The 54,616-nt window shown below is 48.8% G+C and carries 69 protein-coding genes, 8 tRNA genes and 1 riboswitch (1 of these 78 cut by a window edge); of the genes, 15 read left to right on the top strand and 62 right to left on the bottom strand.

Translation table 11 applies throughout. The features are described from left to right. The 5 genes from KNP03_RS11530 to KNP03_RS11510 form a co-directional block, all read right to left on the bottom strand. On the bottom strand, window positions 1–638 hold the 5' portion of the coding sequence (locus tag KNP03_RS11530) for a sugar ABC transporter ATP-binding protein (protein WP_214829417.1). The gene continues 841 nt to the left of window position 1, outside the view; the window shows 638 of its 1,479 coding nt (coding positions 1–638); it begins with the start codon at window positions 636–638; its stop codon lies beyond the left edge, outside the window. Between the two features lie 11 nt (window positions 639–649). Continuing rightward, entirely contained in the window at window positions 650–1,039 is a 390-nt protein-coding gene (rbsD, locus tag KNP03_RS11525) for a D-ribose pyranase (RefSeq protein WP_214829415.1), read from the bottom strand. Further along, window positions 1,036–1,923, bottom strand: a complete 888-nt coding sequence (rbsK, locus tag KNP03_RS11520; RefSeq protein ID WP_214829413.1) for a ribokinase — start codon at window positions 1,921–1,923, stop codon at window positions 1,036–1,038. Before rbsK ends, rbsD begins: the two co-directional genes overlap by 4 nt. A 3-nt stretch (window positions 1,924–1,926) precedes the next feature. Continuing rightward, window positions 1,927–2,904, bottom strand: a complete 978-nt coding sequence (locus tag KNP03_RS11515) for a LacI family DNA-binding transcriptional regulator (protein ID WP_214829412.1) — start codon at window positions 2,902–2,904, stop codon at window positions 1,927–1,929. A gap of 109 nt (window positions 2,905–3,013) precedes the next feature. Next, window positions 3,014–3,547, bottom strand: coding sequence for a GNAT family N-acetyltransferase (locus KNP03_RS11510; protein ID WP_214829411.1), 534 nt, complete (start codon window positions 3,545–3,547; stop codon window positions 3,014–3,016). 70 nt (window positions 3,548–3,617) lie between these two features. On the opposite strand from KNP03_RS11510, the gene KNP03_RS11505 reads away from it, so the two are divergent. Beyond that, complete coding sequence (locus KNP03_RS11505) at window positions 3,618–4,064, top strand: DUF4385 domain-containing protein (protein WP_214829410.1); 447 nt, start codon at window positions 3,618–3,620, stop codon at window positions 4,062–4,064. A gap of 33 nt (window positions 4,065–4,097) precedes the next feature. On the opposite strand, the gene KNP03_RS11500 is transcribed toward KNP03_RS11505, so the two are convergent. The 7 genes from KNP03_RS11500 to tenA all read right to left on the bottom strand — a co-directional run bounded on the left by KNP03_RS11500 (window position 4,098) and on the right by tenA (window position 8,723). Beyond that, complete coding sequence (locus KNP03_RS11500) at window positions 4,098–4,505, bottom strand: GNAT family N-acetyltransferase (RefSeq protein WP_214829409.1); 408 nt, start codon at window positions 4,503–4,505, stop codon at window positions 4,098–4,100. Between the two features lie 83 nt (window positions 4,506–4,588). After that, entirely contained in the window at window positions 4,589–5,038 is a 450-nt protein-coding gene (locus KNP03_RS11495; RefSeq protein WP_214829408.1) for an OsmC family protein, read from the bottom strand. A 112-nt stretch (window positions 5,039–5,150) separates the two neighbouring features. After that, entirely contained in the window at window positions 5,151–5,789 is a 639-nt protein-coding gene (locus KNP03_RS11490; RefSeq protein WP_214829406.1) for an SDR family oxidoreductase, read from the bottom strand. A 25-nt stretch (window positions 5,790–5,814) separates the two neighbouring features. Further along, window positions 5,815–6,456 (bottom strand): thiamine phosphate synthase, encoded by a 642-nt coding sequence (gene thiE / locus KNP03_RS11485; protein ID WP_214829404.1) that lies wholly within the window; start codon window positions 6,454–6,456, stop codon window positions 5,815–5,817. Next, complete coding sequence (gene thiD, locus KNP03_RS11480) at window positions 6,425–7,264, bottom strand: bifunctional hydroxymethylpyrimidine kinase/phosphomethylpyrimidine kinase (RefSeq protein WP_214829402.1); 840 nt, start codon at window positions 7,262–7,264, stop codon at window positions 6,425–6,427. The genes thiE and thiD overlap by 32 nt, the downstream gene beginning before the upstream one ends. After that, complete coding sequence (thiM, locus tag KNP03_RS11475) at window positions 7,261–8,052, bottom strand: hydroxyethylthiazole kinase (protein WP_214829400.1); 792 nt, start codon at window positions 8,050–8,052, stop codon at window positions 7,261–7,263. Before thiM ends, thiD begins: the two co-directional genes overlap by 4 nt. Then, a complete protein-coding gene (tenA, locus tag KNP03_RS11470; protein WP_214829398.1) occupies window positions 8,049–8,723 on the bottom strand; it encodes a thiaminase II in 675 nt (224 codons plus the stop codon). Before tenA ends, thiM begins: the two co-directional genes overlap by 4 nt. An 88-nt stretch (window positions 8,724–8,811) precedes the next feature. After that, window positions 8,812–8,916, bottom strand: a riboswitch (TPP riboswitch). Between the two features lie 136 nt (window positions 8,917–9,052). Between tenA and KNP03_RS11465 the strand changes: the two genes are divergently transcribed. Then, window positions 9,053–9,448, top strand: coding sequence for an ion channel (locus tag KNP03_RS11465; protein WP_214829397.1), 396 nt, complete (start codon window positions 9,053–9,055; stop codon window positions 9,446–9,448). 11 nt (window positions 9,449–9,459) lie between these two features. Here KNP03_RS11465 and KNP03_RS11460 read toward each other — a convergent pair whose 3' ends face one another. From KNP03_RS11460 to KNP03_RS11450, 3 genes are read right to left on the bottom strand one after another with little or no spacing between them, the layout of a single operon-like run. After that, complete coding sequence (locus tag KNP03_RS11460) at window positions 9,460–9,612, bottom strand: hypothetical protein (RefSeq protein ID WP_214829394.1); 153 nt, start codon at window positions 9,610–9,612, stop codon at window positions 9,460–9,462. Window positions 9,613–9,661: 49 nt separating this feature from the next. Beyond that, entirely contained in the window at window positions 9,662–10,492 is an 831-nt protein-coding gene (locus KNP03_RS11455; protein ID WP_214829392.1) for an aminoglycoside 6-adenylyltransferase, read from the bottom strand. Next, window positions 10,489–11,091: a pentapeptide repeat-containing protein gene (locus KNP03_RS11450; protein WP_214829390.1), complete on the bottom strand. Its 603-nt coding sequence runs from the start codon at window positions 11,089–11,091 to the stop codon at window positions 10,489–10,491. The genes KNP03_RS11455 and KNP03_RS11450 overlap by 4 nt, the downstream gene beginning before the upstream one ends. Before the next feature lie 55 nt (window positions 11,092–11,146). Between KNP03_RS11450 and KNP03_RS11445 the strand changes: the two genes are divergently transcribed. Beyond that, entirely contained in the window at window positions 11,147–11,596 is a 450-nt protein-coding gene (locus tag KNP03_RS11445) for an NUDIX hydrolase (protein WP_214829388.1), read from the top strand. A gap of 1 nt (window position 11,597) precedes the next feature. Here KNP03_RS11445 and KNP03_RS11440 read toward each other — a convergent pair whose 3' ends face one another. Next, window positions 11,598–12,275, bottom strand: coding sequence for a YjjG family noncanonical pyrimidine nucleotidase (locus KNP03_RS11440; RefSeq protein ID WP_214829386.1), 678 nt, complete (start codon window positions 12,273–12,275; stop codon window positions 11,598–11,600). Window positions 12,276–12,488: 213 nt separating this feature from the next. Between KNP03_RS11440 and KNP03_RS11435 the strand changes: the two genes are divergently transcribed. Further along, complete coding sequence (locus KNP03_RS11435; protein WP_214829384.1) at window positions 12,489–13,946, top strand: aldehyde dehydrogenase family protein; 1,458 nt, start codon at window positions 12,489–12,491, stop codon at window positions 13,944–13,946. Window positions 13,947–13,984: 38 nt separating this feature from the next. On the opposite strand, the gene KNP03_RS11430 is transcribed toward KNP03_RS11435, so the two are convergent. The 3 genes from KNP03_RS11430 to KNP03_RS11420 form a co-directional block, all read right to left on the bottom strand. After that, complete coding sequence (locus tag KNP03_RS11430; RefSeq protein WP_214829381.1) at window positions 13,985–14,323, bottom strand: zinc ribbon domain-containing protein YjdM; 339 nt, start codon at window positions 14,321–14,323, stop codon at window positions 13,985–13,987. Window positions 14,324–14,389: 66 nt separating this feature from the next. Further along, a complete protein-coding gene (locus KNP03_RS11425; protein WP_214829380.1) occupies window positions 14,390–14,902 on the bottom strand; it encodes a GNAT family N-acetyltransferase in 513 nt (170 codons plus the stop codon). An 89-nt stretch (window positions 14,903–14,991) separates the two neighbouring features. Beyond that, window positions 14,992–15,321: a four-helix bundle copper-binding protein gene (locus KNP03_RS11420; RefSeq protein ID WP_214829379.1), complete on the bottom strand. Its 330-nt coding sequence runs from the start codon at window positions 15,319–15,321 to the stop codon at window positions 14,992–14,994. Window positions 15,322–15,491: 170 nt separating this feature from the next. Between KNP03_RS11420 and KNP03_RS11415 the strand changes: the two genes are divergently transcribed. The 3 genes from KNP03_RS11415 to KNP03_RS11405 all read left to right on the top strand — a co-directional run bounded on the left by KNP03_RS11415 (window position 15,492) and on the right by KNP03_RS11405 (window position 18,911). Next, window positions 15,492–16,388, top strand: coding sequence for an aldo/keto reductase (locus KNP03_RS11415; RefSeq protein WP_214829378.1), 897 nt, complete (start codon window positions 15,492–15,494; stop codon window positions 16,386–16,388). 285 nt (window positions 16,389–16,673) lie between these two features. Beyond that, complete coding sequence (locus KNP03_RS11410; RefSeq protein ID WP_214829377.1) at window positions 16,674–17,933, top strand: hypothetical protein; 1,260 nt, start codon at window positions 16,674–16,676, stop codon at window positions 17,931–17,933. Window positions 17,934–18,047: 114 nt separating this feature from the next. After that, window positions 18,048–18,911 carry a pirin family protein gene (locus KNP03_RS11405; protein WP_214829375.1) on the top strand — a complete coding sequence of 288 codons (864 nt, stop codon included), beginning with the start codon at window positions 18,048–18,050 and terminating at the stop codon, window positions 18,909–18,911. Window positions 18,912–18,952: 41 nt separating this feature from the next. Here KNP03_RS11405 and KNP03_RS11400 read toward each other — a convergent pair whose 3' ends face one another. The 4 genes from KNP03_RS11400 to KNP03_RS11385 are packed head-to-tail and all read right to left on the bottom strand — an operon-like array spanning window position 18,953 to window position 20,633. Continuing rightward, the gene (locus KNP03_RS11400) at window positions 18,953–19,258 is read right to left on the bottom strand and encodes a hypothetical protein (RefSeq protein ID WP_214829373.1); all 306 of its coding nucleotides are present in this window, start codon (window positions 19,256–19,258) and stop codon (window positions 18,953–18,955) included. Continuing rightward, a complete protein-coding gene (locus KNP03_RS11395) occupies window positions 19,259–19,741 on the bottom strand; it encodes a GNAT family N-acetyltransferase (RefSeq protein ID WP_214829371.1) in 483 nt (160 codons plus the stop codon). Further along, window positions 19,741–20,049 carry a hypothetical protein gene (locus tag KNP03_RS11390; protein ID WP_214829369.1) on the bottom strand — a complete coding sequence of 103 codons (309 nt, stop codon included), beginning with the start codon at window positions 20,047–20,049 and terminating at the stop codon, window positions 19,741–19,743. The genes KNP03_RS11395 and KNP03_RS11390 overlap by 1 nt, the downstream gene beginning before the upstream one ends. 59 nt (window positions 20,050–20,108) lie before the next feature. After that, the gene (locus tag KNP03_RS11385; RefSeq protein ID WP_214829367.1) at window positions 20,109–20,633 is read right to left on the bottom strand and encodes a GrpB family protein; all 525 of its coding nucleotides are present in this window, start codon (window positions 20,631–20,633) and stop codon (window positions 20,109–20,111) included. A 156-nt stretch (window positions 20,634–20,789) separates the two neighbouring features. Here KNP03_RS11385 and KNP03_RS11380 point away from each other — a divergent pair, with 156 nt between their 5' ends. Next, the gene (locus KNP03_RS11380) at window positions 20,790–21,335 is read left to right on the top strand and encodes a TraR/DksA C4-type zinc finger protein (RefSeq protein WP_214829366.1); all 546 of its coding nucleotides are present in this window, start codon (window positions 20,790–20,792) and stop codon (window positions 21,333–21,335) included. 113 nt (window positions 21,336–21,448) lie between these two features. Here KNP03_RS11380 and KNP03_RS11375 read toward each other — a convergent pair whose 3' ends face one another. The 5 genes from KNP03_RS11375 to KNP03_RS11355 all read right to left on the bottom strand — a co-directional run bounded on the left by KNP03_RS11375 (window position 21,449) and on the right by KNP03_RS11355 (window position 24,683). Beyond that, entirely contained in the window at window positions 21,449–22,432 is a 984-nt protein-coding gene (locus tag KNP03_RS11375; protein ID WP_214829365.1) for a M23 family metallopeptidase, read from the bottom strand. Between the two features lie 255 nt (window positions 22,433–22,687). After that, window positions 22,688–22,906: a hypothetical protein gene (locus KNP03_RS11370; protein ID WP_214829364.1), complete on the bottom strand. Its 219-nt coding sequence runs from the start codon at window positions 22,904–22,906 to the stop codon at window positions 22,688–22,690. Next, the gene (locus tag KNP03_RS11365; RefSeq protein WP_214829363.1) at window positions 22,903–23,700 is read right to left on the bottom strand and encodes a GNAT family N-acetyltransferase; all 798 of its coding nucleotides are present in this window, start codon (window positions 23,698–23,700) and stop codon (window positions 22,903–22,905) included. Before KNP03_RS11365 ends, KNP03_RS11370 begins: the two co-directional genes overlap by 4 nt. A 75-nt stretch (window positions 23,701–23,775) precedes the next feature. Then, a complete protein-coding gene (locus KNP03_RS11360; RefSeq protein ID WP_214829362.1) occupies window positions 23,776–24,363 on the bottom strand; it encodes an NUDIX hydrolase in 588 nt (195 codons plus the stop codon). A 14-nt stretch (window positions 24,364–24,377) separates the two neighbouring features. After that, window positions 24,378–24,683, bottom strand: coding sequence for a hypothetical protein (locus KNP03_RS11355; RefSeq protein WP_214829360.1), 306 nt, complete (start codon window positions 24,681–24,683; stop codon window positions 24,378–24,380). A 148-nt stretch (window positions 24,684–24,831) separates the two neighbouring features. On the opposite strand from KNP03_RS11355, the gene KNP03_RS11350 reads away from it, so the two are divergent. Continuing rightward, window positions 24,832–25,146: a hypothetical protein gene (locus tag KNP03_RS11350; protein ID WP_240544596.1), complete on the top strand. Its 315-nt coding sequence runs from the start codon at window positions 24,832–24,834 to the stop codon at window positions 25,144–25,146. 72 nt (window positions 25,147–25,218) lie between these two features. Beyond that, window positions 25,219–26,004: an SDR family oxidoreductase gene (locus KNP03_RS11345; RefSeq protein WP_214829358.1), complete on the top strand. Its 786-nt coding sequence runs from the start codon at window positions 25,219–25,221 to the stop codon at window positions 26,002–26,004. Window positions 26,005–26,037: 33 nt separating this feature from the next. Here the strand turns inward: KNP03_RS11345 and KNP03_RS11340 are convergent, their stop codons facing one another. The 11 genes from KNP03_RS11340 to KNP03_RS11290 all read right to left on the bottom strand — a co-directional run bounded on the left by KNP03_RS11340 (window position 26,038) and on the right by KNP03_RS11290 (window position 34,353). Next, complete coding sequence (locus tag KNP03_RS11340) at window positions 26,038–26,835, bottom strand: GNAT family N-acetyltransferase (RefSeq protein WP_214829356.1); 798 nt, start codon at window positions 26,833–26,835, stop codon at window positions 26,038–26,040. A gap of 84 nt (window positions 26,836–26,919) precedes the next feature. Next, window positions 26,920–27,168: a hypothetical protein gene (locus KNP03_RS11335; protein ID WP_214829354.1), complete on the bottom strand. Its 249-nt coding sequence runs from the start codon at window positions 27,166–27,168 to the stop codon at window positions 26,920–26,922. Window positions 27,169–27,181: 13 nt separating this feature from the next. After that, window positions 27,182–28,249 carry a saccharopine dehydrogenase family protein gene (locus KNP03_RS11330; protein ID WP_214829353.1) on the bottom strand — a complete coding sequence of 356 codons (1,068 nt, stop codon included), beginning with the start codon at window positions 28,247–28,249 and terminating at the stop codon, window positions 27,182–27,184. A 56-nt stretch (window positions 28,250–28,305) separates the two neighbouring features. Then, window positions 28,306–28,791 (bottom strand): hypothetical protein, encoded by a 486-nt coding sequence (locus KNP03_RS11325; RefSeq protein ID WP_214829352.1) that lies wholly within the window; start codon window positions 28,789–28,791, stop codon window positions 28,306–28,308. 93 nt (window positions 28,792–28,884) lie between these two features. Then, window positions 28,885–29,511, bottom strand: coding sequence for an NADPH-dependent FMN reductase (locus KNP03_RS11320; protein WP_420827887.1), 627 nt, complete (start codon window positions 29,509–29,511; stop codon window positions 28,885–28,887). Further along, on the bottom strand, window positions 29,508–30,500 hold the full coding sequence (locus KNP03_RS11315; protein WP_214829350.1) for a ring-cleaving dioxygenase: 993 nt from the start codon (window positions 30,498–30,500) through the stop codon (window positions 29,508–29,510). Before KNP03_RS11315 ends, KNP03_RS11320 begins: the two co-directional genes overlap by 4 nt. 27 nt (window positions 30,501–30,527) lie before the next feature. Beyond that, the gene (locus KNP03_RS11310) at window positions 30,528–30,971 is read right to left on the bottom strand and encodes a MarR family winged helix-turn-helix transcriptional regulator (RefSeq protein ID WP_214829349.1); all 444 of its coding nucleotides are present in this window, start codon (window positions 30,969–30,971) and stop codon (window positions 30,528–30,530) included. A gap of 132 nt (window positions 30,972–31,103) precedes the next feature. Further along, the gene (locus KNP03_RS11305; protein ID WP_338082733.1) at window positions 31,104–31,589 is read right to left on the bottom strand and encodes a tetratricopeptide repeat protein; all 486 of its coding nucleotides are present in this window, start codon (window positions 31,587–31,589) and stop codon (window positions 31,104–31,106) included. Window positions 31,590–31,774: 185 nt separating this feature from the next. After that, window positions 31,775–32,314 (bottom strand): ribonuclease FAU-1 family protein, encoded by a 540-nt coding sequence (locus KNP03_RS11300; RefSeq protein ID WP_214829346.1) that lies wholly within the window; start codon window positions 32,312–32,314, stop codon window positions 31,775–31,777. A gap of 63 nt (window positions 32,315–32,377) precedes the next feature. Beyond that, window positions 32,378–33,430 carry a DUF58 domain-containing protein gene (locus KNP03_RS11295; RefSeq protein WP_214829344.1) on the bottom strand — a complete coding sequence of 351 codons (1,053 nt, stop codon included), beginning with the start codon at window positions 33,428–33,430 and terminating at the stop codon, window positions 32,378–32,380. Between the two features lie 2 nt (window positions 33,431–33,432). Beyond that, window positions 33,433–34,353, bottom strand: a complete 921-nt coding sequence (locus KNP03_RS11290; protein ID WP_240544595.1) for an AAA family ATPase — start codon at window positions 34,351–34,353, stop codon at window positions 33,433–33,435. 93 nt (window positions 34,354–34,446) lie between these two features. Here KNP03_RS11290 and KNP03_RS11285 point away from each other — a divergent pair, with 93 nt between their 5' ends. Further along, complete coding sequence (locus KNP03_RS11285; protein ID WP_214829342.1) at window positions 34,447–35,139, top strand: hypothetical protein; 693 nt, start codon at window positions 34,447–34,449, stop codon at window positions 35,137–35,139. Between the two features lie 76 nt (window positions 35,140–35,215). Further along, the gene (locus KNP03_RS11280) at window positions 35,216–35,953 is read left to right on the top strand and encodes a hypothetical protein (RefSeq protein ID WP_214829340.1); all 738 of its coding nucleotides are present in this window, start codon (window positions 35,216–35,218) and stop codon (window positions 35,951–35,953) included. 3 nt (window positions 35,954–35,956) lie between these two features. Here KNP03_RS11280 and KNP03_RS11275 read toward each other — a convergent pair whose 3' ends face one another. After that, a complete protein-coding gene (locus tag KNP03_RS11275; protein WP_240544594.1) occupies window positions 35,957–36,901 on the bottom strand; it encodes a phosphotransferase family protein in 945 nt (314 codons plus the stop codon). Between the two features lie 133 nt (window positions 36,902–37,034). Between KNP03_RS11275 and KNP03_RS11270 the strand changes: the two genes are divergently transcribed. The 3 genes from KNP03_RS11270 (at window position 37,035) to KNP03_RS11260 (ending at window position 39,649) form a co-directional block, all read left to right on the top strand. Then, window positions 37,035–37,313: a hypothetical protein gene (locus KNP03_RS11270; RefSeq protein WP_214829338.1), complete on the top strand. Its 279-nt coding sequence runs from the start codon at window positions 37,035–37,037 to the stop codon at window positions 37,311–37,313. Between the two features lie 13 nt (window positions 37,314–37,326). Continuing rightward, window positions 37,327–37,725: a VOC family protein gene (locus KNP03_RS11265; RefSeq protein ID WP_214829337.1), complete on the top strand. Its 399-nt coding sequence runs from the start codon at window positions 37,327–37,329 to the stop codon at window positions 37,723–37,725. A 103-nt stretch (window positions 37,726–37,828) separates the two neighbouring features. Continuing rightward, window positions 37,829–39,649: an LTA synthase family protein gene (locus tag KNP03_RS11260; RefSeq protein ID WP_214829336.1), complete on the top strand. Its 1,821-nt coding sequence runs from the start codon at window positions 37,829–37,831 to the stop codon at window positions 39,647–39,649. 28 nt (window positions 39,650–39,677) lie between these two features. Here KNP03_RS11260 and KNP03_RS11255 read toward each other — a convergent pair whose 3' ends face one another. From KNP03_RS11255 to KNP03_RS11150, 22 genes are all read right to left on the bottom strand, one after another. Beyond that, window positions 39,678–40,562, bottom strand: coding sequence for a VOC family protein (locus KNP03_RS11255; protein ID WP_214829335.1), 885 nt, complete (start codon window positions 40,560–40,562; stop codon window positions 39,678–39,680). A 14-nt stretch (window positions 40,563–40,576) separates the two neighbouring features. Continuing rightward, on the bottom strand, window positions 40,577–40,861 hold the full coding sequence (locus tag KNP03_RS11250) for a putative quinol monooxygenase (protein WP_214829333.1): 285 nt from the start codon (window positions 40,859–40,861) through the stop codon (window positions 40,577–40,579). A 135-nt stretch (window positions 40,862–40,996) separates the two neighbouring features. Beyond that, window positions 40,997–41,470, bottom strand: a complete 474-nt coding sequence (locus tag KNP03_RS11245) for a YfbM family protein (RefSeq protein ID WP_214829331.1) — start codon at window positions 41,468–41,470, stop codon at window positions 40,997–40,999. 73 nt (window positions 41,471–41,543) lie between these two features. Next, window positions 41,544–42,485 (bottom strand): NAD(P)/FAD-dependent oxidoreductase, encoded by a 942-nt coding sequence (locus tag KNP03_RS11240; RefSeq protein WP_214829329.1) that lies wholly within the window; start codon window positions 42,483–42,485, stop codon window positions 41,544–41,546. Between the two features lie 95 nt (window positions 42,486–42,580). Next, window positions 42,581–42,799 (bottom strand): helix-turn-helix domain-containing protein, encoded by a 219-nt coding sequence (locus tag KNP03_RS11235; protein WP_214829327.1) that lies wholly within the window; start codon window positions 42,797–42,799, stop codon window positions 42,581–42,583. Between the two features lie 10 nt (window positions 42,800–42,809). Continuing rightward, entirely contained in the window at window positions 42,810–43,325 is a 516-nt protein-coding gene (locus tag KNP03_RS11230) for a DUF2975 domain-containing protein (RefSeq protein ID WP_240544593.1), read from the bottom strand. Between the two features lie 81 nt (window positions 43,326–43,406). Further along, window positions 43,407–45,485 (bottom strand): methyl-accepting chemotaxis protein, encoded by a 2,079-nt coding sequence (locus tag KNP03_RS11225; RefSeq protein ID WP_214829324.1) that lies wholly within the window; start codon window positions 45,483–45,485, stop codon window positions 43,407–43,409. A 185-nt stretch (window positions 45,486–45,670) separates the two neighbouring features. Further along, window positions 45,671–47,467 (bottom strand): glutamine--fructose-6-phosphate transaminase (isomerizing), encoded by a 1,797-nt coding sequence (gene glmS / locus KNP03_RS11220; RefSeq protein WP_214829322.1) that lies wholly within the window; start codon window positions 47,465–47,467, stop codon window positions 45,671–45,673. A 361-nt stretch (window positions 47,468–47,828) separates the two neighbouring features. Next, window positions 47,829–49,187 (bottom strand): phosphoglucosamine mutase, encoded by a 1,359-nt coding sequence (gene glmM / locus KNP03_RS11215; protein ID WP_214829320.1) that lies wholly within the window; start codon window positions 49,185–49,187, stop codon window positions 47,829–47,831. A 35-nt stretch (window positions 49,188–49,222) separates the two neighbouring features. Then, the gene (locus KNP03_RS11210) at window positions 49,223–50,503 is read right to left on the bottom strand and encodes a CdaR family protein (protein WP_214829318.1); all 1,281 of its coding nucleotides are present in this window, start codon (window positions 50,501–50,503) and stop codon (window positions 49,223–49,225) included. Then, window positions 50,504–51,364 carry a diadenylate cyclase CdaA gene (cdaA, locus tag KNP03_RS11205; protein ID WP_214829316.1) on the bottom strand — a complete coding sequence of 287 codons (861 nt, stop codon included), beginning with the start codon at window positions 51,362–51,364 and terminating at the stop codon, window positions 50,504–50,506. Window positions 51,365–51,490: 126 nt separating this feature from the next. Next, window positions 51,491–52,126, bottom strand: coding sequence for a polymer-forming cytoskeletal protein (locus KNP03_RS11200; protein WP_214829314.1), 636 nt, complete (start codon window positions 52,124–52,126; stop codon window positions 51,491–51,493). Continuing rightward, window positions 52,123–52,698, bottom strand: a complete 576-nt coding sequence (gene sigW / locus KNP03_RS11195) for an RNA polymerase sigma factor SigW (RefSeq protein ID WP_214829312.1) — start codon at window positions 52,696–52,698, stop codon at window positions 52,123–52,125. Before sigW ends, KNP03_RS11200 begins: the two co-directional genes overlap by 4 nt. Window positions 52,699–52,828: 130 nt before the next feature. Then, a complete protein-coding gene (rocF, locus tag KNP03_RS11190; protein WP_214829310.1) occupies window positions 52,829–53,731 on the bottom strand; it encodes an arginase in 903 nt (300 codons plus the stop codon). 200 nt (window positions 53,732–53,931) lie between these two features. Continuing rightward, window positions 53,932–54,007: transfer RNA gene (locus KNP03_RS11185), tRNA-Ala, on the bottom strand. Window positions 54,008–54,025: 18 nt separating this feature from the next. Beyond that, window positions 54,026–54,100, bottom strand: a tRNA-Gly gene (locus KNP03_RS11180). A 5-nt stretch (window positions 54,101–54,105) separates the two neighbouring features. Further along, a tRNA-Lys gene (locus tag KNP03_RS11175) sits at window positions 54,106–54,181 on the bottom strand. A gap of 5 nt (window positions 54,182–54,186) precedes the next feature. Continuing rightward, window positions 54,187–54,270 (bottom strand) — tRNA-Tyr (locus KNP03_RS11170). 6 nt (window positions 54,271–54,276) lie between these two features. Then, window positions 54,277–54,349 (bottom strand) — tRNA-Thr (locus KNP03_RS11165). A gap of 18 nt (window positions 54,350–54,367) precedes the next feature. Next, window positions 54,368–54,443, bottom strand: a tRNA-Val gene (locus KNP03_RS11160). Window positions 54,444–54,447: 4 nt separating this feature from the next. After that, a tRNA-Glu gene (locus KNP03_RS11155) sits at window positions 54,448–54,522 on the bottom strand. Window positions 54,523–54,527: 5 nt separating this feature from the next. Continuing rightward, window positions 54,528–54,602 (bottom strand) — tRNA-Asn (locus tag KNP03_RS11150). Window positions 54,603–54,616 lie beyond the last annotated feature (14 nt).

Raw genomic sequence — 54,616 nt, 5'->3', positions numbered from 1 at the left:
CGAAGCACTGTGATCCGGTCACACAACTCGAATATTTCTTCCATTCGGTGTGAAATGTAAATGATCGAGACTCCTTGTTCACGCAAAGCGCGCGATACAGCAAACAACGCTTTAATTTCCCGATCGGTCAATGCGGCAGTCGGTTCATCCATCACGATGACCTGTGCATCCGTCATGAGCGCCTTCGCAATCTCAATCATCTGTTGTTGTCCGACGGATAAGTTCCGTGCCAACTGGTCGACATCCAGGAAAACATTTAACTCCGCCAAATATTCACGTGCCCGTCGTTTCATTTCTTGTTGTTTGATCAGTCCGAACGGACCGGTCAATTCACGACCTAAAAATAAATTTTCCGTGACAGACAGATCCGGTAAGATGTTTAGCTCCTGATGAATGAAGGCGATTCCGGCCGACTCCGCCTCTTTCGGATGTTTGAACTGTCGAGGCTTCCCATCGATCAGGATATCTCCTTCATCCTGCGCATGAAGTCCTGTCATCACTTTCATCAGCGTTGATTTTCCTGCGCCATTTTCCCCCATCAAGGCATGAATTTCTCCAGGCAGGAGTTCAAAATCCACACCTTTCAAAACCGAGACCGGTCCGAACGATTTATGGATTCTTTTCAACTGAATGTGCATCGAATCCCCCCTTAAAAGATGACGCCTGCGTGCAAGATGACGTTCGCATAAGGTGTCGCTTCACCCGTTCGGATCACCACTTTTGCTTTCTCGACCTCACGTTTGAACGACTCATGGTCACATTGTTCAATCCGGTCATATGTATCCTGTAATCGTTCCGCGATTGCTGGATTATGCGTGAGCATCTCCTGAGCGATCGTGATTTGTTCAATCACCAAATCGTTCTCAACTTCTGTCAACACGTCCAGAAATGACGGCTCACCTAGTCGTAAAGACAAGTCCACCCGCTTTACGCCATCAGGTATCGGCAAACCACAGTCCGCGATGACGACGCGATCCGTGTGACCGAGGTCAGCGAACACTTTTGCCAAATGACTGTTTAAAATCCCTTGTTTTTTCATCGCACTCGCTCCAATCGTTGTTGCACATTTTCCCGTGTCGGCATACCGCCCTGGGCACCGAATCCTTCTACACTCATACCTGAGGCGACGACTGCAAACCGGACCGCATCCACAAGCTTCGCTCCTTCCACGAGCGCCGTCGCCAATGCCCCGTTGAACGTATCGCCCGCTCCTGTCGTGTCCACGACATTTGCTTGAATTGCCGGAACGTGTTGCACGTCCGTCCCATCATGGAAGCGCACTCCGCGAACGCCTTCCGTGACGAGTAATTTATTCGGATACATTTCAAGTGCCTCTTCCACTGAAAGATTCGGGAACAAGTCGTGACACTCATGTTCGTTTGGGGTCATGTACGTGACTTGCTGCACGACTTCGTCCGGAAGCGGTCGGGATGGCGCCGGATTTAACATCACCGGTATACCCCGGGCGTAACAATGCGCAGTGACTTGGCGCACGGTCTCGATCGGGATTTCGAGTTGCAGGAGGACGAAACACTCTTCGTCCAGCAATTCGTTCAATTGTTCCTCTTTGAACGTGACGTTCTTATTGGCAGATTGGACAACCACGATCGAGTTGTCCCCTTCCGCCAACACGATATGTGCCGTTCCCGTCACTTCGTCAGATGATTGGCGAACATGCTTCACATCGACAGCGTTCTGTTCAAAGTTCGCGATGATTTCCTTACCAAACCCATCCTGTCCAACACATCCGACCATCTGCGTCTGTGCTCCCAATCGGGCCGCCGCGACCGCCTGATTGGCACCTTTCCCGCCGGGTACGGTGCGGAACGCCTCCCCAATCACCGTCTCCCCTGCTTTTGGTCGTTTGTCTGATGTGACGACGAGGTCCATCGAAATACTCCCAATGACAACAATGCGTTTCATGCTCTATCTCTCCTTCCGCTTTGTCGTTTGACGCTCCAATAACGATACAGGCAGCAACATCTCTTTTGCCTGTGTATCTTTCTTTTCAATCAAGTCGAGGAGACGTTCCGTCGCCAGCCGTCCCATCTCATAAATCGGCTGTACGATTGTCGTTAGTGGTGGAGAGGTCATCTCTCCTAACTCGATTCCGTCATAACCGATGACCTGCAACTCCTCCGGCACGCGGATATTCCGTCTCACTGCTTCTTGCAAAACAGCTGCCGCAATGACATCGTTCGCTGCAAAAACCCCATCGAACGGCCAATGGTGATCAAACAATTCCTGAGATGCGGTTAAGGCTTCTTTGAATGTGAACGTCGATTGCGTCATTCCGACGAGATGTTCACCCGCCGCCTCCATGAACCCTTCGGTCCGGCGCTTGACCGTCTTCAAATGTTCCGGACCTGCAATATGGGCCAATCGCGTCGCCCCGTTTGCGAGAAGCGTCTCGGCAGCCAATTTACCGCCTTCATAACCATCCGAGATGACCGCATCGATGCCGGCTTTGACAATCCGGTCCAATGCGACCATCGGTAAGTTCAATGTTTCGTAGTTCGGGTTGTGGGAATGATTCGTTGTGATAATCAATCCGTCCACATGCATCGTTTGAAGCGCCACTAAATACGTCTGTTCTTTCTCCAACTGCTCATCCGTATTGCAGAGCACGACTTGATAACCATGTTGGTTCGCGACGTCCTCGATCGCGCGAGCCAGTTGTGGGAAGAAAGGATTCGTAATGTCCGGCATGATGAGCCCGATCAAATTCGAGGATTTCTTGTACAGCGACCGCGCCACCCGATTCGGTGAGTAATTCAGTTCTGCAATCGCCCGTTCGACCGCTTCCCGCGCATCCTCACTGACGTATCCACTTTTATTCATCACCCGTGACACGGTCGCCACCGATACGTTCGCCTGCTTGGCCACTTGCTTAATGGTTGCCATCTTCCCACTCCTATTCTGGAAACGCTTACAATGTCATCTTAATGTGTAACCGGTTACATATCAAGCCCTTTTTTCAATTCCGTATAAAAACACCTTGATGATTGAAACGTCAAGGTGTGGGCTGCTGGATCATATACACTAGAAAATCGACGGTTCGACCGTCTAATCGAGTCAACTGCTGTTGTTTCGTAAAGGCGTACGTAAATCCGCATTTCTCGACGACCCGACGTGATCGGTCATTATAGCTGTAATAACCGCACCAAATCCGCTCAAGCTCTAATTGTTCGAAGCCATAACGCTGTACTTCACGTACCGCTTCCGGCACGTATCCTTTCCCCCAGTAGTCCGGGCTGAGCACGTACCCGATTTCACGTTGCGCCTCATGTTGAACCGCTGGGTCCGGTTTCCGTTCATGTAATCCGATGCTTCCGATGACGCGTCCCGTGTCTTTCAGCACGATTGCCCATACGTCTTGCTCAGCAATAAAGAGTTGAATGACTTCTTTTGTTTCTTCAAGCGACCGATGGGGCGCCCAGCCGGCCATCGGTCCGACACGCGCATCTTTTGCGTAGTGATACATGTCTTCGGCATCGTCTAAAGTAAACTCTCTCAATCGCAAACGTTCGGTTTCCAATTGAATCATCGTATCCCTTCTTCCTATCTTGTTTCTGACCTCTCTCTTGTGGGAAAACGTTACGAGAGGAGGAATGCACATGCCTTTTGATTATGAGTTGGATTTTGAGAACATCAATTTTCGTGAGCAGCCGGAACTGTATCGCGTCGGTCGTGGCGAACAAGGTGTCCTGCTGGTCGAACCGTACAAAAGTGAAATCTTGCCCCATTGGCGGTTTAAAACCCCGGAGATTGCGAAACAATCAGCTGAGGAAATTATGGCGTTATTTGAACAGTATCGGGCGAACGACGACTTTGTCGGGATGGACATGGCACGGAAGTTTATTCAAATGGGCTACACACGCGCCCGTCGTTATGCCAATTACAAGGGTGGTCGGAAATATAAAGAAGATGGTGCGATTCACGAACGGCACATTGACGAAGAAAAGGCCGAATCGGCCCGGATTTTCAAAACGTATTGGGACCGGGTCCGCGCCGACGAGGATTACATCACCCGAAAAAAAGCCCATCAGAAAAAATATGGATGATTATCGCGTCATCACCTGGAACACCGTCCCGTTTCAATCGAACGCCGTCAGTGTACGGAATCCGACTTGTTCATAGAGACGAATGGCACGTTGATTGAATGATGCGACGGTCAGACGAAGAGGCCGTTTTCCTTTCTCCGCCATGCTCATCACGTACTCGACAAATACACGCCCATTACCTTGACCGGTCAAGTCCGGTCGCATCCCAAAGCCAACATCCGTATAGTCCGCTGAATACGAATAGGTCGAATTCGGGACTTGGGCAAACGATCCGAGACAATAAAATCCGATCAGCTCCTCATCCCGATAGATTGCGTGATAGGCCATCAGTTCCTCGATGCCCTCTTCAGACGAAGATTGGTTGTAAAAGTCATAAGGCGGGAGATACGTCCAGGATTGGATGACTTGCGCGTCACCTCGCGTCATCGGTTTGATTTTCATTTCTCTCCCCCCTTTCTATATGTCTATTCGGTATACCTCTCCTTCATTCCTTTGCACACAAAAAAGATGGGATACCCCATCTTTTACTTTCGGCTCCACTCGGATGTGATGTGAACGTCCGCCGCATGCATCAGGTTGTGAATCGGACATCTCGCTTCGACCCCTTTTTGCAGCTCGGCAATCCGGTCACCTGACTCTTTCGTATCCAACACGATCTGCACATGGACGGATTCAAAATAAGTGCGCACACCCTCCATCCCTTGAAAACCACGAGGGTCTAGTTTTCCTTCCGTGACAAAGGAGACGCCTTCGTAATCAAAATTCAAATCTTGTGCCACATAAGCAATCATGATGGTCGTACAGGACGAGAGCGCACCGAGCAGATACTCGAGTGGGTTCGGTCCCGCGTTCGTCCCCCCAAGCCGTTCCGGCTCGTCAACGATAAATGGTGTATGCTCGCCAACACGTACCGTCGTCTTGACGCCGCCCGCCTCGCCTTCAGCGCGCATCGTCACAAGTGGTTTTTCAGACATTTCCCGTTTCCTCCTCTCAAACATTCAACTGTTTCTCTGTTCCCGTTATTCCGGTGCTTGTAACGCGGTCCATCCATTCAAAAAGCGGGATGACGATGCACCCCGCTCTCTGTTAAACCGATTGCTCAATCGGCGTATCGCCTTTGATTAAATCAATCGCTTTGTTCTTGACGTTTGAATGATTATGGAGCACGTGTACCAAGAACGATGCCACGTCTTCACGTGGAATCTCACCACTTCCTTCGAATTGCGTGTTCACCTTGCCCGTACCTGCATCGTCTGTCAACGCACCCGGACGAACAATCGTGTATGTGAGTCCACTCTGTTCGAGTAAGCGATCGGCATGATGCTTCGCTACGTAGTACGGCTTCATTGAGTCTGGCCAAGCCGAGCGGTCTTCTGCTTTTAAGGCGCTGACCATGACGAAGTGTTTGATGTTCCCGTTCGCTTGTGCCGCTTCAATACTCTTCGCTGCACCGTCTAGGTCAATTAAAAGTGTCTTGTCTGCCCCGGTGCTTCCACCAGAACCTGCTGCGAACACGATGACATCCATCCCATCGATCACCTTTTGCAAATCTTCTACCGATCCTTCGAGGTCACCGAGTACGGCGTTGTATCCTTTTGACTTGAAGTCATTGAGTTGTTCTTCTTTACGCACCATCGCCGTGACGTGATGCTTTCCTTCATTGTGTAACTTTTCCACCAACTGATGGCCAATCTGACCGTTTGCACCGATTACAAATACGTTCATCTGTCTTCCTCCTCAATAATTAAATTCAGAGACAAGCGAAACGCCGGGTAGCTGTTGCTACGTCCGGTGCAGAAGCAATGGCAGAGATGACGGCAACGCCGTCTGCCCCGTCAGAAACGATTGAAGGAACATGCTCCGGAAGAATACCTCCAATCCCCACAATCGGAAGCTGCGGATATTGCTGACGAACCTGCTGAATCAGTTCCGTCCCGCGCACACGTCCCGCATCTAACTTACTCTTCGTCGCGTAAATCGGGCCAATCCCGACATAATCTGCAAATGGAAGAGCCGCACTTACTTCCTCCATCGTATGGACGGACACCCCTAACCATTTGTCAGTTCCTAATTGTTTACGAACCCATTCGGCAGGCAAATCGTCTTGTCCGACATGCACACCGTCTGCATCGATCGAGAGCGCCAAGTTCACATCGTCATTGATGATAAACGGAACGTTCGCTTGTCGACATACATGTTGGAGCGCCTTCGCCATTGCTTCTTTTTCATCTCCATACAATGCACCTTTACCTTTTTCGCGAAATTGAAAACATGTCACACCACATCGAAGTACCGTTTCGAGTGTCCCCACCAAATCAGATGTATCCGTCGTCCCACACACAAAATAAAGACGAAGTTGCTTAGCGATCGCTCGTTTCGTACATGACGTCAACGGTAATCACCTCTTCTTTCGCTAAACGATGTCCCCAATGATTCGTCGGTCCATGCCCCTGTCCAATCGATAATCCATGCGTAATCGCCTGATGGATAAATTGTTTCGCATCCACGACGGCTTGACGAAGTGTCTTCCCGTATGCCAGCTCAGCCGTCAAAGCTGCAGAGAACGTACATCCCGTTCCATGTGTGTCTTTCGTCTCAACGCGGGGTGCGCTCACTTGAAACGCTTCAGATTCGGACACAATCAAATCGACGGCCTCCACACCTTCCATATGTCCACCTTTGATGATGACGACATCAACGCCGAGTAAGCGAATCTGTTGGGCGGCCTTCATTCGGTCTGCCTTCGTCCGAATCTCGATTCCGGCTAACACTTCCGCCTCAGGGATATTCGGTGTCACGACCGTCGCATATGGTAACAATTTCGTCCGAAGTGCCTCAATCGCACTAACTTGTAACAAAGAAGCGCCCCCTTTCGCCACCATGACAGGATCGACGACGACGTGTCGGAAACGATGACGTTCAAGTGCTGCGGCTACCGCTTCAATCCGCTCCGCATCTACCAACATGCCTGTCTTACATGCTGTAATCTGAAAGTCATTGGCCACTACATCGATTTGCCGAGTAATCATGTCAACGGAAATCGTTTCAATCCCATGCACGCCGAGTGTATTCTGGGCTGTGATGGCGGAAAGTACACTTGTTCCGAATACACCGAGTTCTTGAAACGTTTTTAAATCAGCTTGAATACCCGCTCCGCCCCCTGAATCAGAACCTGCAATCGTCAAAACTTGTGGTCTCATGATGTCGACACCTCGATTCGATTCGTCGGGATTGTATATTGCGTCAATTGATGGAGGGCATTTAAAAAGTGAATCGGAAAATCTCCTGGTCCTTCTGCCCGTTCACTCGCTAACTCCCCGCAATAGGCATATCCTGATACGGCTGTCACCGTCGCCTTGAGTGCATTCTTTTCGACCGCTAGACATGCTCCGACGACCGCACTGAGTAGACAGCCTGTACCGGTTGTCTCGGTCATCCGTTTTGTCCCACCTCGTACTTCCATGACGACATTCCCGTCGCTGACCACGTCTTCTTTTCCAGTCACGGCTACGACACATCCGTATCGTTTCGCCGCCTCGAGTGCTAATTGGCGTGGTTCACACGCCCCGTCACCCGCATCGACACCTCGCGCTACCCAATCGACACCTATCAATGTCGCGATTTCGCCTGCATTTCCCCGAATGACCGTGACACGGACGTGACGCAAAATACGCTCGACAACATCCCGGCGGAACGACGTCGCCCCGACTCCAACCGGATCGAGTACAATCGGGCATCCCGCTTCATTCGCCGCCTGCCCCGCACGAATCATCGTCGCCTCAGTCATCGTACCGAGTGTCCCGATGTTTAACACGAGCGCATCGCTCACAAATGTCATCTCTGCCACTTCTTCAATCGCATCTGCCATGACAGGAGAGGCACCGATGGCGAGCAGTCCATTCGCCGAAAAGTTGGCGACGACTGTATTTGTGATGTTGTGGATTAATGGCGATTGTTTTCGAATCTCACTCCAAATCTCATGCCTCATTGGTTGACCTCCTGTGACAACGACCATGATTCGAGTGTCCATGCCATTTCCCAGAAGGCGACTTCGTAATAGCAACTCTTCAAGAAGAGTTTTGTGTAACGCACGCGCTCTTCTTCCGTCGCTTGTCCAGCCAATTCATCCAACCGATCAATCTGTTCTTCCACCAACTCACGGAACCACTCCGAACCGTACGTCGCAATCCAAGCTGAATAAATCGGATGGTTGGGTCGTTTGTCTTTTAGACGTTCACCGATTTCGTAATACACCCAATAACACGGGAGGATTGACGCCAATACATCACCGAGTGTCGGCCCTGCCTGTTGCATATGAAGTGCATACGCGTAAGCAGTCGGTGCCGGCTCGAATGTCGCCAGTTCAACATCCGTCACGTTGAGCATCGTAAAGAACTCACGATGAAGTGAGAGTTCCGCCTCAATCGTGTGTAAGGCATGCGTCAAAAAGCGACTCGATAGTTCCATCGTCGGTGCAAGCGTCGCCCCTTTGGCCTGCACTTTCGAGAATTGATTCAAGTAATACGAGTCTTGCATGACGTAATGTCTAAACTTTTTCTCATCGAGCGTTCCTTCTCCGAGTGAACGGACGAACGGATGATAAAAGCTTGCTTCAAACAATCCATCCGCTTCCTGACGTAAGTGATCTGTAAATTTCATAATAACTCCCCCTTATAACAGATAAAAAGACGCCGCCTCCCATAACGGAAGCGGCGTCTCGAACAGTCATATCTAGGTGAAGCCATATGAGTCGTCTCGCCCACTTCCCTACGCTAGCGTGAACTAGATCAGGTTCGAAGGGTCTGGACCTTGTCCATCTCAGCCGCGTGACGCGACTCCCCTAGTGGCAAACATTATGAAATTCAGTCGTCTTCGACCACATTCTATCAATCTTTTCATCAATTGCAAACCTTTTCCGATTCCGTTTTTCATTCTTCGCTTCGGGAATGGATAAATGAACTCATTTACATGAAAAGGATGTGTCCAGATTGAGTACGATTTTATTAACCATTGCATTACTTTTCATCAGCTTGAACGTGTTTTGGTTTTTCAAACGTCAAACGTACAAGCAAACAGGATTTGATGGGAGATTGTTCGCTCAGTTGTTCGTTAGCCTATTCGGTGTCATGTTAGGATTCACGTTAATTTATTATGCATTATCTCGTGATTCAGTCATTCTTGTGACTTCACTCGAATCCATGAATGCCGTCGAACCGACTTGGGAAAATCTCCTGTACTTCAGCGGGGTCACTTTACTATCGATTGGCTTTGGTGATTTGTTGCCAATTGGTTTGACCCGATTATTCGCCATCATCGAAGGCGCCATCGGCATTTTGTTACCGAGTGCCTTCTTCATCAAATCGATGTACAAAAAAGAAGACTGACATGCAGTCTTCTAACGTCCTGTGATCAGGAAAAATAAATTGACGGCAACCAAACCGAGTGGAATGAGCGCGACGAGGATAATCGGCCACTTTTTCAAGCGAATCCCGACGAAGAGTAGCAGGCTTCCGACGAGGAGGGCGATGAACGTTGTATATGGATTCATGCAGAACGCTCCTTTCTCTATAGAACAGAGTTCCCTGCCCACTCAGCAATTAATCGTTTGAATGCCACAACGTTGCACATGCGCTACGGACACGACGCGCCTCTTCTTCAGGAAAGAAGAACTCCCCTTGTTCGGCGACACGCTGGGCACAGAAGAAGAATAGGGACATCAGCCGGTCGTGTGTGTCTTCCAATGCACTCAGTTCCGCTGACGCGTACGTGGCACACAGCATGTCCCATATTTCCTCAGGCAGATGCTCACGCATCCCGTCCCCGGATTTTCCGAGATTAACGGTAAAGTCCGTGGCATACCCGATATTCCACTCCATCATCTGCCGAAGCATGTTCCGCATGATTTCCAAATGATCGAGTGCATAAAGTACCTGATGGCGTTTGATCCCTTTCACAACGTACAAAGACACCCACCAAAATTCATTCCAGCACGCCGCATATTGTTCGGCGGACGGACGCATCACCCGGTACGACCTTTCACTTGGAAACGGTTGTCCGGCAAGTCCGTCCCGGTCGAGTAAGACACGACTCAACGAGTCTGTCTCGAGCGTTTCCAACAAATCGTCCGTGGAGCGAATGGTCAGATCGATGCGGTGCCCCTCCGCATATTGGACGAGGAAGGTTACGTGACGTGATGCATCCGCCGTCTCCGGCATTTGCATGATTAACACATCCCCAAACGCGTTGATCCAAGAATTGTCCTGAGCGATCGAAGCGACGTCTGTAGCAAAAAAGGTCATGTCCACATCCTGATAAGGATCCGATTTGATGTTCGGATTGACGAGCGAACCGTTCAGCACAACCGTGCGAATCATTTCGCGTTCTTCTGCATAATGCAAGAGTTGATTGATGATTTCCGTTGGTTTCATTCTATAATCGCCCCCAATGAGCGCGCGACTTGAATCGCCTGCATCGCGTCTAGTTTTGTTTGGTGCAACGTCACGTTTGAGAAGTCAACCCCATCGACGAGCGCTCCTCTGAAGTCGGCACCACGGCACACCGCATGTTGGAGCGTCGCCCGTGACAAATCCGCCTGGTGCCACACCGTCTCGCTCAAGTCGGCACCGTACAGGTCCGCCTCGACCAACCGAACGTGGGACCAATCCATTTTCTTGAGCGACACGTGACGAAGGTTGACGAATGACCAGTCGCCTTCTGTTACACGGACGCCCTCAAACTGGCTCTCTTCAAATGAAGACCCCGTCATTTTACATTGCTCAAACTCACTCGTGAACAGGTTAGCGCCATGGAATTGACAGTTCAAAAATGAACTCCCGACATGCCGGGACGCATTCCATTTCGAATCGGTAAAATCACAGTTGATGAACTGACAGCGGTCCGTTTGCAGTTCCGTCGCATCGACGTACGTGAAGCGACAGCTCTCGAACGTGACGTGTGACAGTTCTTCGTCACGGAGTGTCACCTCGCGGAAATCTTCATCTCGATATTGCGTATGTGGTTGAAACATTTGACCCCTCCTTCAGGTATACTAGAACATATGACAAAGATTGGAAGTGATATAGATGGATCTCGTATTCCCTACTGAAAACGGCGTCTTCAATTACCGCGTCGCCGGTATTTTTGTAAAAGACGGTCACTTATTGATTCATCGAAACGTCCGGGATGATTTTTGGGCACTGCCCGGTGGTCGCGTGACGCTCGGTGAAGAAGCTGCAACCGCCCTCGCACGCGAGCTACATGAAGAATTGAACATGCGTGTGACCGATGCCTCGTTCGCTTTCGTGCACGAGAACTTATTTACTTACAACGACCAACCGTTTCATGAGATCGGACTCTATTTTTATGTAGACGGTGACCTCCCGCTCCAAGACGGAGATTTTTACGGACCGGAAGGAGACCACCTCATCTATCGTTGGCAAAAACTTGACCGTCTTCAAGACATCACACTCTATCCAGAAGTGCTCGCTCAGCTACCGAATCGCTTGCCGACTCATTCACGCACCCTTACATAACTCAAAGCAACGATTTCAACTCATGTAAATGTCGAATCTCATACGTCGACTCGATCGTCGCCGCCACTTCGTTCGGATTGAACCAACACGTGTCCAGACCATACATCCGTCCCCCGGCGATATCTGCCGTTACTGAGTCGCCGATGATTAAGCCTTTCTCTGGCGCTACGTTTGGGATTCGTTCGAAGACGTAGTCAAAGAACGACTTCATCGGTTTTTGCGATCCGGTCGCATCTGATACGAAGACGTCTTGGAAATACGGCAATAGTCCAGATGACTCTAACCGTTTGAACTGCGTCTCCGTCACGCCGTTCGTGACGATATAGAGCGGATACTGTTCGCTTAGTGTCCGGACAATCTCAAGTGCCCCGTCGACCATGTGAACACCGGCATGCAGGAAGTCCCGGTACTGTTGCTCGACGCGTGGTCCATCAATCCTCACGCCTAACGAATCGAATAATTTTGTATGGCGTCCGACGAGCACCTCGTCCCGTTCGACTTCACCGCGCTCAAACGCCCGCCACAGTTCGCTGTTAATCCGCACATACCGTTCCTTCACTTCATCCGTCATCCGGACGTTGTAGGATGCGAGCAGTTGCTCCAATGCGACATGTTCGCTCTGTTTAAAGTCGAGTAACGTATCATCAATATCAAATAAAATGGCTTCATATCGTTTCATTTCTCTTTCAAACCCCTCTCTGACCCTTACTCTACCGCAAGTCTCCCCGAACAGCAAAAGGGATGAGATTCAATCATCCTTTCCTGTTCACACCTGCCCGGTATCCAAACGACTCCTCCTTTACTTCTACATCCTAACGTACATCAAAAGGTTTCATTTTCGACTGAACGTGAATAGTTCCTATGGTGAAGAAAAAATAAAGGAGTGTTTACGATGCATACAGATTTTACACATATGTACATTAACGGGGAATGGATAGAAGGATCGAGTGAAAAATCGATCGACAACGTCAATCCGTTCACAAACGAAACACTATTCTCGATTCGATCAGCGGGTGAAGAGGATTTAAACCGTGCCTACGAAGCAGCCAGGGATGCGCAGGCGGAGTGGGCGGACATGGTTCCGCAAGCACGACGTGAGCTGATTGAGAAGTTTGCCCAGCTGACAATGGATCACAAAGACTTCATCATCGATTGGCTCGTGAAAGAGTCCGGCAGTACGCGCATCAAGGCAGAAGGCGAATTTGCCGCATCGATGGCCATCATCAAAGAAGCCGCGACGTTCCCATTCCGTATGGATGGTCTCATTAAACCATCGATTGTGCCGAATAAAGAGAACCGCGTGTATCGCAAACCTCTTGGTGTCATCGGCATCATCAGTCCATGGAACTTCCCACTCCATTTGGCTGTCCGTTCAATCGTAACAGCGCTTGCGACCGGCAACACAGTCGTCGTCAAACCGGCTACCGCGACACCGGTCACTGGGGGTCTCCTGTTCGCCTCCCTCTTTGAAGAAGCAGGACTTCCAAAAGGCGTACTGAATGTCGTCGTCGGACGGGGTTCTGAAATTGGGGATGCCATTGTCGAGCACCCAATCCCACGCCTCATCTCGTTCACCGGTTCGACCGAGGTCGGTCAAGGGATTGCGGAAAAGGCAGGTCGCCTCTTGAAGAAAACGGCACTTGAACTCGGTGGGAATAACGTGTTCGTCGTGCTCGACGATGCCGATCTCGACCGCGCTGTCGAATCGGCAGTATACAGCAAGTTCTACCATCAAGGGCAAATCTGTATGTCGACGAACCGCATCCTCGTAGCTGAATCAATTCATGACGAGTTCGTCGAACGTTATGTCGAGCGCGTTAAACAGTTGAAAGCAGGTGACCCGAACGATAAAGACACGCAAGTCGGACCGCTTATCGACCACGATCAAATCGATCGCCTCTTAGACCAAATCGAGAAAACGGTCGACGCCGGCGCCACCGTCCATACCGGCGGGTCAGCGGACGGAAATGTCCTTCAACCGACCGTCCTCAGTGGCGTCACGAATGACATGCCGCTCGCGAAAAATGAAATCTTCGGCCCTGTCGCAGTCATTCTCTCCTTCAAGGATGAGGAGGAGGCGCTACGTCTCTCGAATGAATTGCCGTATGGATTGAGCGGTGCCGTCCATGGTTCGGTATACCGCGCGACTAATTTCGCACGAAAAGTCGAAACCGGGATGATCCACGTTAACGACCAATCGGTCAACGATGAACCGCATATGCCGTTCGGGGGCGAGAAGAACTCCGGACTCGGCCGATTCAACGGGGAATGGGTGCTTGAAGAGTTCACGACGCTTCAATGGGTGTCGGTCATGCATGAACGCCGGGAATACAAACCTTTCTTCTCCTAAACAAAAAGTGTTTCAGTCCGAATGGACCGAAACACTTTTTAGATTTTCTTCACGAATTCTGATTTTAGTTTCATGGCCCCGAGTCCATCAATCTTGCAATCGATGTCATGGTCTCCATCTACTAAACGAATTCCTTTTACCTTCGTGCCTTGTTTGACGACGAGTGAGGTTCCTTTTACTTTCAAATCTTTAATGACCGTGACCGTATCGCCGTCGCTTAGTACGTTTCCGTTCACATCTTTTATTTGAGCGGCTTCTTCTGCTTCGGCCTGTTCACTTGGCGACCACTCGTAAGCACACTCTGGACAAACGAGAAGCGATCCATCCTCATACACATAGGCAGATTGACATTTCGGGCAGTTCGGGATTGCTGACATACTTATTCCTCCATTCAATTCACTGTTGTCAGTATATCGTATTTCCGAACAAGCGACAGCACCCGCTTAAATTTCTTTTGGCTTGTCAGGCCCTTTCAACTCCAGTTGATAAAAGGAAAGGTCCAACCATTTCCCAAACTTGTAGCCCGCTTGACGAATCGTTCCGGAGTGGACAAATCCTACCTTTTTGTGGGCTCGAATACTTCCAACGTTCGAGGCATCGATTCCACCGATGATTGTTTTGTACTCCCGTTCTTCAGCGATTCGGATGATTTCAAGTAACAGCTTATTTCCAATCCCTTTTCCCCGGTAACCCGGATGAACGTAGACGGAATGTTCGACCGTATAATGATAGGCCGGCCACGGACGAAATGGGCCGAACGTGGCAAAGCCCATGACGACATCCCCTTCTGACCAGACGAGGATTGGAAGTTGTTGCTCTTTTTTCTCTTCATACCAGGCGATTCGATTTTCAATCGTCACCGGCTCATAATGATAGACGGCGGTGCTGTTCACAATCGCATCATTATAAATATGTAAAATGGCTTGCAAGTCGTCACGACGACAGAATCGAATCATAGCGGCACCACTTTCTGTTTTTTCTTATTATACGAATTGCCTGTCCAAAACACACGAAAAATCGGCTGGCCCAATGACCAGCCGATTTTTTATGATGCTAGACGGTCACACATCGAGGCACACTCGTTGCAGACACGTGCGCATTCCTGACAATGTTCATGTTGATGTTTTCCACATTCCTGAGCGCATGCCTTACAAATGACGGCGCAGGCCTGAGCGAGCTCAGGCACGAATGCTGAATCACGCGTCATCGCTTCAGCCAGAAAGGCACAAGCAGCCGCACACTCCCGGTCGAGTCGAATACAGTCGACCATCATCTTCACATCCTGCTCCTCTAAGCAGGATTCGAGACAAAAATTACATGTCTCCACACATTCATGTAACGTTTCCAGTTCATTCGCATAAATCCGATGAGCCATTTCGATGTTCCCCTTTCTTCTTAATCCGTGATAACGACACGCTATTTCTGTTCCCCTATCCCAAAAAGAAAAAACACCCCTTTACCCGACTCGCCTCCCCCCTTACAAGGTGACGCCCCTACTTGAAACACGTATAATGAAAAGCGACTGTAGACAAAGGAGGAACGATTATGCAACGAATCGCTTTAACAGAAGAATTATCATTTTCGCGTGTGATTCATGGAATGTGGCGTCTCGCCGAATGGGACATGAACCCGCAGGAGCGTCTCGAATTCATCGAGCAGTGTATCGAACTCGGTATCACGACATTCGATCATGCTGATATTTACGGAGGGTACACGTGTGAAGGGTTGTTTGGGGAAGCTTTGAAATTGAAGCCGTCCCTGCGCGATCAAATTGAGATCGTCACAAAAACCGGAATCAAATTGACAGGTGATTACAACCCGGGTCAGAAATTGAACTACTACGACACGTCAAAAGAACACATTCTTTCACAAGTCGAGCGGTCTCTACGGGAGTTGAACATCGAGCAAATCGATACATTGCTCATTCACCGCCCGGACCCACTCATGAATCCGGATGAAGTCGCAGAGGCATTCATCGCCTTACGGGAAAGTGGAAAAGTTCGTGAATTCGGGATTTCCAACCATGTCCCGTCAACGCAAAACTTGCTCCAGTCGCGTCTGCCGTTCCAGCTCGTGACAAATCAACTGGAACTGTCTCCGATGCAACTCAAGCATTTCGAAGACGGATCAGTCGACCTTTGTCATGAGAAACGCATGCCGCTCATGGCCTGGAGCCCCCTTGCAGGCGGTAGCTTGTTCAAGGAAGAACACTACGCTCCACTTCGTGAAAAACTTGAAGAAATCCGTACACGCCACGACGCAAGCGGAATCGATGCGATTGTATATGCCTGGTTGTTGAAACATCCGGCAACCATCCTTCCAATCATCGGATCAGGTAAAATCGACCGTGTCCGTACAGGTGTCGATGCACTCAACATCGAGCTCAGTCGAGAAGAATGGTTCGAAATTTTGAAGGCGGCACGCGGTCGAGATGTCGATTAAAGGTTTAAAAAACCAATATATCCCTCACCGTTCTATGTGAACAAATTAGAGGAATTTCGACTTTTTTCAAAACCCACTCATATCAATCTTTTTTCATCAAAAATCGACAAGATGAAAAATGAGAATTACCTTAATTAAACATTTTTGGTTTTATATCCCGTCCAGTTCAAGTTGGACGGGATTTTTGTATTTTTTTTAAAATCACAAATTAATTTTCCTAAGACTAAAGTCACAAAAAAATGGTGCTAGAATGATGAAAGTGATTCATCGAAGGAGAGTACCGATGTGAAAAAGTACCTGGTTTTTAGTACCCTCGCAATCCTTTTCTTCTTATTCGGATGCGAGGAAGAACACGCACTCCGTTTACATACAGCCCCTGAATACTATCAAGGACGTGCCATGTTACCGAATGGACAACAAATCGAATTACCAGAGGTCGATCGTTCGCACGTACTGGAGTCATGTGCTCCGGATCACGCGGTGACCGATTTGCCCGAAGGTGACCGGCGGTGGTTAGGGACCGTCACACTGACGCAACCTCTCACAGCGACCACCTCAACGCCTGCTTTTCCGACAGCAACTTTTTTCAATGTGAACGAGCAATCATTCGTACAGTGTCATGTAGAGTCAATCACATATGTGAAACAAATCGATGCCGCACCCGGAAGCATTTTGAATTTCGCCAACACAGCTGACGACTTTCCTGCTGTCGCAAAATTACGTGTGGCACAATCATTTGAACGGGCACAATTTCTTAAAGAATTGAAAAAACCAATCGGAAACGAGCCGTACCCGATCCGAACCGGAATGGAGCAAACCCTTGTTCACGTGACGATGCCTTTTGAGGGCAGTTTGATTTTCACGTTTAAGGCTGATGACGAGGAGGAGAACGTCACCTATCCGATCAATGCAACCTCTCGTGACCCGTACCTGTCTCTTGGACTCGGTACTGAAGAGTCCGACGCAGGTATGCAGTACGCCATTTACACAAGTTCAAATCAAGAAAAGTATGCCGATGCCCTACAACCAAAAGACGCTTTCATCACGCGTCTGCTTGGGGCGAAGATATTGAATGACTTGCCTTCGACATTGGAGCCTGGGAAACAGTATCCCCTCTTCAGTGTGTCTTATATGCGAGACGGCAAGCCACATCAACAGTATGTTTCGATCACCTATAAGGCGAACAAATTATTGCATGGCGATGAATTGAAAAAAAAGATGCACCAACAATTTGCTAACCGGCGCCATGCCGTGTTCCATGAGCTGGCGTTAATTGGCACAAAATCAACTGATACGTCATTTCTGAAGCACGTACCCGCCAAAGACCATGATTTCTTATTTGAGGCGATCGAACGTTCCAATTCGACTTCCCAATTCGGTTCTCCCGCACCGATGCCCTATCTGACACTATTCGAAGGAGTCAGCGCCCAAACATTCGATGTTAGCTATTACAAAGACGATGTGTTCTTAACCAACTCGAAGACGAATTCTCACTTCAAACTCCTCCAAGAGGACGCAGAGCAGTGGCATAAACTATTCGATTAATCGAAACAGGCAGGTGAGAGGATGACTCTCATCTGCCTGTTTGTGGCTTTCGAGCACTTCCAGTCGAAAATCCCCATTCATGTGGGACAATAGAGACGAAGGGAGAGGATGAACATGACGGAACGCTTTGAGCGGGACATCAAAGAGCATTGGCGCGTCACTTACAACCAAAACGGCTATCCCCACGTTCAACAGGGGTGGGTCTTACCTCCTGAGCGAAAAGAGGAGTTCGACCCGTTTATCTTAATGGCCGAAGATTGGTTCAAGCGAGGCACCTTTTCAGATCATCCGCACCGTGGTTTTCAAACGATCACGTACGTCATCGACGGACGACTCGAGCACATCGACAACCATGGCGGACATTCGATTCTGGATGCTGGGGACGTGCAGTATATGAATGCCGGTTGGGCGGCCCGCCATGCTGAAGAGGCCGTTGACGATGATTTGATTCACACGTTGCAGCTTTGGCTCAATCTGCCGAAATCTTTGAAGAAGACGAAGACGTCCTATCAAAACATCTACATCGAAGATGCACCGGTCGTCCCCATCGATGGTGGACAAGTTCGTGTGTATTCCGGTGATCTTTTAGGGGTTCGCGGACCACTGGACAGCCTTGTGCCGATTACAATGAGTGAGATCAGCTTAAAGCAAGGGGCAACCTATGAACATGCCTTTCCGACGAACCATAACAGTTTTCTTTACGTCCTTGCCGGCTCGGTCGAAGTCGGGACATCGGGCGTCCAGCTTGAAAAAACCGATGCGGCAACACTCACATTCGATGAGACAGCGGATACGCTTAGCAGCATCCGTCTACACGCCACCTCGAGGACTCGCCTCCTTCTCTATTCAGGCAAACCGCTTCGAGAAGACTACGTGGCCCACGGTCCATTCGTGATGAATTCAGAAGAAGAAATTCGCCAAGCCTTTCGGGATTATCACGCCGGCGTTTTCGGTCCCCCCGCTGAACGAAACGAATAGAAAACAGGAGACCCTATGGCACAGGGTCTCCTGTTTTCACTTTATGAGGACTCTTCCGGGGTCAACACCGTCTGCTGTGTCGGCACTCGTCCAATCGAAACCGTTCGTTCCACCAGTACGTACGACTTCCCTTCCACCTCGAATTTACGGTCCCCTAAGTAATGGGCCGCCTTCCCTTCCTCGTAAAGCTTGGCGAGGATTGCCGGGACATATTCATTCAAGTTCGTGTAATGTTCGTCCAACGTCATCACGATATTCCCTTTTTTGTATCCCATCCAATAATTGTTGAAGAACAATAGTAGAGAGATCACACCTAAGATCCCTAATCCGGTCATCAATAGATCCATTCAACCTTCCCCCTTGATTGACTTCGTAACGATTTGTCGCTTCGGTTCAAATCCAAGCTCCTCATAAAACAGAGCAGCCTGTTCATTTTGATTCCAGTAGTCAAGTTCGATCGACTCGAAACCGTGCGCTTTAGCAAACTGCTCGACCCGTTCCACGGCGAGGCGGCCATAGCCCTTTCGTTTGAAGCGGGGTTCGATGCTAATGTGACGAATGTGTACGACTCGTACCGCGTGACGGAATGCGTTCGCCTCACTCACTTTCTCTTCAAACCATACATATCCAACACGCTCATCGTCGACGTGAATCCATTCGAAATGGTGCTCCGGCTTTGTCATCAGTGGTTCAAATGCCTCGCGCACGTTCTCCTCATCATACGGTGCGAAGAAGTGAGGATTCATGGCAACATGATGCTCATGAATCGATCGATTCAACGTGGCGATGAGATGGGCGTCTGTCGTTGGGACAAATTGAATCCAATTCATCATGACATGTCTTGAAACGAAGATCGGTCCTCCGTCACCCCGTGTGGTTTTTCATAGCCTTGAAGCGCATGTCCCGAACCTGATTTTTTCGTTTTCCCATTCAACCGGCGTTGAATCGGTCGGGTGATGAAGTAGCCCCCTAAGAGAGACAACGGGAACACCAGGATGGCCGTGCCAAATAATAAAATGTAAGCACCGCGCACTTCATCAGCGGTTTGCCCCACTACATAACGCATCACGAAAAACAAGCCCATGAAAAGTAGCGCCGCGCATCCGTATTCAATCAATTTACCGAAGATTCGTTTCATTCCCTCATCCTCCCTCTCCTATCCTTTTCTTTACCATACGTCTGTCCCGAAGAGAGGTTTCACTTTTCTTGGTTTTCTTCATACCAGATGGACGCCAAACGCTCTGTCTCGACGACCCAATCATGCTTTCCTTGAATATATCCTTCCATGTCATCAGGATGCTGTTCGGCGAGCTGCTGTTTCAACGCTCCATACTCGTCCCGCACTTCCGGGAATGCCTTCAAGTAGTCTCTGAACGCAAGATGCCTCACCACATCGGGACTGCCGTCTTCAAAAATATGAACGTGTACCGTTCGCACGTCTTCCCCTTTTCTGAAATAGCGGCGTTTCGGAATACCATATTCACCGAGTCCGCGATAACCGAGCGCCTCCATCCGTTCCGCATAGGCATCCACACGTTCAATATCCCGAACAACAGGCATCAGGTCAATGATTGGCTTTGCGGCAAGCCCCTTCACCGATGTGCTCCCGATATGATAAATCGCGACCAACTCTTCCCCGAACAACCGTGTCAGTTTTCCGGCTTCCTCCTCGAACCGTGTTTGCCACAACGGGTCATACGTCAACACTTCTACTTTTCGCATATTTCGTTCCTCCTTCTCACATCCTCAAGCATCTCTAAAGCCATCATACCCTTTTTTAACAGTCCTCCGGCAGCTTTCGTTGTCAGCCAAAAGGTTTGTCTCCAACCAAAATGGGAAACCTCATACTAATGAACTGAGAATTGGAGAGTGAATCGAATGCTAACACCAGAACAGATTGAAACGTTCAAAAAACGTTTATTGAAAGAAAAAGCAAAGACAGAAGGATATATGGAGAATCGGGAAGAGTCGTACGATGAAGGGGAATTGTCTCACTACGACAATCATCCGGCCGATTCAGGGGAAGAATTGTTTTTGCGTGAACGAGATCAAGCGTTAAATGAACTGGATGAAGACTTCTTGAGCGATGTCGATAAAGCGTTACTCGCCATCGAAAAAGGCACATACGGGAAATGTGAAGTGTGCGGAAAAGACATCGAGCTCGATCGCCTCGAAGTCGTGCCGGAAGCCACATTATGTATCGAGCACGCACGGGAACGTGATGAAATGGAACACGAAGGCGACTTGAACCGTCCGGTCGAGGAAGACGTATTAAATCCCGATGAAACCGCCCGGCGAAAAGAATTGGACGGAACCGATGAGGTCGGTAAGAAAACGGATGCGTTCAGTCAGGTCGAAGACTTCGGTAGCTCAGATACGATTGCCGACAGCGAAGGGAATCACGACCCAACTCGTGAATCCTGACCTACGCATGTTGCCATCCCTTGCACCCTATTTTGGGCGCAGGGGATGTTTTTCGCATAAAAAAACTCATACGCCTTGGAGGTTGTCTCCAATTTGTATGAGTTCCGACCCGATTAGAGTGTTTGTTTCACAGGTGAGGCACCGCCTACACGTTCCGCAACTTTCATCGGGTTTATGGCATGACCAGCCGAAGTGGCTGAGAACGAATAGTTTCCTTTGTGCACTTCAAAGTGAAGATGTGGCCCGGTCGAGTTACCCGTTGTCCCAATTTGGCCGATTTGCTCGCCTTGAAGGACGGTCTGCCCTTTCTTCACATCGATTCGATTCATGTGCGCATATACCGTCGTCCATTTTTGTCCATCGATGGTATGCTCGATTTTCATATGCTTCCCGTAAGGTCCGCTTGAGCTGACCTGTGTCACTTTTCCGTCTGCCGCAGCATAAATCGGTGTACCGGTCTTCGCAGCAATATCGAGTCCATTATGGAACGTATAGCCGTTTTCGCCGCCAGCCGCTCCGAATCCCTGTGAGAGCCGCCCCGTAGCCGGCATCAAAAAGCGATCCGGTACCATCGATTGGTATTGTTTCTTCAATTCACTCAAATAATTCGATTGCTTTTTATATTGCTTGTTCTTTTGGGTATAAGCGGTTTTATATTTTTCGCGCTTTTTCGCGATGGATTGTTGTTTGTCTTCTAATTCGTTCAATGCTTTTGACGCTTCCTCTTTCTTTTTCATCAGTTCGTTCCGCTCTTCTTCAGCTTCAGCGGCTTCCGCTTTCGCGCTTGGGAAGACAGAGGAGACGACTTTTGCAAAGAGGGATGTTTCCTCAGGCTTCAACTGCTCGTCGAATGACTCGAGTTGTTCTGAAGTCCCATTGATCTTGGTTTGGATCGCTTTTTCCTGGCGATCGAGTTGTTTTAATTTCGTTTTGATTGCTTGAATCGATTGTTTCACTTCATGTTTTTGTTTCGTGGCTGTTCGAATGGATTGTTTCGTATTAACGAGGTCGTTCGGAGTCAAACTGCTCGCCGATGCCGTCTGACCGTTAAACAGTAAGATACCGACACCAGCTGTCAGGATTAATTTCTTAAACATATATATGGTAAAACCTCCAGATGAAATCATGCACTGCCTTCTTTAAAAATCTACATGTGCGAATATACCACCAGGGGTTAAAAATTTCAATATATGAAGTATTTCATTTTCATTGCACAGATTACAAGGTCGTGGGAAACGTGTTTATCCCACTTCACAGCGACCTCACATCTCATTCAGTCACTTATCCAGCCGGTTGACGAGGGAAATGAAACAGACGGTTGGTGTATTAAAACATCAACCGTCTGTGAAGACTTATTTATTGTCCCGCTTTTGTTTCCTCTCCAGATGAGAATGTCGTTTCAAATAGACAAAAATCACAAGAATTCCGATAATCGCCACCCCGGTCAATACCGGTCCTCCAATGACCGCAAGGCTTAGCATCCATCCAGTGATGTTGGTCGTCAAACCGATGAGCGTCAGTGTATTTCCTATAAACAGCAATAGGATACAGAATACAAGGACTGACCTCATGCCGAAACTTTCACCATTTCATATTGGGAGAGCTCCCCTTGTTTAAAGCCTAACGCTTTCGCTGCGGATAACAGAGAAGAACGGTCAGAAGTGATCGTCAACTGGATTGGGTGACGACTCGCTGCCGCTCGCAGAATCCATTCCGCATCGTCATCCTCGCCAAATACATCAAGTAGCACATTGCCACGATATAACAACAACCCTTCTTTTTCCCCTTCCTTCACTCGAACCAACTCCACATCTGCCGGTTGTTGCGTCACTCTCGCATCTTGTTGCCAAATCGGTACATGTCCACTCGTTGAATACGCCTCCTCGAATAACGTTTGAATCGGCTCAGTTTCAAACGTGGCCTTCGTTTCTGTCTGAATCGATTGAAAATAAAAAATTTCGCGCACTACTTCATATCCTAATCGTTTATATAAGGCCAGCGCCAGGTCATTCCCTTTTATGACTTCCAATAATCGAACCCCTTTGGCCTGTTCTTCAAAACGACGCATCAATTCCTTCGCGATTCCTAAATGACGGTATTCAGGAGCAATGGCCAATCCACCACAGCGGGTACGGAAACCCGAATCCAGATTGGCAATTCCACTCAATACGACGCCAATTGGTTGCCCGTCCGCATATGCGACAATGGAGCGAGACGGTTGATTCTGGTCTCGAACGAGGAACACCGACTCAAATCCGGGTTCGTCCAGTTGGAATTGAATCATATAGTCTGAGAACCCGTCCATGAACGCCTTGTATAAGTCAGAAATCGGCGGATTTTGTTTATATGTAATCGTTTGTGTCATCCGTATGTTCTTCCTTTCATATGTAAATGGAGTTGCTGATTCAATCATTTTTTGCGCTCAAACCTTCAAGGTAGATCAACTCCTGGAAGCCAGGCGGGTCAATCCTTCCAAAACATGTGCCCAGTATGATTCAGCGTGCGGGACCAACGCATCTGTTGAAATCAGATAATGATTACGTAACAAGACGGATTGGACATTGATTTGGATGACTTGACCTTGTATCAACCGGATGAGATCTTTTCGTTTTACAATGACGATGTCCGTTACTTCTTCGGTATCCAAATGAAACGATTCTCCTCTGTATCGATAGGCATATGTATGGGCGAACTCTCGATCGGTAAACGCGTCCGCCTCAATGACATCTTCAAATACACCAAGGGAATGCAGTTGCTCATATTCAACTCGCATGCCGAGCTCTTCTTCAATTTCACGTACACCGTCTGTTGCGTCCTCACCTACTGCCAAATGACCGGCTGCCGTAATGTCCAGTTTTCCCGGAAAATCTTTCTTTTCGGGGCTGCGCAGTTGAAGATAAAGATTGTCATCCTTCCAAAACCAGCAGTGAAAGGTTTCATGCCAATCTCCATCAAAGTGAACCGAGTCCCGGTCCTTCTTGCCAATCGGTCGTCGTGATGCATCCACGACTGTAAGCTGTTCAATCATGTCATTCCTCTTTTCTAAAATAAATCCGGGTCTTCTGAGAGCGTCCGTACTTTCCTTATTTTACGTGGTCTTCCTGCCCACCCGAGCGCCGTATAAAAGAAACCGCCTCCTAACAACATAAATAGAACGGCCAGCCCGAATTGAATGCCTAAAAATCCGTACTGTTGTCCCATTTGTACAAGAAAGAACGGAGAAAACAGAAGGGTCAGACCAACCACCACGACACCCCCGATTACGCGGCGTCTGGCGTGTCCGATCGTCCACAGTCCGAATAGTACCCACGCACACGCAACAAAACTAATCGTTCCCATCATCATCACGAGCAACGCCTCCATTTTATGTTGTAGTAGTTTTATGTCTATTCCCTATTTCACTGAAAATTCCTACTAAAATCGAACGCTTTTTGTCAGTTTCGGGTAAATAGACAATACAATCAATTAAATAAGGGTGCCTCAAAGGAGCAGGATGATGATGAAAACACGGCTGATTTTCGCACTTTTGTTCCTCAGTCTTTTTTTGGTCGCTATATACTGGGTGAGCACCTGGGATGATAACGTGCTGGAAGGACGAATCGAGCGCGTCGACATCCCACAACTATTAGTCGGACCGACTGAAGACCGAGAAGAGAAAAACTTACATGTCATCCTCATTAACGACCAAACCGAAGTGACCGGAATCGCGGATAGTGTTCAAGACTTACGGATGGGACAACGAATCATCATTGAACTTGTTCCGAATGCAAACTTAAAAATCGCACGTTCCATCGAAGTCACCTCCGAATAATTTTTCAAGAAACAAGCGTAGCTTTTCTGAAACAGTGGAATATGAGAACAGAACTGTTAAAGGAGTGATGGGATGATCTCAAATAAACTGTTATCTGGAAAAGTCGCATTCGTCACTGGGGCTGCTTCCGGTATCGGGCGCGCAGCAGTCATCCGTTTTATTCAAGCGGGCGCCAAAGTCGCGATTGTTGATTTACATGAACATGATGCGGAACAATTGGCCAGTTTAGTTGGAGAAGAGAAAGCAATCGGCATCGGTGCTGATGTGGCGAACGAAGAAGAGATGAAACAGGCCTATGACCGGACCGTCAAACAATTTGGTCAGGTCGATATTGTATTTGCAAACGCGGGGCGAAACGGAACCATCACCCCGATTGAACATTTGTCACTCGAAGATTGGGACAGCGTGGTCGAGACCAACCTGACAGGTACTTTCTTGACGATCAAGCATGCCATCCCGCATTTAAAGGATCAAGGCGGAAGTATCATCGTTACCTCTTCCATCAACGGGAATCGCTATTTCAAAAATTTCGGATTCAGCGGTTATGCGACGACGAAAGCCGGACAAAATGGCTTCGCGAAGATGGCTGCCGCTGAACTTGCTCAATTTGGGATTCGCGTCAACGTGATTTGCCCGGGAGCCATCGATACAAATATTGATGACTCGACAACCCGGGATGATGCATTGCTGGAGGAGATCACAATCCCGATCGAATATCCATTGGGGAATCAGCCGCTCGCAGGCAAATCCGGGTCCGCGAAGCAAGTTGCCGATGTCGCTTTATTTTTTGCGAGCAACATGTCGAGCCATGTCACAGGATCCGAAGTATACGTCGATGGCGCCGAATCTTTATTATGAACAAAAGGCAGGTCGTTCCGGGAACGACCTGCCTTATTTAAGGATTGGGCTTTTCATGACGGCCTTTTGATAATACGGTCGAAATCCGAGACGCTCCATGTTTCGTCCTGAAGCCGAATCCACTTTCGTTGTCACCGTCACCGTTTCACACCCCGCTGCTTTTGCTTGTGCGATCCGCTCTAAGATCAGTTGGGTCTGATACCCCTTTTGTCGATACGCCGGCACGGTACTCGTCAAAAAGAGCTCGCCCATTTTGTCTTGGATTGCTAAAATCCCTCCAGCGACCACGGCATCCCCCTCACGGACGAGGTATGCTTTATTTTCATGCAACGCATAAAATCCCTTGGCCGTGTCAATCGTCTCTTGAAGCACGGTTCCCGACTCTGCGAAGCCGGCTGCGATCGCACGCGCCCATTCGTCAACCGTTTCGGATTGAACTTCCTCGACTTGAGACGTCGTCGCTTCCGACACCTCAAACGCTTGTACGTCCAATACCCATACGTCTAAAAAGTGGTCGAGTGTATAGTTTCGTTCCTGTAACAATCGAAGCAACGAGTCATCGGCAAGTGGACACACCTCGATATGCAGACGCGACACGTTTTTGCCTCGCACCCATTTTTCCATTTGGTGAAGGTCATAAAAACTTGTCGGCCGGTTCAGCCCGAACCCAACCGCAAAACTCATGTTACCCATTTTAAAGACATGCCCTTTATTTTCGACAACTAGCTCCGCACCTTCATAGGGAGGATTCTGTTTTCGATATCGAATGTAAGCGGAGGTGCCATCCGCCTTAATGCGTTCAATCCGCCTTGCCATTTCAAGTCGTTTCATGCTTCATCCCTCCCTGTCATCGATTCGAGTTTATCACAGATCCTCGAACGATTCGTTTACATCTTGAAAAAGATCATGAAAGAGTCACAGGTCTTCTTTGCCGCGCTTGTTCTTCCTCATTTCCACATACAATAGAATGCTTCCTGTGATGAGGACGGTGATGACAAGCTTCATCACGGGGTACTGTGCCAATCCAAGCATCGTATACTGTTGAATCTTTTGAAAAAGCGTCGCTTCCGGCACCCAATCAATGACTACTCCTCCAGTAAACATAACGCAGATGGTCACCAGGAGATAAACGCCTACAAAGAGTAACAGGCCTCGTTTGAACACGACACAACCTCCATCAAATACGAATTTCATCTACAACAAACGTAGACGACCCTTCAATCTCCTCGATAAAATGCGACCCGAATAACATCGCCGGTGTAAAGCTTCCAGAAAGCATACTCCCTGACCCGAGCAATCGCTTCACGACCGCCAATGCCCCGTACACAGTAAAGGCATAAGTACTCGCCGTCTTAATGCGGACAACGATTTTTTTCCCACGGTCATTCATCGCCTCGCCCCATACGTAGGTGGATGAGCGTTCCCGTTCGTCTTCATCCGGTCCAGATACATGCTCGTCGACATAACGTAAAAGTCGATGTTGGACGGTCTCTGATTCAAGAATTGGACCAAACCAGGAAGACAGACGCGCTCCATAGGCATACATTTTCGGCACGGGGACCCATGTCGTGATATTTGGAATATTTGTCGTGTAATAAGCTGTTGATACATCACCCCAAGGAATCGCAATGGCCGTCCGTTTCCCGCGGCCGAAATCAATCTGTCTCCGTTTTGAACCGAGCGGGAACGGCATCAATTCACCTTCCCTCCGTTCGACACTACTGGATCCAAGACTGCGGATCGCGGTTTTCATCGTGCCCGGCGAGATGCCGCCTGCTGCCGAAAATCCGAGGGCGAGTGTCGTCGCATCCGGCAATAACTCTTTCAATTTTCGCGCGACACAATCGGTTGGAATGACATCAAACCCGACCCCGGAACAGAGAACGACATCATTCGTTTGAGCTTGTCTCGACCTTTGTTTGGAATGAATGTACTCAAACACCTCTATTTCCCCGGTAATATCCAGGTAATGCGTCTTTGTTTCGAGGCATGCCTCAATCATGACACGACTCGTATCGATAAACGGTCCGGCACAATTCAATACCAGATCGACTTCCTGTAGTGCTTCAATCGCCGCCTCACGGGTTAATGCGAACACAGACGTTTCGCACTGTAAGGTGGTACCCAGTTGTTGAATCGCACGCGCATTGCGCCCCGCCAACACAGGCTTCATCCCTTCCCGGACTGCATGGCGGGCAATCAACTCACCCGTATAACCATTTGCCCCGTAAATCATCCACTTCATATCGTCTCCCCCTTTATAAAAGATGTTTTTCGATTTATTCCCTGATCCGCGGTCTGTTAGTTAACACGCTGAAAAAAATCTTGAATCACTCCACTCACATACACGGCACTCACAAGTAAAAGACACCAACCGACCGGAATCCCGAGACTGTTTAAAGCGGATCGTTTACTTAGTACGATTTTCCTCCGGACCAGCCACCGGTCGATCAGGCGATTCATCATAAAAAACAAGATTGCCGCCAGCACACTCAACCAGGACAAAATCAGCCCGAATAACATATGTAAGATGAACGACACGATGCGACTCACTTGTTCTGATGAGAATCGATTGGCCAACTTGTCACTGATCCATGAAGAGAGTAAGCCGTAGGTCAAGAAAATCGGGAAGCTATAGACTAAATAAATCGTTTGAAGCAACAAAAAACCAGGCACGTTCGCTAAAAAAGTTCCGGTCCCCGGGGATTGCACGATCTCCAGCCATGCCAATAGCCAAGCATAAATGGGTGGGACGAATGAAGCGGTCATCACCTTCGTTCGAATCATTTCATTCCCTCGCCTTCATTCTTTCCCCTCCACTCTACCTGAAACGTTCTGAAAACGCACAAAGCCGGTCTATCAAGAGACCGGCTTTTGTGATCATGCTGTTTCTGATGTTGATTTCGTACGAACGGACTGCATCGCTTCCGTCCACGGAAGGAGTTGGTCGAGCATGTCGTTCACCGACTGAACTTGTACGTCCTTCGGTGCGAAATGCGTGCCATTCTCAAAGTCAGTGAAGAGTGAAAGTGCTGGATGGACACGAACGTGAGCAATTGACAATTCACTCAAGATGCCACGTAGATGTTCCGTAGCTCGTGCACCACCGACTGAACCGTACGAGACGATTCCAGCCGCTTTATCGTTCCATTCAACGCGTAAGTAGTCGAGCGCGTTTTTTAGGGCAGCACTGATCGAATGGTTATACTCTTGAACGATGAAAACGAAGCCATCCATTTCAGCGATTTTTTCAGACCATGCTGCAACTCCTGACGCGTCTCCGTCTGGTTCACCTAAAAGTGGCAAGCTGTAATCCGCAATGTCGATGATTTCATAGTTCGCGTCCCCACGATTGTCGGCGAGTTCTTTCACCCATGCTCCGACTTGTGGACTGACACGTCCTTCACGAGTTGATCCGAGTACGATTCCGATGTTTAACATATTTTTTCCTCCTTGATTGTTTGTAAAGTGACTTGATGTTCTGAACAAGCGATTGAATAAACTCATTTCATACCCTCATATTCTTTCTCAAACGTTTTTGTACTTCTGACCGTGTCAATCGGTCGAACCATCGCTTCAATCTGGTCCCGTTTCGATTCAAGAAACGGCGGGAGCGATAATTTTTCACCGACCGTCTCGTATGGCTCGTCACCCATGAATCCCGGACCATCTGTCGCCCATTCGAATAAAATCTGTGGCGCGACACGTGCGTACGATGATTCGAAGAAAAAGCGGTCGACATATCCTGATGTCGGCAAACCGATTTGTTGTAGACGTGCTGTCCACTCATCTAACACACTTCGATTTTCGACCCGAAACGCGACATGGTGTACCGTACCAAATCCTTGTCGTGCCTGTGGTGACGTCTCGTCGTGAATGACGATGACTTGTGCTCCGTTTCCACCCTCACCTCCTTCAAATAGATGATGATTCCCTTCTTGTGCGAGCTCTCGGAACAACATGACCTGCTCCATCATTTGCTTGAAATATGTGAAGTCCGAGATCCGGATGAAGATCGGACCAAGACCCGTGATCGCATATTCGAGCGGAATCGGGCCGTTCTTCCATGGTTCCCCGGATGCGATGCCTTCATTGAACTCATCTGATATGAGTTGATAGGCTTGGTCATCAAAATCGACGAATGGCAATGTCTTCTTCCCAAATTGCTCCTGGATGCCTTCATGCTTCACTCCGAGGCGGTCAAATCGGCGCACCCAGTAAGTGAGTGCCAAGTCCGTCGGCACCCGGAACGAGGTTTTGGCGATCTCGTTTGTGCCGTGCTTTCCTTTTGGGATGCCGGGAAAATCGAAGAACGTCATATCCGTTCCTGGACGCCCTTTGTCATCTGCGAAAAACAGATGATAGGTTTGAATGTCATCCTGGTTCACTGTCTTTTTGACGAGACGCATCCCTAACACGTTTGTGAAGAAATCATAATTTTTCTCGGCACTACTCGTAATCGCCGTCACGTGGTGAATTCCTTTTACCTGATTCATCCTGCTCACTCCTTATAAATCTTGATTTCAAGATACATGATTAAAATTTTTTGCGGCTTCTGCCCGCTTCCCGATTTGTTTCAGTTGCTCGATTGTTTCAGTCAGTTCTAAACCATCAAATAGTTCATCCATACGCGCCGTATGCTTCGGAAAGATATCTCGCATGAGTTCCTCCCCTTCCATTGTCAAAGAGGCGTATGTGATGCGGCGGTCACTCGGACAGGCTTTTCGAACGAGATATCCTTTTGCTTCGAGGCGATCCACGACATATGTCATACTACCGCTCGATAATAGAATTTTCTTCCCGATCATTTGAATCGGCTGATCCCCTTTATGATAAAGGAATTCCAGCACCCCAAACTCCGTTGCATTTAACCCGAAACACCCGACCTCTTGTTTCACTAGTTCTTGTAACGATTGAGAAGCCCGTAACAACACCGTGATTGTCTTCAACACTTCTGATTGTTCCATTTGTCTCCCCCCTTATGGACAAGAGAGATTTACCTCTAAACTAAGTATCTTTAATTCGAGATAAATATAACACGCGGATTTCATCTCGTCAATTGATTTGTTTCAAACATAAAAGACAAGCGTCACCTTGTCTCATTCGTACGTTTCATCTAAATTCCGCGCATAAAAATGGATTGCACGCCGATACCTGGCAATGCTCGGATCGGGCTTCGGGTCAGCAAGCAGCTCGAGTAGCGCACCTGTCGCTTCCGCGTGTCGCCCTAAGTTATAGCGCGTCATCGCTTGGAATACTTTTAACGCCCCCATGTCCGGAAAGTGTTCGATTGCTTCGGCAAATAATTCCTCCGCATCCTCATAACGCCCCAAGGCCCGATACGTGCTACCCAACCCGAGATACGATTGACCCAACTCTTCTCCTGTCAAACCTAAACGAATCGCACGTTCATAATGCGGGACGGCTTGACGTTCTTCACCGAGTGAGTCATAGCACCAGGCACAGTAGGCATGTAGCCTTGGATTTTTTTCATCCTGTCGAAGCAGGGATAAGAACAGTTGTTTTGCTTGTTCAAGCTGCCCTTCCTCGCGCAAGCGAACGGCTTTTAAAAACAAATCTTCCACAATGGGTTCACTCCTTTTGTAGCTGTTTCCATCCAATCATTGTTGTAGCAACTGATCCTATTTACCGGCATACGCGCCAGGTTCATCTCTTACGTTCACTAAGGCTTCACCCTTGACGTGTAGGAGCGGGAGTTTAGATAAAAATCCCCCTCTACGCTTTTACTGTAGCAGAGGGGAAGATTGTCTCATAGTTTTTGCTTCAATTCGGCGTAATGCTCTTTTGCTAACTCAAAATAGATGAAGTCTCCCCGTTTGATGCGGTCAAGCGTGGCGTCGAACTCACGCCAGCCCCGTTCGACCTGTTCAGGCGTCAGTTCCCCGCTCTCGGTCGCCTCCTCGAACTCATCCTCATCCTTTTTAACGATGTCCCCGTTTGGGAAGACGAGAATATCGAGCAACAGGTCGTCCATATATGGAATCCCGTCCTCTTCACCGATGCGGTCGACGAGGTCAATATACCACTGCACGATCTCACCTTCCGGATTGAACATGACCGTGACCCCGAACGGCTCATTTTCAGGGAAATATTGAAGCCATGCGAATCCGGCATCGGCCACGATAAACTCTTTCCCGTTATGTGTCTTGTACTGCGGTGCCCGTACTTCGTCAATTTGAAACAAGGCAACGGTCCCTGAAAATCGATGATCGTGAACTGACTGTTGTACGTATCGATTCTTTAAAATCCGCCCCCAATCCCTTCGATTGGCATACTTCCGCTTTGGCATACGCGTCTCCCCTTTTGGTCGTCTCTTTTTAAATGAGTTCGCCAACCCTAGGAAAGTTCCTTGTTAGTCATACAGGTTATGCTGGTTAAACCAAACGAGATGACTTTGCTTCAACCGCTTCCGTTCGACCATACGAACGAATGCATCAGTTGAGATGAAGCGATTCCCCGGATGCAGATCGGCGAGCATCATGAGAATGACGCGCGTCCCCCGTTCTCCTTCCTGAAGGGAGATATGCTCCATTCTTCCTTTACCGTTGAAGCGATTGATAAACAACTCGATTTTACATTCTTCTTTTAAGAGCCGGGACGTCACATACGCGACTTGACTGATGATGGATTCAAAGTCGTGGTGAAGTGTATAGCCGGACGGACCACTTAAGTCCACGGCGAACGTGAACGTATCGAGCGATGTCTTTTGAAACACTTTCGACTGGACGCGCCCGAGTTTTGCCGTCGCGACCCAATCGATTTCTTTGACCGGTTCCCCTTCATAAGACTTGGAACCTAGAATCTGTAACGGGTTTCGGAGTGGTGATGCCGTCATCGGCCTTTCTCCCAGTGCCAATCGTTTCGTGCCGACCGGCGGGTGTAGTTTGAGCGAAGGCAATACCGTCCAGCGCTGGTTGATCGGGCACTCGAGAAGGTACGTCCCGAGATGGAACGGGAGTCCGACGGCAAGTACACATTCCTCAATATAGGCGGGCCCCCGAAATTCGGCTTGCACGCGAATCGTGTGACGTGGTTGCTCCGTTCGTAACGTTAGATCCAAACTGTTCGGCGATTGCTCATGTTCGATAAAACTGAGCGCCGTATTCGACTTCAAACGGATGCGAACGGGAAGCCCTAGCTTTTCTAAATACTCGCTCCCCTCCAAGACGATGTATATTTCCGTCTCGTCTTTGACAAAGAGAAGCGATTCGTGTGTATGAACTTGAAGGTGTAACTGTCGTTCTAACTGCCTCCGCGTGTGCTCGAGCAACCAGACGACGCCTGCCTGTAAACAGAGCAAATAACCGAATACCTCCAAGAACGGTACAAATACAAGCACGACCCCGGCGAATGTGTATGCCGGCATCCATTTCCACTGAAAGACGTTATGCGTTGAGAAAATCATCGTCAACCCTCGACCGGAACCGGAACCGTGTCTAAGATGTAACGCACGATGTCCTGCTTCGTTGATTTGATGCCTCCTTCAAGTGTCAACGTCAGCCGATGGGCCAATACATAGGGTGCCACAGCTTTCACATCTTCCGGAATGACGTATAGACGATTTCGGAGATAGGCATAACTTTGACAGGCCCGCATGAGTGCGATGGCACCGCGTGGGCTGACGCCGACCTCGACGGATACATGTTCCCGTGTCGCATGGACAAGTCCGAGTAAATAATCGAGGACGTCCTCTTGGATTGATACTTGCTTCACTTCCTCTTGGGCGCGGCGTAACTCATCTAACGTCGCGACCGCCTCCACGGTTTTCCGTGTTTGACGCATGACTTGCAGCAGGAGTTCCCGCTCTTCGGCGACATTAGGGTAGCCAACCGGGATCGAAATGAGGAAGCGGTCGAGTTGGGCGTCCGGTAACGGGAACGTTCCAGCGGACTCAATCGGGTTTTGCGTCGCGATGACGAAAAATGGTTTCGGCATTGGATACGTCTCGCCCCCGATGGAGACTTGTCGCTCTTCCATCGCCTCGAGAAGAGCGGACTGCGTTCGTGGAACCGCTCGGTTGATTTCATCGATCAAGACGATGTTCGCAAAAATCGGTCCTTGCCGATGATCAAACGTCTGCGTCTGCATATTGAAGTAATCCGCGCCAATCACATCCGACGGCAACAAATCGGCCGTGAACTGGATCCGGGAGAACGCCCCGTCAAAACTTGCCGCAATCGTCTTGGCGAGTAACGTCTTCCCGGTTCCCGGCACATCCTCAAGCAAGATGTGTCCCTCTGCCAATAACGCCGTACAGCATAGCCGTACCACGTCCTCCTTCCCTAAATAGACCTCGTTCAATTGTTTAATGACTGTCTCCATGCCCATATGTTGACCTCCACTTTTTGTCTTAATCAAACTTTACCTTTTTATGGTAAGATAAACAACAAATAGTTTGAAAATTCAAAAGGGGGTACTATCTTGCGCTGGACGACCAAATTACTCCTTACAATCGTTGCCGCACTTCTGTTCACGTTTACGCTGTTTGTCGTCACGACGAGTATATTCGAGTGGCTCTATGCTCCGGAAATTTTACCTGTCGAGGAACATGCCAGTTCTCCATCAGACATTGATACAGATCCGGAAGAAGGAACGCTCTTAAGCAAGACGAAATCGAATTTCCCATTTGAACTTGATCCCCGAAAAGGAAAACTCGAACTCTTCGAGAGGATAACATCTTCTGGCCAAGCGACACGAAATCTAGGGTTCTTGGTCGGACTGACAGCACTCCTGTTCTTCAGCCTATATGTCTATTGGAAGCGAAAACGGCGTCTGAAGCGAACGGATGACTCTCATTCGAACCGTGTTGTTCCCCCTGAGAAAGTCGGACACAACAAGGGCACTGACGCTCCGTCTCCGCTCATGCGACTTACAAACGTGCCGATTCGCGATGCGCTGATTACATTCAATCAATCCCTTACACCAGCTAAACGCTTGCGTTCTCACGAGACATTACAAGACTGGTTCAGCCGAATCCAACTGCCCATGAACGAGTCATCTGTCTATTATGCGATCCGTTATGGTGCTTCATGGGGCGAACCGGTTTCTGAAGAAGACATTGCTCGCTTCCAGCATACGCTCGACCACTATGCGGCACGTCCTCACCCTGAGTGAGAATGTTGACAGGTTCTTCATTTCGCTGAATAGTGATAATATGGTTAAAAATGACATTGTCGAAAGGGGTGGTGAGATGAAGCGATGGATCGTATTGGGAAGCATGATATTCTTCCTTTCCGGTTGTACAAACCCGCTGACCCCATCCCCACTCCCGACTGAACTCCCTCCTGCACCCATCGAAGAATGGACGCGGGAAGATTTCAAGGACATATACGACGAATATGACCAAGTCGAACCGCTTCTCGATGCACTTAAAAAGAACGGGATCACCCCGTTCCGTGAAACGTTTGAACGTGTCATTATTGCGGCGCACGGTTTGGAGCATACGTATGCCAACATCTATCCGTTCCAACTGGATGACGGCACGTATGCGACCATCTACGAAGGGGCAGATGGTTCGATTGCCAATGGGACCGAATCGGTCGCCCCTTTATTTTGGCAGGAAACGTCCTTTCAGCAGTTCGTCGAAGAAATCGAGAACCGGAAATACGGTACGAGTGCACCCCCGCCAGGCGTCGTGTTAACGAAAGACGAATTTCAAGACATCTACAATCGCCACGTCTATACCTCCGCCCTGTTAATCGAATTGGACGAAGCCGGCGTTCAGCTGTTTCGCGAACCGATTCGGAACATGACGATTTCTTTTGAGATGCGGGTCGAACATAAGGTCGATTTCCTCTTGTTCCAAGTTCAAGATGGATACGCCGTCATTTTCGATCTCGGAGGAGACATGTTAAAACCACCGGATACGTCTCGATCACTGTTTTGGGACGAAAAAACGTATGAAGAACTGATTGATCAATTTTCGTGACAATCAATTTCCAACATCGTCATGTACGAGTTCACGGTATTCCAGCAATAAACTGAGCCATTGCGCCGGTTTATCGCTGGAATCTTTTTGATTCCGACGGTTTTTGGTGATGTAGACGTGCCAGGAGATTGCCCGATACACGCACCCTAGCTCTTCTGCAATCGTCAGATGCCGTTCGAGCACTTCCTGAGGCGCGATATCATGCCACTCCTGCAAATAAACGGCTCGCATCACTTCAATTTTCTGCATCCACAATCGGTCTTCTTCCTCGGGGAGTAGATCAAACAACGCATTCCAAAATACACGGACACTAAAAAACGGATGGGTGACCGTCGCGTCTCCCCAGTCGAGGATACACGGTGTATTGGTCTTCGACTGCCAAAAGATGTTTCCGCCATGTAAATCTCCATGATCGACACTCATCGGAATGCCCGATTCGAGTTCCTCACACATCATGGACAGTTCCTCCTGCAAGGCAAGTACTGCCGCTCTTTTTTCCGAATCCAGTCCCGCACACATTTCCGGCAAGTAGCGACGGATTTCATCTTTCAGAATGGAAGGACGACGATCAGGGATTCCCATTTGTACCATTACGTCTACATCACGACTCATTTGTTGCTGCAGACGGGCATATGCCTGTAATGCCGTTTTATACTGCGCTTCGTTCGGTTCTTCGCGGAGCGGTTTTCCTGCAATTTCCTCCATGATGAACCACGGTTCCGTCGGGTGGACGGCAGTTACCTTTGGCAAAAGCTCAGGGAATCGAGCTGCCAATGCTTCAGATAATTTCGCTTCCCCTTTGCTGATGAATGTGACCGCCTTGGCATATGCACCTTCTCTTTTCATCAAATAGGTCAAATCCGTATCTTTCACGACAGACCAAGCTGTATCAGCTTCAATCCAATGCAGAAACCGAAGCCGTTCCGACTCATTTTCCCAAAACTCCATCATTGATTCCCTCCATACGATGTTTTCATCTCACATTCCGCCATCTTTCGATGACTTCTTTCCTCGTCCGGTGTACGAATCCCTGTCCGGTTGTATGGTAAAATAAATCATCTGAGTGAAGGAGGAATGTCAGTTGAATCGTCATACGCTACTGTTGTGGGGCACGTCCTGTCTCGCCCTGTCTGGCTTGTTGTATACACTCGAACGCATCGCCGCGAACACCCTTTGGGCGGCACAGGTACAAACAGGTACTTTCCCGACGTATCCCCCTAATTTTATGGATATGTTATCCCACAATGGGTTCATTTCCTTATTTGGTTTGGCCGGGATCCTTTTCTATATGAAAGCGTTCCGTACCGGCGAAACAGATGATTCTTCAACCCATTCCCCACACACGATGAACCGTATGTGAAAGGACGATTTTTATGAAACAAATTCACCATATCTGTATTCAAACGACTGATTATCACGCTTCGAAGTCTTTTTACGAGGCGCTCGGCTTCGAACTCGTCCAAGAGTCGCCAAACTTCCATACCCGCGACTTCAACAGTTGGCTCAAGCTCGGTGATTTTTATATCGAGCTCCAAACAGCGAAAACCGATGAAACGCTCACCGGTTATACAAAGCACGCCGCCGGACCTGTTCATTTCGCCTTATACGTCGAAGATTTGGCGGCCGAAGTGCAACGTCTCGAGACGCTCGGTGTCACGTTCTTACCGAAGCACGGCGGGAACATCTACTTTGTCGTCGACGGGCATTTGAGTAAAGTACAGGCACCCGAGGGTACGATCATCGAACTCCGCGACACGTTCTTGATTCAATGACGGTCGCCTCGGGCACACCCGAACGTTTTCACTCCTCTCCAAACAGGTAAACTTTTATAAGACAGGTAAACTTTTATAAGTCTTGTTCGTTTGGAGGGGAATTATGAAATTTTTAGATTATTGGAGTTACGTCCTGCTCTCACTGAGCAAACTCTTTTTCTTTAGCTGGCTGACCGCGACCGCCTTCAATGTGTCTTTGTTCTTTCTTAACCTGTCGACCGTTCTTCTGTTAACGGGATGGGCACTTGCGGTGAAACACGAATGGCGGCGCTGGATCTTATATACGTCCTTGTTTCTTCACAGCACATTATTGATCTCCGACGTCTGGTATTACCGCTATTTCGATGACTTCCTATCTGTCGCACTACTTTCTGATTTTGGCCAGATGGGGGACGTCGAAGGCGGTTTTTTGACATTGATCCGTCCAATCGATTTTTTATTCTTCATCGACTTGCTTATTTATGGTGGCATTCTGCTCTATATGAGACGTCACCCTGTACAAGAAAACAAACAAAGAAGACATCGTCTTGCCGTTCAAGGTTCGCTTCTCGGGCTCTTCCTCTTCAGTCTTCCACTTGTGTTGAGTCACCAACGGGAGGAAGCCTGGTTGACCGGGGACGCCGTCTCGAATATGCGTGAATACTATCATCTCGGGTTTTGGGGGTATCACGGTCTGGATGTCGCACGAGGCCTCGGGAGCGTGCTGCACGTAAACCAAACGTTGACGCTAGAAGAACGACAGCAGGTTCAGTCGTTATCTTTCCAACCCGTCAGTGCGTCAAACCCGCGTACGAACGTCATCGTCCTCCAACTCGAATCATTCCAAACCTCGGTCATCGGGCAGTCAATCAACGGGCAAGCGTTGACCCCGAATTTGAATCGCCTCCGTGATGAGGTTCTCTATTTTCCGAACTTCTATCACCAGACCCATGAAGGGCGTACGTCTGACGCTGAGTTCATCACGAACACATCGCTCTATCCGCTCAAATCTGGATCGGTTTATACACGCTTCCCCGACCATGCCTATCACACCTTGTCGACCACGCTGAAAGACGCCGGATACGAGACAGCTGCCATGCACGCCTTCAAAAAAGATTTTTGGAATCGGAACGACTTCTATCAAAATACCGGTTTCACCCGATTCTTCAGTAAAGCGGATTACCCTGACAATCCTGTTGTCGGGATGGGATTGAACGATAAGGATTTCCTCTCCACCTCGGTCACGTTCATGGAAGGGTTGGAGCAACCGTTTTATGCATTTCTCGTCGCTTTATCGAGTCATACCCCGTATGACATTCCGGAGGACCAGAAACGGTTGGACCTGACCGGGGTTGAAGACCCGCTCCTTCAAAATTATTATCATACCGTTCACTTCGTCGATACAGCCGTCGGGCAAATGATTGATCAATTGAAACAAAAAAAGCTGTGGGAGGATACGTTGGTCGTCATGTACGGTGACCACGACAGCGGTTTGACGAATGAGGACGGAGAAATGGCCATCCAAATGGACGCCCGTTCTCCTGTAGACCTGTTCCGCCTCGACAGAACCGTCCCCCTTTTCATTAAGACGCCGCAGCAAAAACAGGGTCAATTCATGGAGGCGAGCGGTGGACAGATTGATCTGGCACCGACGATTCTTCATTTACTCGGCATGACCTCTTCCCACGTGCTCGGTGATTCACTATTGAACGATGAACCCAATTTGACCGTCTTTCGGGATGGGTCATTCCGATATAAGGACCGTTATTACGTACCCGACTTAACGAAAGCAACAGGTCAAGGAATGTGCTACTCGATTCGAACCGGTCAGATGATCCCCCTCGAACAATGTGAACCTCAAATCGAGATCGCAGAAAGTCAGCTTCGGCTATCGGATACGATCATCGAGAAAAATGCGTTCAATCAATTACAGCCATCCCGATAAATCCCGAGGCGAATGCCCCGGGATTGTTTTAATACGCTTTTCTGATTGTCGCGATATCGATTTTCTTCATCGGCAAGAACGCTTCGACCACCCGTTCAAGCTGTTCAGATGTACCCACGGTCATCATCTCTTCCATCTCCCACGGAATCACCTGCCAGGATACGCCGTACCGGTCTTTCAACCACCCGCATTGCTCCGCTTCCGGTACCGCAGACAGTTGCTCCCAAACGTGATCAACCTCCTCCTGCTTATTGCAAAAGACGATGAGCGACTGCATTTCATTGAACGTGAAGTCATGCTCTCCTCCGCCGTCCATCACAACAAATTCACGACCCGACAAGACGAAACGCGCGTAACTCAGTTTTCCTTCGAGTTCCTCGCCATGCTCTTCTCCGTATCGACTCAGCTGTCCATCGAGCAGATAGGAATCGCGGAAAATAGAAATCCAATCGTTCATCGCCGCTTCCGCTCGTCCGAACGATTCCCTGGTAAATAAAAGACACGGCGTCACGGTTTGCATTTCCATCCCGCCATCATGCATGATTTGCCAGGAGATGCCGTTGCGGTCTTTTAACCAGCCATAGCGTTCACTGAAATCATAGGATGTGAGTGGCATCAGGACGTCTGCACCATCGGATAATGCTTCCCATAAGGAATCGATTTCTTCTACCGTTCCGACTGATACCATGAAGGACATGGACGGATTTCGTTCTTTCCACGGTTCCCCCTGCAAAAATTGAAAAAATTGCCCCGCAATCGAGAGCGTGACAACCGTCGTTTCACCTGCCGGGGTGTTCGTCAGCTTCGTCGTGTAGTCGACAAAGGAATCCGGGAAAATCGAAACATACCAGTCTGCAATCGTTTCAACATCTTCATTGAACCAAATGCATGGAATAATGGATTGGGTAATCATACGTTCCTCTCCTTTCAAACCTCGTGCAGACGGAAAACTTCCCGGGAAGCGAGAAGTGCCCCCGCTTCTTCCCGATACGCCTGATAGTGCGGGGAATTGATATGAGCATCTAACGCTTCCGCATGCTTATATTTTTCATAAAACACAAACGTTCCCGGCGTATCGATGGATTCATGTAGTACATACGTCAAACAGCCTTCCTCTTCACGCGATGGCGGGATGACTCGATTCAGCGTTTGACGCAACGCCTCTTCTTTTCCCGGGTGTGCTTTTAATATCGCTGTGATGACGATTTCCATAAGTTCGTCCCTCCTCGAATAGTTGACCTGACCTTCTGTTCCCGAAACGACAGAAATATATACCAAAACAGACGTCCTCTTTCTGAAGGAACGTCCGCCTCATTTTCCGCCTGCTCTCTTTACATAATGAACAGATCAACTAATCCAAGTGACAAGCGCCTGCTTCCGTTGTGTCGCACGGTGGAAAATTTGTTTCAATTCTTCGAACTGTTCAAGCAGATATTCTTTCTCCTCCATTCCCCAGTCACGTTCAAATGGATACAGCTCATATCGATTCATTGAATCGGCGTCGTATCGCGCCTCGAGCGCCGACAGGTCGATATATTGAAGCCTTTGAGATAAGTCCGCCACTTCGTCAGACTTCAAATAAGCCAGCCCTGACTCTTCATCGATTACCGCCGTCCCAAAAATCGTTTTACCGAGCGAATGACGTTCAATCGTGTTTAAGTCCGCTTCTCCAGTCAGCAAGAAATAAAGCCCGTGCCATGCTTTGTCGATATCCGCTTGGCGTTCTTCATCTTCCAGCCATTCCTCAATTTGCCCGGAGTCTTGAAGCACCCTGGCCAATTCTTCTTCAGATAACTGCATGTAAGACCCAACCATACCCATTCCAGCATTCCCCTCCCCATCGTCTATGCCTGATTATTCGGCACAAACTAAAAAAAACCTTCCATAGAAGGTTTTAGGTATCCATCGCTTCTGCAGCACGTAGACCGGAGATATAGGCACTTTCGAAGCGTGTTCTGCCGGATGGGTCATCCGGTTCGAGAAAGACGTCTCCCGCCAAAAAGACCGGGTGTTGCTTCAAACGGTCATAAGGGGCACGCCAAACTTCTCTCGCCTGAGCATAGCGCCACCGCTTCAATTGCTTCGATGCAATCTTCGCTTCTCCGGTCACGGTTTTTAATAAACGCTCGATTTCTTGAAGCGTCTCTTCACTTGAACGCGCATACCAGGACTCACTCCACGCTTCGTCCATATACACACTGACGAGATTCGTCGTCGAGATTCCTTTTTGACGGTTATTGATTACTTTCAATAACCCCCGTTCCAGATGTTGGTCGATGATCCCCTCTGTCCCCACTTTGATTGGATCCATGAACTCAAATAGTCCGACGAATGTCGGGGCATAGGATAATGTGCGTAACGACTGATTCATATCTTGTGAGAGCTGACCGAGTAACTCAAACGTCTGCGGAAGCGGGGTCGTAACGAGTAGCTTCTCATAGTGGCGGATTGTTTTGTTCGTATGGACTGAAATCATTCCATTCTCCGCTTTGATTGCTTCCACCTGTTCATTCAAGTGAACGGGCAGCCCTTCTGCCAAGTGCTTGGCGAGGTGATTCATCCCGCCTGTCGCCACATATCGCGGATACGGATCCGCATACCAGACAGTGACCCAACCGTTCGCCATCCATGCTTGGACATCCTGTTTCAAGTCTTCCCCACGTACCGTGAAATACACCGCTCCGTGGTCAGCTTTTCCTTCTCCGATGCGCCGTGTCGCGAGTCGTCCGCCGACACTTCTGCTTTTCTCGATCAATTCGACAGCGTGTCCCCGTTCAATCAACTCGCGGGCGGCGATGATGCCGCTCAGCCCCGCTCCAACAATGCCAATTTTCATATGTGACGCCCCCTTTTTTCATGCATATTGTAGCACGGCACGCCTTTTGGGCCGGACTTTCAATATGCCATGTTGTCACTAAAAAAGCAGAGCGTTCACTCTGCTTCCTCATCTTCCCGATATTCTAAAATGTCACCCGGCTGACATTCAAGGGCCCGGCAGATGGCTTCCAGTGTCGAGAAACGGATTGCTTTCGCTTTCCCGTTTTTTAAAATCGACAAATTTGCCATCGTAATCCCGACCCGTTCCGTCAATTCGGTCACACTCATTTTCCGTTTGGCCAACATGATATCCAAATTTACGATAATCGCCATGTCTCTCACCTCAAACCGTCAAATCATTTTCTTGCTTCAGGTCGATGGCCCGTTTCAACAATTTTTGCAACAGCTCCGCGAACACGGCGATCACAAATGATGCAAATACAAGAATGAGCCCAATGACCATGAATCCCGGTGCATCATCACGCTCCGCGAATTGATAAAAGAACGGGAGTGTCGCGATATACACCACGGTAATGCAGAGCGCACAGTATTTGATGAAACGCAAAGATCTCACCGAAGCGTACGAGAATGCTTCGTCCCGGTCAATCAATCCAAGCAACCGAATCGCTTGATACAATGCAATCAAAAAAGGCACTACTGCGACATACATACCAATGATGATTGGATGAATGGACGCTTCTACCCATCCTCCATTTTCAGCAGTCTGTCTCCAGATGAACGGTAAGGCAAACACACAAATCGCGATGATCGGAATCGCAATGACCAGCACAGCCAATCTCAAGAAAATCGTCTCTCGCTTCAAGCGAATCACCTCGTTCCAGTTTGATACGTTCATCATAACAGATTTTTATCGAAAAACAACAAATAATTGTTGATTAATAATAAAAAAGACACCGTTCGTGTCCTTTTCTGCAATGCTTTAATCCAATTGGAACTTTTCGACAGAATGCGATAGATCGGTCGCCATCCCTGCCGATTCTTCCGAAACAGCACTCACACTCTGCATCGCCGCCGATGTCTCCTCAAAGGAAGCCATCATTTCTTGACCACTCGAAGCCGTCTTCTCAATGATTGTTGCAAGTCGCTTCGTCACATGAACGAGCACCTCAGACGTTTCGGTTTCTTCAGTTGTGATCTGAACGATTTCATCAATCGATGCCCCGGTTCTTTTCACGGCATCTAGAATTTGTTCGAGCGATTCACCCGCGACCTGGGCGATCACGACCCCTTCATGCACAATCTCACTGCTCTCTTGCATGCTGTGGGCTGTGTGTTTCGTTAAATCCATCACTTCTTTTGTCAGTTGCGACACTTCTTCCGCACCTCGGTTGGACTGCTCGGCCAGCTTCCTGACTTCTTCGGCCACAACTGCGAACCCTTTTCCATGCTCTCCGGCACGGGCTGCTTCAATTGAGGCATTCAAGGAAAGAAGATTGGTTTGTTGGGCGATTGCGGTCATCGTTTCCGCGATGTTTTCGATTTGTTTGGAATGTTGCGTAAGTTCCTCAATCAATCGCTGCGTCCCTTCCGTCTTTGTGACGATGTTTTCCATCTTCTCGACTGTCTCACGTACGTGCTGTACGCCTTGTGTGGCAGCAGTCAACGTGACGTGCGAGCTCTCTTTCCCGTCTTCCGCTTTCTGCTTGGCGGATTCAATGAGTGTCGCCAAGTGTTGAAGTGCCTCTGTCGATTCCATGACCACTTCATTCCCCACCGCCGCGTCTTCGGCCAGCTCCTGAACCACTTGATGCAGCCCTTCGACCGAATTTGTCACTTCCTCCACAGAAGATGCTGTCTCTTCAGACCCGCTTGTCAATTCCATAGCTGAATTACGAATCCCTTCGACGAGTTGATGCAGTTCTTCATTCATCCGATTGAGTGAAAGTGTCAAGACGCCGACCTCGTCCGCCGTCTTCACAGGAAGTGGCTCATAAGAGAGGTGTCCCCGCTCGATTGCCTCGAGTCGTTTACTCGCCAGCACAATCGGCTTGCTCATTTTTGTGGCAAACCACACCGCGACGACTCCTACGATCACCGCGGAAATCACTAAGATCAGAATGGCTTCTTCTCCATTTTTTACAATCGGTTCTTTTACTTCTGCCTCATCAATTTCAGCAAGCAATACCCAATCGAGTCCTTCAATCGATAAGGGTGTATACGCGCTAAACACCGGAACACCACGATAGTCCTCAATGACAGCAAAATCGCTCTCCCCGTCCAGTGCTTTTTCGACAGACACCGTACTGACTTCTTTCACACCAATATCAGACTCCGTCGTGAAAATGGAATTCGAGCGCATCATCTGATCACTGCCGACCAAATAAGTTTCACCTGATTCTCCCATTCCAGTCCGTCCACCCATAATGCCTGCAATCGCTTCGTCTGACAACTGCAACGCCAATACACCAACTACGCTTCCTGTCTCATCCTTGATTGGAGAGCTTAAGAAAGCCGCATGGGCTTTCGACGGTTCATAGTACTCATAATCCTTTAGGCTCGTCCCTGTCTTCCCGTCCTCAAAGGCTTTGGCTAAGTTCGTATCTTTCAAGGGACCGCTCACTAAATTTTCTCCCAAGTCACTTTCTTTCGCGACCGTGTACACAATATCCCCTTGATTGTTCATCAAGAACAAATCATAGTATCCATACGTCTCATTGAAATCAATCAATTCTTCACTATGGTCCGACAGTGCTGTTTCATATTCCTCACTATCCATTCCGCTCGTTGTAAATGCCGCGTCAAAGTCCACGAGTGCTTCCCGGATCGCTTTTCGTTTCGCTAATACATCAATGTCCTCCCGACGTTCGTTGAAGTACATTTCAATCTGTGATTTTTTGATGTCCCGAATTGCTGTCAATTGTTGCTGGATTTCATATTCAAGGGCACCTGTTGTATTGAAATAATTGATTACACTGACCAACGCCAATGGAATCACGCTCAAGCCGATAAATAAAAGACTCATTTTCGTAGCCAGTTTTTTAAAAGACCATTTTTTCATACGATGCATCACCTTTATTCCCGATTGATAAAAACCTTTTCAATAATTTATATCGGTTATGAAAACCCTTTTTTAACAGAATATTCAAAACTGAATCCCAAAAAATTATAATAAATAGATTTTTTAAGCGCAAAAAAGCAGGAATCCAATTGGATCCCTGCTTTTGAATAGATGGTTTATACTACTTACTCAACCGTTACCGACTTCGCCAAGTTACGTGGCTTATCGACATCGCAGTCGCGTGCAAGCGCCGCATAGTACGAGATGAGTTGAAGTGGAAGAACCGTCACAAGCGGTGTGAGAAGCGGCTCTACTCGTGGAAGCACGAATGCGTCGTTCTCGTGTTCCATGCCTTCCATTGAAATCGTACATGCAATCGCACCACGTGCAACGACTTCTTTAATGTTACCACGGATGTTGAGGTGCGTGTTTGGTTGTGAGACGAGTGTAATGACCGGTGTCCCGTCTTCGATCAACGCGATCGGACCGTGCTTGAGCTCTCCACCCGGATAGCCTTCCGCCTGGATATATGAGATCTCTTTGAGCTTCAATGCGCCTTCAAGACCAACATAAGAATCCAAACCACGTCCGAGGAAGAACGCGTTGCGTGATTCTTTCAAGAACTTATCAGCAAGCTCTTCAAAGATTTCTTTTTGTGCCATGACCGAGTCCATGATCGTCGCGACACGTGCAAGCTCCTGCATGAGGTCAAACGGAAGTTTCTTCCCGTTCGCACGCGCGATGTCGTATGCGAGAATCGCGAGGACTGCGATTTGAGCCGTGTACGCCTTCGTCGAGGCAACGGCGATCTCCGGACCTGCGTGGAGGAGCATCGTCTCGTTCGCTTCACGCGAGAGCGTTGAACCGGCAACGTTTGTCAATGTGAGGGCTTTATGACCCAACTTCTTCACTTCGACGAGAACAGCACGGCTGTCCGCTGTCTCACCTGATTGTGAGATGAAGAGGAAGAGTGGCTTCTCTGTCAAAAGTGGCATGTTGTAGCCGAACTCAGACGCAACGTGTACTTCTGTCGGTACGCCTGCAACACGTTCAATCAATTGCTTCCCAACAAGACCGGCATGGTAGCTCGTTCCACATGCGATGATGTAGACACGGTCTGACTCTGATACAAGCTCGCGTACGCCTTCTGTGAGCTCGATGTCGCCGTCCTCGTTCTGGTAGTGCTGGATGATGTTGCGGATGACGGCCGGCTGCTCGTCCATCTCTTTGAGCATGTAGTGCGCGTACGTGCCTTTCTCGATGTCTGACGCATCGATCTCAGCCGTGTACGGTGCACGCTCGAGCACTTCGCCGTCGAGTGTCTTGATCGTCGCTGTCTCACGTGTGAGGATGACGATTTCGCCGTCGTGGAGCTCGAGGTACTGGTCCGTCACCTGGAGCATCGCCATCGCGTCTGATGCGACGACGTTGAACGTGCCGTCACCGAGTCCGACGAGGAGTGGTGACTTGTTCTTTCCGATATAGAGGCGTTCTTTGTCCTCTGAGTCGATCATCGCGATCGCATATGAGCCGTGAAGGTCAGCGAGCGTCTTGCGGAACGCCGCCTCGACATCGCCGAGCTCGACGAAGTGTTTCTCCATCAACTGGACGATGACTTCCGTGTCCGTCTCTGAGAGGAACGGCACGTCAAGCGTTTTCTTGATCTGCTCGTCGTTCTCGATGACACCGTTGTGGACGAGTGTGAAGCGTCCTGTCGTACTCTGGTGCGGGTGGGCGTTCGGTACGCTTGGTACCCCGTGTGTCGCCCAACGTGTGTGGCCGATTCCAATCGTGCCGTCTACTTCTGCTGGGACGATTTCGCGTAGCGCGGCGATGCGACCGACTTCTTTATGAACGTTGACCTGATCATGCATCAACGCAAGACCTGCCGAGTCATAGCCACGGTACTCGAGTTTTTCTAGACCTTTGAGAAGGATTTCCTTCGCTCCGGTATTCCCAATCATTCCTACAATTCCACACATAAACAATTCTCCTCTATTCTTCGATTTCTCGAAAAAGGAAACGGGCTTTTTCAAAGAGCTGTCAGTGCACTCTCCTTTGTCCGTCCGGTCACCCGGGCGTTTTGTAAAGAGTACTTGTCGTCGTGACAGGCGACGAGGAGGCATCCGCCGAAATCTCGATAACCTCCGTCCTCGTCAACTCCGTAGAGTTCTGGCGCTTGTTCGTACTTTGGTGTCCTTCCGTTTCTAAGGTCACGCCCTTAATAGTACAAATCACACCCCCTTTCGTCAAGAAAATCGTCCGATTTCCCGATGACAAAACGGAAACAAAAAGGGAATCCGAAAGTGGATTCCCTTGTGTTATTCCCCCATTCAGGAGATTTTATCCTTCTACACCGTAATCTTCGCGCACGACTTGAGCGATGCGCTCGACATAACGGTCACACTCTTCTTCAGTTGGCGCCTCGGCCATAACCCGAACGAGTGGTTCTGTTCCCGATGCACGCACGAGGATCCGACCGTTACCGGCCATCTCTGCTTCCGCTTCCTGAATCGTCGCGAGGACGCGTTCGCCGTTCATCGCTTCCTTCTTATCCGTCACGCGAATGTTCACGAGCTTCTGTGGGAAGACCGGCATTTCCGCTGCCAGCTCTGACAATTTACGTCCCGTCGACTTGACGATTTGAGCGAGTTGGACTCCTGAGAGCATCCCGTCGCCTGTCGTTGAATGGTCAAGGAAAATCAAGTGTCCGGATTGTTCCCCACCGAGTGAATAGTTATTTTTTTTCATTTCTTCGACGACGTAACGGTCACCGACTGCTGTTTGTAGCGCCGTCATACCCGCCTCTTCCACTGCTTTATGGAAGCCGAGGTTACTCATGACCGTTGCGACAATCGTATTGTCCTTCAAACGGCCTTTTTCGTTCAAATACTTCCCGCAAATGTACATGATTTTATCGCCGTCCACGACGTCACCGTTTTCATCGATTGCAATCAAACGGTCTCCGTCTCCATCAAATGCGAGACCCATGTCTGCGCCTTTTTCACGGACGAACTCTGCCAAGTGCTCAGGGTGAGTCGACCCCACGCCATCATTGATGTTCAAGCCGTTCGGTGAGTTACCGATTGTCGAGACGTTTGCCTCAAGGTCGGCGAATAAACGTGCCGCGAGACCGCTCGTTGCACCGTGTGCACAGTCGAGGGCAATATGAAGTCCTTCGAAGTCTTCTTCAACAGACTGTTTTAACATTTGAAGGTACTTTTGCGCGCCTTCATAGTAATCTGAGACAAATCCAAGGTCTTTCCCGGTCGGACGCGGCAAAGTATCTTCCGACGCGTCTAAAATGTCTTCAATTTCCTGTTCTGTCGCATCGTCCAATTTGAAGCCGTCACTGCCAAAGAACTTGATTCCATTGTCCGCAACCGGGTTATGAGACGCAGAAATCATGACACCCGCTGTCGCATCGAGAGATTTTGTTAAGTAAGCGACACCTGGCGTAGAAATGACACCTAGACGCATCACTTCAGCACCAATTGAAAGAAGTCCTGCAATCAATGCCCCTTCAAGCATATGTCCTGAGATTCGCGTGTCACGACCAATCAACACTTTCGGTTGCTCGCCTTCAGGCAAGTGCTTCGACAACACATACCCGCCGGCACGACCTAAACGATACGCTAATTCTGCAGTCAACTCTGAGTTAGCAACACCGCGAACTCCATCTGTTCCAAAATATTTACCCATAAAATTGAATCCTCACTTTTGTATGATTGAACGTCTTATTGAATCGAAGACGTTTCGGTTTCTTCCTCCACGCCCGTCAATTGGACGTCGATTGTTTTCGGCGAGATGACGGTCACGCCTTTTGGTACCTCGTAGTCCACATCCACAGCGTGGGTTCCACTCGGCAATCCTGTTAAATCTAATGTGACGTTAATACTGTTAGAAGAGATATTTTCGAGAAGCGAACGTTTGCCAGACAACGTGACGCTAACGATGTCTTGTGCTTTTAACGTATAATTCGTCCGGTCATATCCCCGGACATTGATCGGTACGGTCAAACGGACACGTTCTGTCAACTCGCCCGTGTCATCACGGGTGTCGTCATTTCGACGAACCAGCAATTGGACTTCCACTTCTTCCTCCGCTAACGAAGTTGCCCCGTCAGGCAGTTGAAGTTTCGCTGTCACTTTTGTGGTTTTGTTCAATTCATCTAATTCAATCGGCTCCGTCCGAATGATTTCTAACTCGTCTAATACTTCTTTCGGCGCAAAGACACGAACTTCCGTTTCGCCTAACAGCGTATCGACGAGCCGGTAATCCTCCGCCACATCACCGCTTGTCACGACTTCAATTGGGACGACTGCGCTTTCCTCATAGATCGGAACGGTCACATTGATGATGTTCGGGTCTACGGAAACATTCAACGGGTTGCCGTTCGCATCCAAAATGGTCGGCGGAATCTCCCGTGTGAACGTTTGATTTTGATTGGAGACATCTACATTCAACGTAATTTCTTTCACGTTTTGAATACGGCTGGCGCCTCCAGAAACTTTGACAGACGACGGCTCGATTTTGGCGTCTCCTACGGCTTTCCCTTCTGGTAACTGGTCTTTATTCAATAAGTTGACCGATACCGGAACCTCCACCGTTTGTTTCCGGTCGATATAAATCTCGACCGTTTCCCGCTCCAGCTTGACGTTCACATCACCACCAAACCCGCGTGCCTCGACAGGCACACGATGAAAGCCCGTTCCTAAGTTCGTCAAATCAACGAACACTTGATAATCTTTCACCAATTTGGTCATCGTTAAACTACTCGATGGGCCTTGCAGTTCGACACTCATTTCTTCAGGCACGTTATACGCAACATATTGCACCTCATCAAAGAATACCTCCACCGGAACATCCAGTGTCATCGAACTTTGTCCGACAATCGGAAGCGCACTGGACGAATTGTTGGAAGAACTCGTTTCAGCGACCATTAAATATAAAAGGACGGCCAGAGCAAGTGCGATGATACGTAGAAACCATTTATGTTGTAACCACTGATCGATCACTTACTTGTCCCCCCCTTTTTTACCGAAGAACGAAATCGTCGCCTCTTTTTCTTCGATAACGAGTTCTTGAATCAGCTTGTTCCGCAACGCTTCCTCATCGAGTTCACGGTACAGACGTCCAGCGATCGCGAGCGAAACCGCTCCTGTTTCCTCGGAAACAGTCAAGGTCACACTATCGGTCACTTCACTCACCCCGATTGCTGCACGGTGGCGGGTTCCAAGCGCTTTATCAATGTGCGGACTTTCCGAGAGCGGTAAATAACACGCGGCAGCCGCGATTTTTCCGTCCTGGATAATCATCGCCCCGTCATGGAGCGGTGTATTCGGAATAAATAAGTTGATAATGAGTTGGGATGTGATGTAAGAATCCATCCGGATCCCGGTCTCGACATATTCATTTAACCCCGTATCCCGTTCAATGGCAATCAATGCCCCAATCCGACGTTTCGACATGTACTGAGCCGAACTGACAATTGCTTCAATCATCTGGCGTTGCTGTTCTTCATCACTCGTCCCTGCTCGTCCAAACAGATTACTCGTCCGCCCTAAATGTTCAAGTCCTCGCCTTAACTCAGGTTGAAAGATGATGATAATCCCTAACAAACCGTATGTGATGACCTGATTTAATAAGAACTGAAGCGTTTTTAATCCGAAAAAGCCGCTCAGGAACCAACTGACCAGAATAATTGAAATTCCTTTAATCAATTGGACTGCTTTTGTCCCTCGTACGATCATCATGAGTTTATAGATGACATACGTGACGACAAGAATATCTAAAACGTCGTTCAAATAATCATACCAATGTACGTTTTCTGAAAGACTAAAAAATGATAAAAATGATACTTGTTCAAGTAGCGGCAAATGCTCCCCTCCTCAACTACCTAGCCGATTCGTGCAATTTACATTATATCATATTTCTGTCAGGACGCATGACACGGACGTAAAAACGAAACCAGATTGAAACGAAAAAAGACGCTCGAGGGCGCCTTAAAATAATTGTTTGATGGAGTACCAAACCCATTCAAAGATTTGATCGATTTGCTCCAGGTCCCCGGTCACCTCACCTGCACTGGCTAAATACGCCCGGCCATGGACGGCCGTCGCATTTCCCTTGACCGTTCCCTCGACTCGTAAATTCCCACCTTGAACGGTCAGGTCTCGGTCGACTGTCACCCCGGCAGGTACCACGACTTCATTATCCGTCACGATGATTCCGGGTGCTTTCGTATAGGTCATCGTTTCTGTGGAGCTGTTCCACAGCCCCAATGTCGCACTCGACATCAGACTGAAAAAGAGAACGGCCGCAATAAGTGCGGGGTGTTTTTGAAGCCACACCATCTGTCTTGAACGTGGGGGGGTTATTTTCCCGCGTCTTGTATGTGCATTCGAAATCGGTTCGACGTTTTTCACCGTCTGCTGGTCAGGCAAGGAAGCCATGACACGGGACGTAAAATCAGCAGATAATTTTGGGCGAGGCAGTGCTTTCAGTTCTGCATCGATCCGTTCGTACTGGAGGTAAGCCCGGTATAGCTTCTCATCCTCTAGTAACTGACGTAATTCTTCAGATTCTTCGGGCAGTACGCCATCTTCCAAATATTGTTGTAGTTTCTCTTCAGGAGTCAATTGAACCCCTCCCTGTTTTGAAAGATTGTTTTTAACATTTCTCTTCCCCGGAAGATTCGTGTTTTAACCGTTGCAACCGGCATGTCGGTCATCACGCTTATTTCTTTTAGAGACAAATCATCCATATACTTGAGTAAAAGCGGAATTCGATATTTGTCAGGGAGCTGCTTGATTGCCTCATGCATCTCGCTTCGAATCTCGCGGTGAACGACTTGGTCATCGGGTTGAGGAGTATTGTCTGGCAAATGGTCTTGAAAGGTCAAGCCCTCGGTACCGGCGATTTCAGCATCCATCGAATATTCAGGTTTTCTTTTCCGAAGCCGATCAATCGCTACATTGGTCGTGATTCGGTATAACCACGTTTTAAACTTATACTGTGAATCATACGTATGAATTCGAGTGTATGCCCTGATGAACGCTTCTTGAGCCGCATCTTCTGCTTCGCCGCGATCGTATAATACCTTATAAGCGATTGCAAAGACGCCATCCTTATACAGTTCTACCAGTTCAGCAAACGAATCGTGATTCCCCGTTTTTACTTCATCAACCAAACGGGTAGTCAACCGCTCCATTCATCCACTTCCCCTCTCCGCTCTCTATGCGGTCATTTCTATATACGTTCATTTCTCTATCTGGTTTCAAAATCAATAAAAAAAGTTTCCAACCCCATTGTAGCAAACGGGTTTGGAAACTGTAAGGCGATTAGACAGTTTCGCCTTCCAATAACAGGTTTTCTTTGGTCTTGATTACTGTATCAACTAATCGATAGGCTAGCTGGGCTGTTAACTCTTCACGGTCAAGTGCTGGATTTAACTCAACTAACTCTACCGCAAGCAAGTCCTCGGCTTTCATCGCTTCACGTAAAATAGCTTTCCCTTCGTTTTCCGTCAATCCACCATCGACAGGTGTTCCCGTTCCAGGTACAAGCGAAGCGTCTAAGCTATCCATATCAAAGCTGATATAAAAACGTTCGACACGTTCACGTAGATATGCCAGCGCTTCATTCATGATGACGTCGACACCCCGGGTACGCACTTCCTCAACCGTAATCACTTTGATTCCGAGACGGTTGATCTCATTCATTTCACCTTCATCGATATCTCGGAGCGCAATATAAACCAGATGTTCCGGCAGCAATTTTGGTTCCCGTCCTCCAACTTCCGTCAGTCGGATGTCCCCCATGCCCATCGCAGCAGCGAGAGGCATGCCATGAATATTACCCGACGGAGACGTTTCGCCCGTGTTCAAATCGGCATGCGCATCTACCCAGATGACGCCGTATGGTCCTGTTTTCGCCAAACCAGCCAATGTGCCAATGGCCATACTGTGATCGCCCCCGACGATCAGCGGAAATCTTTCTGCCTTTATTTCCTGATGAACAATATCAGCCAGTTCTGTAACCGAGTAGAGCACTCCATCTACCCGTTTCAGATGTTCTTCATTTTCACGAATCTCCGTTTCAGGTAACACTCGAATCGTGTGATGCGTTGTTCCTTTAGGTAATAATTCGTTTACTCCTAGTTCTATTAACTTTGAAGGTCCTTGATCCACCCCTAATTTCCCCTGTCCGTAACGTAACGGCACTTCAATGTATGACCATTCCATCCCCATTCCCCCTTGATTACGTAATAAGTAAATTGTAAACGCTATCATTTGTGTGGTTCAACTCGTCACATTGATGTATAAACATGCAAAAAGACAGCCTGAATGGTGGCAGGCTGTCTTTCTCTGTACTCTCAAGTGAATGGTTCATGGTTTTAGGCAAAAAAAAACTTAAGTCATCACTAACTTAAGAAAAAAACATATGGTGGAGCCTAGCGGGATCGAACCGCTGACCTCCTGCGTGCAAGGCAGGCGCTCTCCCAGCTGAGCTAAGGCCCCTAAATTAGGAAAATATAATGGAGCGGAAGACGGGATTCGAACCCGCGACCCCGACCTTGGCAAGGTCGTATTCTACCACTGAACTACTTCCGCATAAATGGTGAGCCATGCAGGGCTCGAACCTGCGACCCTCTGATTAAAAGTCAGATGCTCTACCAACTGAGCTAATGGCTCAAACCTGGTGGGGGGGGGCGGATTCGAACCGCCGAACCCGAAGGAGCGGATTTACAGTCCGCCGCGTTTAGCCACTTCGCTACCCCCCCGAGGAGTGCCGGCGAAAGGATTCGAACCCTCGACCCTCTGATTACAAGTCAGATGCTCTACCAACTGAGCTACACCGGCATATATGGTTTGAAAAAATGGTGGAGGATGACGGGATCGAACCGCCGACCCCCTGCTTGTAAGGCAGGTGCTCTCCCAGCTGAGCTAATCCTCCATAATGGTGACCCGTACGGGATTCGAACCCGTGTTACCGCCGTGAAAGGGCGGTGTCTTAACCGCTTGACCAACGGGCCATTTTTGGCTCCGCAAGTAGGATTTGAACCTACGACCTACCGGTTAACAGCCGGTTGCTCTACCACTGAGCTATTGCGGAACGATCTTGCCTGG

Source organism: Exiguobacterium algae, assembly GCF_018617875.1.
Taxonomy (GTDB): Bacteria; Bacillota; Bacilli; order Exiguobacteriales; family Exiguobacteriaceae; genus Exiguobacterium; species Exiguobacterium algae.
This window is presented reverse-complemented; position numbering and strand designations above follow the sequence as displayed.

Coding starts and splice junctions, on each gene's coding strand:
- rbsD (WP_214829415.1), bottom strand. CDS start 1,039: ATGAAAAAACAAGGGATTTTAAACAGTCATTTGGCAAAAGTGTTCGCT.
- rbsK (WP_214829413.1), bottom strand. CDS start 1,923: ATGAAACGCATTGTTGTCATTGGGAGTATTTCGATGGACCTCGTCGTC.
- KNP03_RS11515 (WP_214829412.1), bottom strand. CDS start 2,904: ATGGCAACCATTAAGCAAGTGGCCAAGCAGGCGAACGTATCGGTGGCG.
- KNP03_RS11510 (WP_214829411.1), bottom strand. CDS start 3,547: ATGATTCAATTGGAAACCGAACGTTTGCGATTGAGAGAGTTTACTTTA.
- KNP03_RS11505 (WP_214829410.1), top strand. CDS start 3,618: ATGCCTTTTGATTATGAGTTGGATTTTGAGAACATCAATTTTCGTGAG.
- KNP03_RS11500 (WP_214829409.1), bottom strand. CDS start 4,505: ATGAAAATCAAACCGATGACGCGAGGTGACGCGCAAGTCATCCAATCC.
- KNP03_RS11495 (WP_214829408.1), bottom strand. CDS start 5,038: ATGTCTGAAAAACCACTTGTGACGATGCGCGCTGAAGGCGAGGCGGGC.
- KNP03_RS11490 (WP_214829406.1), bottom strand. CDS start 5,789: ATGAACGTATTTGTAATCGGTGCAAACGGTCAGATTGGCCATCAGTTG.
- thiD (WP_214829402.1), bottom strand. CDS start 7,264: ATGAGACCACAAGTTTTGACGATTGCAGGTTCTGATTCAGGGGGCGGA.
- thiM (WP_214829400.1), bottom strand. CDS start 8,052: ATGAGGCATGAGATTTGGAGTGAGATTCGAAAACAATCGCCATTAATC.
- tenA (WP_214829398.1), bottom strand. CDS start 8,723: ATGAAATTTACAGATCACTTACGTCAGGAAGCGGATGGATTGTTTGAA.
- KNP03_RS11460 (WP_214829394.1), bottom strand. CDS start 9,612: ATGAATCCATATACAACGTTCATCGCCCTCCTCGTCGGAAGCCTGCTA.
- KNP03_RS11455 (WP_214829392.1), bottom strand. CDS start 10,492: ATGAAACCAACGGAAATCATCAATCAACTCTTGCATTATGCAGAAGAA.
- KNP03_RS11450 (WP_214829390.1), bottom strand. CDS start 11,091: ATGTTTCAACCACATACGCAATATCGAGATGAAGATTTCCGCGAGGTG.
- KNP03_RS11445 (WP_214829388.1), top strand. CDS start 11,147: ATGGATCTCGTATTCCCTACTGAAAACGGCGTCTTCAATTACCGCGTC.
- KNP03_RS11440 (WP_214829386.1), bottom strand. CDS start 12,275: ATGAAACGATATGAAGCCATTTTATTTGATATTGATGATACGTTACTC.
- KNP03_RS11435 (WP_214829384.1), top strand. CDS start 12,489: ATGCATACAGATTTTACACATATGTACATTAACGGGGAATGGATAGAA.
- KNP03_RS11430 (WP_214829381.1), bottom strand. CDS start 14,323: ATGTCAGCAATCCCGAACTGCCCGAAATGTCAATCTGCCTATGTGTAT.
- KNP03_RS11425 (WP_214829380.1), bottom strand. CDS start 14,902: ATGATTCGATTCTGTCGTCGTGACGACTTGCAAGCCATTTTACATATT.
- KNP03_RS11420 (WP_214829379.1), bottom strand. CDS start 15,321: ATGGCTCATCGGATTTATGCGAATGAACTGGAAACGTTACATGAATGT.
- KNP03_RS11415 (WP_214829378.1), top strand. CDS start 15,492: ATGCAACGAATCGCTTTAACAGAAGAATTATCATTTTCGCGTGTGATT.
- KNP03_RS11405 (WP_214829375.1), top strand. CDS start 18,048: ATGACGGAACGCTTTGAGCGGGACATCAAAGAGCATTGGCGCGTCACT.
- KNP03_RS11400 (WP_214829373.1), bottom strand. CDS start 19,258: ATGGATCTATTGATGACCGGATTAGGGATCTTAGGTGTGATCTCTCTA.
- KNP03_RS11395 (WP_214829371.1), bottom strand. CDS start 19,741: ATGAATTGGATTCAATTTGTCCCAACGACAGACGCCCATCTCATCGCC.
- KNP03_RS11390 (WP_214829369.1), bottom strand. CDS start 20,049: ATGAAACGAATCTTCGGTAAATTGATTGAATACGGATGCGCGGCGCTA.
- KNP03_RS11385 (WP_214829367.1), bottom strand. CDS start 20,633: ATGCGAAAAGTAGAAGTGTTGACGTATGACCCGTTGTGGCAAACACGG.
- KNP03_RS11380 (WP_214829366.1), top strand. CDS start 20,790: ATGCTAACACCAGAACAGATTGAAACGTTCAAAAAACGTTTATTGAAA.
- KNP03_RS11375 (WP_214829365.1), bottom strand. CDS start 22,432: ATGTTTAAGAAATTAATCCTGACAGCTGGTGTCGGTATCTTACTGTTT.
- KNP03_RS11370 (WP_214829364.1), bottom strand. CDS start 22,906: ATGAGGTCAGTCCTTGTATTCTGTATCCTATTGCTGTTTATAGGAAAT.
- KNP03_RS11365 (WP_214829363.1), bottom strand. CDS start 23,700: ATGACACAAACGATTACATATAAACAAAATCCGCCGATTTCTGACTTA.
- KNP03_RS11360 (WP_214829362.1), bottom strand. CDS start 24,363: ATGATTGAACAGCTTACAGTCGTGGATGCATCACGACGACCGATTGGC.
- KNP03_RS11350 (WP_240544596.1), top strand. CDS start 24,832: ATGATGAAAACACGGCTGATTTTCGCACTTTTGTTCCTCAGTCTTTTT.
- KNP03_RS11345 (WP_214829358.1), top strand. CDS start 25,219: ATGATCTCAAATAAACTGTTATCTGGAAAAGTCGCATTCGTCACTGGG.
- KNP03_RS11340 (WP_214829356.1), bottom strand. CDS start 26,835: ATGAAACGACTTGAAATGGCAAGGCGGATTGAACGCATTAAGGCGGAT.
- KNP03_RS11330 (WP_214829353.1), bottom strand. CDS start 28,249: ATGAAGTGGATGATTTACGGGGCAAATGGTTATACGGGTGAGTTGATT.
- KNP03_RS11325 (WP_214829352.1), bottom strand. CDS start 28,791: ATGATTCGAACGAAGGTGATGACCGCTTCATTCGTCCCACCCATTTAT.
- KNP03_RS11320 (WP_420827887.1), bottom strand. CDS start 29,511: ATGAGTTTATTCAATCGCTTGTTCAGAACATCAAGTCACTTTACAAAC.
- KNP03_RS11315 (WP_214829350.1), bottom strand. CDS start 30,500: ATGAATCAGGTAAAAGGAATTCACCACGTGACGGCGATTACGAGTAGT.
- KNP03_RS11310 (WP_214829349.1), bottom strand. CDS start 30,971: ATGGAACAATCAGAAGTGTTGAAGACAATCACGGTGTTGTTACGGGCT.
- KNP03_RS11300 (WP_214829346.1), bottom strand. CDS start 32,314: ATGCCAAAGCGGAAGTATGCCAATCGAAGGGATTGGGGGCGGATTTTA.
- KNP03_RS11295 (WP_214829344.1), bottom strand. CDS start 33,430: ATGATTTTCTCAACGCATAACGTCTTTCAGTGGAAATGGATGCCGGCA.
- KNP03_RS11290 (WP_240544595.1), bottom strand. CDS start 34,353: ATGGGCATGGAGACAGTCATTAAACAATTGAACGAGGTCTATTTAGGG.
- KNP03_RS11280 (WP_214829340.1), top strand. CDS start 35,216: ATGAAGCGATGGATCGTATTGGGAAGCATGATATTCTTCCTTTCCGGT.
- KNP03_RS11275 (WP_240544594.1), bottom strand. CDS start 36,901: ATGGAGTTTTGGGAAAATGAGTCGGAACGGCTTCGGTTTCTGCATTGG.
- KNP03_RS11265 (WP_214829337.1), top strand. CDS start 37,327: ATGAAACAAATTCACCATATCTGTATTCAAACGACTGATTATCACGCT.
- KNP03_RS11260 (WP_214829336.1), top strand. CDS start 37,829: ATGAAATTTTTAGATTATTGGAGTTACGTCCTGCTCTCACTGAGCAAA.
- KNP03_RS11255 (WP_214829335.1), bottom strand. CDS start 40,562: ATGATTACCCAATCCATTATTCCATGCATTTGGTTCAATGAAGATGTT.
- KNP03_RS11250 (WP_214829333.1), bottom strand. CDS start 40,861: ATGGAAATCGTCATCACAGCGATATTAAAAGCACACCCGGGAAAAGAA.
- KNP03_RS11245 (WP_214829331.1), bottom strand. CDS start 41,470: ATGGGTATGGTTGGGTCTTACATGCAGTTATCTGAAGAAGAATTGGCC.
- KNP03_RS11240 (WP_214829329.1), bottom strand. CDS start 42,485: ATGAAAATTGGCATTGTTGGAGCGGGGCTGAGCGGCATCATCGCCGCC.
- KNP03_RS11235 (WP_214829327.1), bottom strand. CDS start 42,799: ATGGCGATTATCGTAAATTTGGATATCATGTTGGCCAAACGGAAAATG.
- KNP03_RS11230 (WP_240544593.1), bottom strand. CDS start 43,325: ATGATGAACGTATCAAACTGGAACGAGGTGATTCGCTTGAAGCGAGAG.
- KNP03_RS11225 (WP_214829324.1), bottom strand. CDS start 45,485: ATGAAAAAATGGTCTTTTAAAAAACTGGCTACGAAAATGAGTCTTTTA.
- glmS (WP_214829322.1), bottom strand. CDS start 47,467: ATGTGTGGAATTGTAGGAATGATTGGGAATACCGGAGCGAAGGAAATC.
- glmM (WP_214829320.1), bottom strand. CDS start 49,187: ATGGGTAAATATTTTGGAACAGATGGAGTTCGCGGTGTTGCTAACTCA.
- sigW (WP_214829312.1), bottom strand. CDS start 52,698: ATGGAGCGGTTGACTACCCGTTTGGTTGATGAAGTAAAAACGGGGAAT.
- rocF (WP_214829310.1), bottom strand. CDS start 53,731: ATGGAATGGTCATACATTGAAGTGCCGTTACGTTACGGACAGGGGAAA.